Source organism: Aquipuribacter aurantiacus (genome assembly GCF_051216895.1).
Classification (GTDB): domain Bacteria; phylum Actinomycetota; class Actinomycetes; order Actinomycetales; family JBBAYJ01; genus Aquipuribacter.
Genome location: NZ_JBPKAO010000018.1, coordinates 1 through 55,887 on the forward strand (window position 1 = coordinate 1; position 55,887 = coordinate 55,887).

Consider the following 55,887-nt stretch of genomic DNA (forward strand, 5'->3'; position numbering starts at 1 on the left):
CAGCAGCCCGGCGGGTACCAGGCGCCGGTCAGCCAGTCGGACGAGAAGACCTGGGCCCTGCTGGGCCACCTCGGCGGCATCTTCATCGGCTTCATCGCCGGGCTGGTCGTGTTCCTCATCTACAAGGACCGCTCCCAGTACCTCAAGGAGCAGGGCGCCGAGGCGCTGAACTTCCAGATCACCATCGCCATCGGCTACGTGGCGGCCACGGTCCTCAGCGTCGTGGGCATCGGCCTGCTGCTGATCCCCGCCGTGGTGATCCTGCAGATCGTGTTCGGCATCATCGCCACCCTCGCCGCGAGCCGCCACGAGAACTACCGGTACCCGTTCGCCCTCCGCCTCGTGAAGTAACCCCTCGTCGGCGGGCGACCGCACGCCCTCACCCGGTGAGGGCGCGCGCGACCACGTCGGCCAGCAGCCGTCCGCGCAGCGTCGGGACCACCCGACCGGCGCGGGCGGCTGCGTCGTCCAGCAGCCCGTCGACCACCAGCCGCTGCACCTCGGCCCGGGTCGAGGGTGCGAGCGTGGCCAGGTCGATCCCCTCCGCCAGCCGGCTGCGCAGCAGCACGTCCTCCAGCGCCCGGGTCGGGTCGTCGAGCACCTCACGCCCCTGGGCGGGGCTGCGACCGGCGTGCACGGCGTCGGCCCAGGCCGCCGGGTGCCGCACGTTCCACCAGCGGACCCCACCGACGTGGCTGTGCGCCCCCGGACCCACGCCCCACCAGTCGTCACCGCGCCAGTAACCCAGGTTGTGCCGGCAGGCGTGCCCCGGCTCACGGGCCCAGTTGCTGACCTCGTACCAGCCGTACCCGGCGCCGGACAGCACCGCGTCGGCCGTCTCGTACTTGTCGGCCAGGTCGTCGTCGTCGGGGGCGGCGACCTGGCCGCGCCGGACCCGGGCCGCGAGCTTCGTGCCCGGCTCGACGACCAGCGCGTAGGCCGACACGTGGTCCGGGGCCATCGCGACCGCGGCGTCCAGGCTGGTCCGCCAGTCCGCGAGCGACTCCCCCGGCGTGCCGTAGATCAGGTCCAGGCTCACCCCCAGGCCCGCCTCGCGCGCCCAGGCGACCACCTGCGGGACCCGCTCGGGGTCGTGGGTCCGGTCGAGCGTGGCCAGGACGTGCGGCACCGCGGACTGCACCCCGAAGGACACCCGCGTGATCCCGCCGTCGGCCAGCGTCCGCAGGTAGTCCCGGTCGACGGAGTCGGGGTTGGCCTCGGTGGTGACCTCCGCGTCGTCGGCCAGCCCGAAGGTGTCCCGCACGGAACGCACCAGGGTGACCACGTCGGCCGCGGGCAGCAGGGTCGGGGTGCCACCGCCCAGGAACACCGTGGACACCGGCCGCCCGGGCAGCCCGGCGTCCTGCAGGACGCGGGCGGCCAGGGCCAGCTCGTCGGCGACGCCGCTCGGGTACCCGGCCCGGCTGGCCCCGGCCTGCGGGCCCAGCTCCTCGGCGGTGTAGGTGGTGAAGTCGCAGTAGCCGCACCGCACCCGGCAGAACGGCACGTGGACGTACACGCCCAGGCGCCGGTCGCCCGCGCCGGGGAGGACCTGCGGCGGCAGCGAGCCGTCAGCCGGGGCGGGGATGCCGTCGGGGGCGGGGCCCGGCACGTCAGGCCCGCGTCAGCGCGTGGTCGAGGTGGGCCACCAGCGACGGGGCCAGGTGCAGGCCGTCGGCGTCCCGGGCCCGCAGCAGGGCCCGCGCGTCGGCCGGGTCCTGCCCCCCGAACCACCGGGCGGCGGTGACGCCGTGGTCCGGTCGGTGCTCGACGACCACGCGGTCACCCGCCCGGACCCGACCCCCGACGAGGACCCGCAGGTAGGCCCCCACCCGGTTGGCCTGCGCGAAACGCCTGACCCAGTGATCCTCGCCCACGTGGCGCTGGAACTTGATGCACGGCGTCCGAGGCTGGGTGACCTCGACGAGCACGTCCCGACCGACGCGCCAGCGCTCGCCGATCACGGCGTGGGAGACCTCCACGCCTCGCAGGCGCAGGTTGTCGCCGAACCAGCCCGGCGCGACGTCCCGGCCGAGCTCGCCCGCCCAGACGTCGGCGTCCTCGCCGGCGTAGGCGTAGACGGCCTTGTCGGGCCCGCCGTGGTTGCGGGTGTCGACGACCGTGTCGCCCTCGACGCCGCCCTCGGCCACCGTGATGACGTCGACCTCGCGCTTGTCGATGCCGCTGGCGCGCGACCCCTCGCCCGTCGTCCGCCAGGTGACGCTGACGGCCTGCACAGAGCCGGTGGCGGTCGCCGTCGGCGCGGCCGCCGTGGTCCCCCCGGGACCGGGGGTCACTTCTCGGCCTTGGCCTTGTCGCCGACCTCGGAGGACAGCGCGGCGATGAACGCCTCCTGGGGGACCTCGACGCGGCCCACCATCTTCATCCGCTTCTTGCCCTCCTTCTGCTTCTCCAGCAGCTTGCGCTTGCGGGAGATGTCGCCGCCGTAGCACTTGGCCAGGACGTCCTTGCGGATGGCGCGGATGGACTCCCGCGCGATGATCCGGCTGCCGATGGCGGCCTGGATCGGCACCTCGAACTGCTGCCGCGGGATGAGCTCCTTCAGCCGCTCCGTCATCTTGACGCCGTAGGCGTAGGCCTTGTCGCGGTGCACGATGGCGGAGAACGCGTCGACGATCTCACCCTGCAGCAGGACGTCGACCTTGACCAGGTCCGCGGCCTGCTCGCCGGCCAGGTCGTAGTCCAGCGAGGCGTAGCCGCGGGTGCGGGACTTGAGCGCGTCGAAGAAGTCGAAGACGATCTCGGCCAGCGGGAGGGTGTAGCGGATCTCGACCCGCTCCTCCGACAGGTAGTCCATGCCCTCGAGCGTCCCGCGCCGGTTCTGCGCGAGCTCCATGATCGTCCCGATGTACTCGCTCGGGGTGATGATCGTGGCCTTGATGACCGGCTCGACGATGTCCTTGACCTTGCCGTGCGGGAACTCCGACGGGTTCATGACGACCTGCTCGCTGCCGTCCTCCATCACCACGCGGTAGACCACGCTGGGCGCGGTGGAGATCAGGTCGAGGTCGAACTCCCGGCTCAGCCGCTCGGCCACGATCTCCAGGTGCAGCAGGCCCAGGAAGCCGATCCGGAACCCGAAGCCCAGCGCCGCGGACGTCTCCGGCTCGTACACCAGCGCCGCGTCGTTGAGCTTGAGCTTGTCGAGGGCGTCGCGCAGGTCCGGGTAGTCCGAGCCGTCGATCGGGAACAGGCCCGAGAACACCATCGGCTTGGGGTCGGTGTAGCCGCCCAGGGCCTCGGTGGCGCCGCGGACGGCGCTGGTCACGGTGTCGCCGACCTTGGACTGGCGGACGTCCTTGACGCCGGTGATGAGGTAGCCGACCTCGCCGACGCCCAGGCCCGCGCCGGGGACCGGCTCCGGGGACACGACGCCGATCTCGAGCAGGTCGTGGACCGCGCGGGTCGACATCATCTGGATCTTCTCGCGCGGGCTGAGCCGGCCGTCGATGACCCGGACGTAGGTGATGACGCCCCGGTAGGTGTCGTAGACGGAGTCGAAGATCATGGCGCGGGCGGGTGCGTCGGGGTCGCCGACGGGCGGCGGGACCCGCTTGACGATGCTGTCGAGCAGCTCCTGGACGCCGATGCCGGTCTTGCCCGAGGTGCGCAGGACCTCCTCGGGCTCGCAGCCGACCAGCTTGGCCAGCTCGGCGGCGTACTTCTCGGGCTGGGCGGCCGGCAGGTCGATCTTGTTGAGCACGGGGATGATCTCGAGCTCGTTCTCCATGGCCATGTACAGGTTGGCCAGGGTCTGCGCCTCGATGCCCTGCGCGGCGTCGACCAGCAGCACGGCGCCCTCGCAGGCCGCCAGCGAGCGGGAGACCTCGTAGGAGAAGTCGACGTGGCCCGGCGTGTCGATCATGTTGAGAGCGACGACCTCGTCGCCGACCTGCCACGGCATGCGCACGGCCTGGCTCTTGATGGTGATGCCGCGCTCGCGCTCGATGTCCATCCGGTCCAGGTACTGCGCACGGGCCTGCCGGGCCTCGACCACACCCGTCAGCTGCAGCATGCGGTCGGCCAGCGTCGACTTGCCGTGGTCGATGTGCGCGATGATGCAGAAGTTGCGCAGCTGCGACGGCGGGGTTGCGGCGACCGGGAGCGGGGACGCGGGAATCGGGGGCACTCGACCTACCTCGTGGGGAACGTGGGGGCAGCTGGCAGTTTCCCACGTCCGGGGCGGCGCCCGGTGCGCGCCCGGCTACCGCTGGCGGGTCAGGTCGACCTGGACGTCCATCCGCGAGCCCGCACCGCCGGACACGACCCCCCGGAACGGCGGCACGTCGCCGTAGTCGCGGCCGTGGGCGACCACGACGTGGTCCAGCCCCGCGCTGCGGCCGTTGGTGGGGTCGAAGGGGTACCAGGCGCCCACCCACCACTCGAGCCAGGCGTGGCTCTGCCCGGTGACCGTGCGGCCCACCTCGGCGCCCGGGTCCGGGTGCAGGTAGCCGGACACGTAGCGGGCGGGGATGCCCAGTCCGCGCAGCGCCCCCAGGGCGATGTGGACGAAGTCCTGGCACACGCCGCGGCCCTCGGCCCAGGCCTCCTCCGCCGAGGTCTTGACCCCGGTCACGCCCGGCACGTACTGCATGTGCTCGCCCACCCAGGCGCTCACGGCCAGCGCCGCCTGGTGCGGCTCGAGGCCGGCGGCCACCTCACGGCTGGCCTGCACCAGGTCCGGGCCGAGCCGGGTCACCGGGCGCGGGCCCAGCCACTCGACGTGGTCGTCGCGGACCTGCTCGTCGGCGAGCTCCTGCCAGCTGAGCCCCTCCGGCACGGCGTCGTCGGCCTGCTCCACCTCGACCAGGCTGGTGGCCACGACGTCCAGGCGGGTGTGCGGGACCTGCGTGTCGAACGCGACGACCTCGCTGCCCCAGTAGTCGCGGTACCGGAACGCGGACGCGCGCGGGGACACCTCGATCCGGGCCTCCAGCGCGGTCTGGCCGGGCTGGGTGGCGGGGGTCATCCGGAGCTCGTTGTAGGAGGTCCGCACCGGGCGGTCGTACTGGATGGTCGTGGTGTGGACGATCCGCAGCCGGTTGACGGAGCGACCCGTCCGCGAGGTGGCCATGCCCTGGGACCGGCCGCCCTGGCTCTGCGACTGGGCGCCCTGGGACTGGGACTGCGTCTGGGAGCTCACATCGCCTCCGGGACCCACTCGACGCCGGCCCCCATCGGGAAGTACCGGCGGCTGACGGCGTCGGAGACGCGGGACACGGCCTGCTGGACCCGCTCCATCTCCACCGGTAGGTCCTCCAGCAGCTCGGCCGGGCTGCGGAACTCCAGCTGGCTCCGGGTCCAGGCCAGGGTGCGGCGGGCGTCGTCGGCGTACCCGACCCGGCCCGCGTCGGGGTCCAGGTCCTCCAGGCACCGCTCCGCGGTGGCCAGGGCGTTGACGACCGACCGCGGGAACAACCGGTCCAGCAGCAGGAACTCCGCCGCCTGCGTGTCGGACCGACCGCCGGAGCGACCGCCCCGGTAGGTCCGCAGGAACGCCTCGTAGGCGCCGCAGCTGTGCAGGATCGTCTGCCAGGTCGGGCCGGCCTCCAGGACCGTGGTCGCCAGCAGGCGGGCGGTCATGTCCGCCCGTTCGAGGCTGCGGCCGAGCACGAGGAACTGGTAGCCGGCGTCACGGCTCATGGTGGAGTCGGCGATCCCGGTGACGACCGCGGCGCGCTCCCGGACCCAGCCCGCGAACCGGTGGGCCGAGGCGGCCCGGACCCGGGTCGGGATGGCGTAGTACGTCGTGTTCAGGGCCTCCCACATCTCGCTGGAGACGACCTCGCGGGCGCGGCGGGCGTTCTCCCGTGCCGCGGCCAGCGACCCGGCGATCGAGCTGGGGGCCACGGGGTCGTAGGCCAGGGTGTCCAGCAGCGAGCGGCGGTTCAGCGGGCCGGCCACGCGGTCGGTGGGCGTGCCCATGACGGCCATCAGCGACCCGCAGGCCTCGGCCTCGTCGAGCCACGGGTCCTCGAGGATGCGCTGGACCTGGGCGTCGACGATGCGGGCGGTGTCGTCGGCCCGTTCGACGTAGCGGCCGATCCAGAACAGGGACTCCGCGATCCGGCTCAGCACGACGGCCTCCCGCTGGTGGGTGTGCTCTGGTGTCGACGGCGTTGCTGCTGCTGCTGCTCCTGCTGCTGGTTGCTGCCCTCGCCGGCGGGTCCCGCGTCCGGCGGGGACGAGCGCACGATCTCCAGCTCCGTGGTCCCGCCGAGGCGGCCCAGCTCGGTGGTGTCGCGCTCGGCGCGGTCGGACAGCACCCAGGTGTCCTTGGACCCGCCGCCCTGGCTGGAGTTGACCACCAGGGTGGACTCCTGCAGCGCCACCCGGGTCAGGCCGCCCGGCAGCACCCACACGTCCTCGCCGTCGTGGACCGCGAACGGACGAAGGTCCACGTGGCGGGGAGCCAGCTCCTCGCCCACCAGCGTCGGGACGGTCGACAGGGCGACGACGGGCTGCGCGATCCAGCCCCGGGGGTCGGCCCGCAACCGCTCCCGCAGCGCGTCCAGCTGCGGCGCCGAGGCCTGCGGGCCGATGACGATGCCCTTGCCGCCGGAGCCGTCGACGGGCTTGACGACCAGCTCGTCCAGGCGGTCGAGCACCTCGGCCAGGTGGTCCGGCTCCTCGCAACGCCAGGTGTCGACGTTGGCCAGGACCGGGTCCTCGCCCAGGTAGTAGCGGGTCAGGTCCGGCATGTAGGTGTAGACGAGCTTGTCGTCGGCGACGCCGTTGCCGACCGCGTTGGCGATGGTCACGCTGCCGGCGCGGGCCGCGTTGAGCAGGCCCGCGCAGCCCAGCATGGAGTCGCTGCGGAACTGCACCGGGTCCAGGAACTCGTCGTCGACCCGGCGGTAGACCACGTCGACCCGCCGCTCGCCCGAGGTGGTCAGCATCCGGACCCGGTTGCCCGAGCAGACCAGGTCCCGGCCCTCGACCAGCTCGACGCCCATGGAGCGGGCCAGCAGGGCGTGCTCGAAGTAGGCGCTGTTGTAGACGCCGGGGGTGAGCACGACCACCGTCGGGTCGTCGACGCCGGCCGGGGCGGCCATCTGCAGGGCCGCGAGGAGCCGCTCCGGGTAGTCGGAGACCGGGCGGACCCGCATCGACGCGAACAGGTCGGGCAGGGCCTGGGTCATGGCCCGACGGTTCTCCAGCACGTAGGACACGCCGCTGGGGACGCGCACGTTGTCCTCCAGGACGCAGAACCGGCCGGCGTCGTCACGGACCAGGTCGATCCCCGACACGTGGACCCGGACGCCGTTGGCGGGGTCGACGCCGGCCGCCTCGCGGTGGAAGTGCGAGCTGGAGGTGATGACGTGGCGCGGCACGACGCCGTCGGACACCGCCCGCATGGGCCCGTAGACGTCGGCGAGGAATCGTTCGAGGACCCGGACCCGCTGCCGGACCCCGGCCTCGACCGTGGCCCACTCCGCCGCCGCCAGGACGCGCGGGACGACGTCGATGGGGAACGGGCGCTCCTCGCCGGCCAGGTCGAAGGTGACGCCGCGGTCCAGGAACGTGGCGGCGAGGGAGTCCGAGCGGGACCTCAGGTCGTCCACCGACATGCCGGACACGGCCTGGTGGACCGCGCGGGCGGGGACGCGGACGCTGCCGTCGGGGGCGATCATCTCGTCCCAGGCCGCTCCGGCGGTGGGCTTGTCGGTGTACCCGTCGAAGACGCTCACGACGTCCCGCACGTCACCCTGCTGCATGATCGAACCTTAGTGCGGGGCTCCGGACCGGCCAGCGGGACGACCGGGACGCGGGCCTGCATTTCCGCCCCGGCACCCCGGTGACGTATCGTGCGGGGTTGGCCGTCCGCAGGCACGGCCCGAGCACTGCAGCCCAAGACAGGATCGACCGCGTCGCGTGCCGCGACGCGCCTCAGACGAGCACGGAGTGAGCACGCGTGGCGAACATCAAGTCCCAGATCAAGCGCAACCGCCAGAACGAGAAGGCCCGGTTGCGGAACAAGTCCGCCAAGGCGGAGCTCCGCACCCTGGTGCGTCAGTTCCGTGAGGCCGCGGCCGGCGGCGACAAGGCCGCCACCGAGGAGGCGCTCCGCAAGGCCACCCGCGGTCTGGACAAGGCGGCCTCCAAGGGCGTCATCCACAAGAACCAGGCAGCCAACCGCAAGTCCGCGCTGGCCTCGGCGGCCGCGTCCGTCTGACCCGCAGCCCCGGAGCTGTCCGGGGCACCCGAGGTCGACGGTCCCTGACCGCTGAGCACCGTCCGGGCTGCAGCTCGGCCTGCACGCCGGAACCCCCGAGCAACGCTCGGGGGTTCCGTCATGTCGTGGCGGGTCCGGGTACCGGGGCCTGCGGTCCCGGTCAGCGACGGCGGCCACGGGCGTCGGTGACCGCCACCACGGCCCGCTCGAGCGCGTAGGCCGCTGCCACCCCGGGCACCTCGCCCTTGACGGCGGCGTCGGCGTCGGCCACGGCGACGATGGCGGTACGCAGCCCGTGCGGCTCCCAGCCCTGCAGGTCGCGGCGGGCCCGGTCGATCTGCCAGGGCGCCATCGACAGCTCCTTCGACAGCGCCGCCGCGGGACCGCGCCCCGCCCCGGCGACCTTGGCCATGGACCGCAGCTTCATGCCCAGGGCCCCGACCACCAGCACGGGCTCGACCCGTTGGGACAGGGCGTGGCGGAGCAGGGACAGCGCCTCGCCGGCCCGACCGGCCACCGTGGCGTCGGCGATGTCGAACCCCTTGGCCTCGCGTCGCCCGCCCACGAGGGCGCGCACGTCGTCCACCCCGACGGGACCCGTCATGACGGTGTCGGCCAGCTGGCCGCTGACGGCCATCAGCTCGGCCAGGTCCCCGCCGAGGGCCTCGACGAGCGCCTCGACGGCCTCCGGGTCCGCCCGGCGCCCCGCCGCGCGCAGCCGGGACACCACGATCTCGGCCCGCTCGCGGTCCCCGGCGACCGGGGCGCAGGTCACGGTGACGGCGCCCGGCACCTTCTGCAGGGCGGTGAGGACCGCCTTGCCGCCGTTGCCTCCCCCGTGCCGGCCGACCAGGACGAGCTCGTCGTCCGGCTCGGCGGCGAGCTCGGCCGCGACGGCGGCCACCTCGTCGGAGTACGGCCCGGCGGCGGCCTCGAGCCCCTCGAGGACGACGAGCCGTCGCCCGCCGAACAACGACGGGGCGACGGCGGCGCTGACGTCGCCCACGGTGAAGCGGGCCGGGCCCAGCTCGTGACGCTCGACGTCGGGGGTCTGCTCCCGCACCGCGGCCAGCAGGCGTCGCCAGGCGACGTCGGCGAGCGCCTGCTCGGTGCCCACCAGCAGGACGACAGGAGCGGGTTCGACCTCGAAGGCGCTGGGACCGGTGGGGGCGGCCGGCTTGCCTCGGCCGGTTCGTCGGGTGGCCACGGGCTCATGCTGGCACGGGTCGCCGACGACGCGGACGACGCGGTCCCGCCCGGGTCGTCCGCACCGCGACGGTGGCGGGGTGGGCGGGCTCGGTCGAGCCGCCGGTGCCGGGGCTGGCCCCGGCGGCCCCCGGTCCCCCGGCCGGTCTCAGTGCCACGTCGCCGTGCGTGGCGGTGGCGAGGACGAGCGCGCCGGTGGCCCCGACCACCTGCACGGCGCGGAGGCTGGGATGGCCGTAGCTGTTGTCCCGGCCGGCGCTGGCCACCGCCACCCCGGGGGCCACCGCCGCGTAGAACTCCGGCAGCTGGTCGGCGGAGCCGTGGTGGGCCACGGTCGTCACGTCGGCCCGCAGCGGCGTCCCCGAGCCCAGCAGGCGGCGCTGCACGTCGGACCCGATGTCGCCGACCGCGAGCAGGGTCAGGTCCCCGGTGTCCAGGCGCAGCACGATCCCGGCGTCGTTGACGTCCTGGGAGTCGCCCGCGGTCGCGCCGCTCGGACGCGGGTCGGGGGACAGCACGTCGAGGCGCACGTCGCCCACCCGGACCACGGTCCCCCGCGCCGGGTGCCGGAGCGGCAGGCCGTGCCGCGAGACCCACGCCTGCAGCTCGGCGCCGGGCGCTTCGGGCATCCCGCTGCCGGCGGCCCACACGGTCCCGACCGCCGCGGTCGCCACGACACCGTCCAGGCCGCCGACGTGGTCGGCGTGCAGGTGCGTCAGGACGAGCAGCGGGACGCTCGTGACCCCGGCGCGACGCAGGCACCGGCCCATCGGCTCGGGGTCCGGTCCGGTGTCGACGACCACGGCGCTGGCGGGACCGACCCGCACCAGCAGGCTCTCACCCTGCCCGACGTCGCAGACGACCACGGCCCAGTCCGTCCCGGGCCAGCTCGACCGCCCGGGCAGCGGCAGGGCGGCGGCCAGGGCCAGGACGACCACGGTCAGGGCGGCCGCGACCCCCACGGGTCCGCGACGCCACCCCGGTCCTGCCGCAGGCTCGGGCGCCCGTGACGGTCCGGGGCGCTCCGGCGTCGCGGGCGCCCACGTCCTCGGATCGGGCCACGGCGCCCAGGCCCGGCCCCCTCGGCGGTCCGGCAGCAGCCGGAGGACGAGCGCCACCAGCCCCAGCAGCAGCACCGTCGCCCCGGCCGCGCCGGCCACGCCCGGACGACCCTCCGGCCAGGGCAGCGTCGCGGCGGGCAGGTCGGCGGACGTCCTGGCGACGACCGCGATCCAGGCCGCGCACCAGCGTGCCGGGGTGGCGACGAGCGCCGCCACCGCGGGGTGCACCAACGACAGCAGCGCCGCCACCACCCCGATCACCGTGGCCGGGGCGACCGCCGGGGCGGCCAGGACGTTGGCGGGCAGCGCGTACAGGCTGACCACGGGCTCGAGACCAACCAGGGCCGGGGTGACCGCCGCCTGGGCCGCCGCGGGCACGGCCAGCACCAGGGCCGGTGAGCGTGGCAGCACCCGCCCCAGGGCACGGGCCCAGGGCAGGCTGCACAGCACCAGCGCGCCGGTCGCCAGCACGCTGAGCCGGAACCCGGGGGCGCGCGACAGCCAGGGGTCCACCAGCAGGACCGCGACGACGGCCAGGGCCAGGGCGGACACCCCACCCCCGCGTCGCCCGAGCAGCAGCCCGGCCAGGCCCACCGAACCCATGACCGCCGCCCGGAGCACGCTCGGCTCGGGCCGGGCGACCACCACCAGCGCCACCAGGGCCACCGCCGCGAGCAGGACCCCACCCCGACGGCCGACGCGCAGCAGGACGCACAGCAGCAGGACGCCGCCGCAGACGATGCTCACGTTGGCGCCGCTGACGGCCGTCAGGTGGGTCAGCCCGGCCGCTCGCATGTCGTCGACGAGGTCCGCGGGTTGTGCGCTGGTGTCGCCGACGACCAGGCCGGGCAGCAGGACCGCGCCGTCGGCGAGCGGTCCGTCCCGGGCCACGGACCCCGGAGGAGCTGCCGGTCCCAGGACAGCCCCCGGTCCGGCCGCAGCCCCCGGCCCGACCTCAGCCCCCGTCGACGCGAGGAGCAGCCCGGACCGCAGCCGCTCGGCGGCCCGCCACCACCACCGTGGTTCGCCGACCACCTGCACCGGCCCGGCCGGACGGGCGAACACCGTGTACGGCGCCCCCGGCGGGGCCGCTTCGAGCGCGAGCCTCACCCGGACCCGCTCGCCCCACCGGGCCGACGCCCACGCCTGGTCACCGCTCAGCGACGCGGGCACCCGCAGCGCCACGGGCTCCGCCGGGTCCCCACGGCTACCCGGCGCCACGACCTCGACGAGGACCACCCGCAGCCGGACCTGCTCCCGCTGCCAGGCCATCTCCCCGCTGCCGCGGACGGGGTCCCCCGCCACGACCAGCTCGACCAGCGCCGTCCCCGAGCGAGCGGCCACGTCGACCACCACCGGCGGCGCGCGGCGTTCCCCGTGCCAGGACGTGAGCCCCAGCACCAGGGCCACGAGCGCGGCAGCCACGGCCACCACACCCGCCCCCTCGCGCAGCCGGGGCCGACGGGCCAGGAGACCGGCCACGGCGAGCAGACCCACCCCGAGCACGGCCACCGCGGCCGACCGGCCCGCCGCGGGTGGGGCCGCCACCGCCCACCACGCGGCCCCCCAGGCCAGCAGGGCCGCGGGGACCAGCCTGACGTCGTGGACGGCCCGGGGTGCGCCGGCCGCCGTCACACCGTGACCAGGTCGCGGATGTCGGACAGCACCGCCGGACCGATGCCGCTCACGGCGGTGAGGTCGTCGACCGTGGCGAAGGGTCCGGACTCCTCCCGCCAGGCGACGATGCGTTCGGCCAGCACCGGACCGATCCCCGGCAGCTCGTCGAGGACCGCGGCGTCGGCCGAGTTGAGGTCCACGAGGCCACCGGACGGCGTCGCCCCGGAACCGGCCCCGGAACCGGGGCCAGGACCGGCGCCGGGCGCTGCACCCGGTCCGGCACCCGCACCGGCGGCCGCCTGGGCGAGGGCCTGCTCCCCCGGTCGGGGCACGACGACGAGCTCGCCGTCGCTCAGCGGGCGGGCGAGGTTGACCAGGCGGGTGTCGGCCTCGTCCGTGGCCCCGCCCGCGGCCTGCACGGCGTCCCCGACCCGCGCGCCGGGCGGGAGCTGCACCACGCCGGGCCGCGCCACCGCCCCGTCCACGTGGACCAGCAGCGGGCCGCCGCCGGAGTCGCCGGCACCGGCACCGGCCGCCGCGCCGGTGGTGACGCCGGTGGCGCCGGGTTGCGGGAGAGGACCTGCGGCCTCGGGACCGCCCGGTGCCGGGGGTACCCCGGGGACGACGGTGCCGACCACGCCCCCGTCCTCCCCGGTCGCGCCGTCACCGGCGGCCCCGTCCGCCTCCGTCCTGGCGCCGTCGGCCGTGGTCGTGGCGCCGGCGGCACCGGTCGGTCCGACGAGGACCTCCTGGGCCCCGCCTCCGCGGCCCAGGAGCAGCACCCCCACGACGGCCACCAGCAGCAGCAGGACGGCGAGACCGGGCGGCACCCCCGTGACCCGCCACGCCGTGCCGCGGCGAGCGGGCGCCCCGTCGACGTGCCGACCCCGACCCGCGGCGCCGGCGCGCCCGGTCCCGGTCCCGGCGGGGAACGGGTCGAGGTCCTCCTCCGACGTCCCGGGAGCGGCCCCCGGCGGGACCCCGTCCCCGTCGGACCACCCGGAGGTCGGACGTGCCGCCGCACCGGACGTCAGCCTGGCCAGCAGCCTCGCGCTGTCACCGGAGTCCCTGCCCACACCCCGACGCTAGGCAGGCGCCCGGGGGCGCCGGCCCACGCCCGAGCAGGGCTGTGGACGGCAGGCCCGCGCCGCCGCCTGTGGACACGCCAGCGGGCCGCACGGCCGGACCGCCGCCGTCCCACGGCCGCACGACCCGACGACCCGACCGGCCCCGTCAGCGGGCGCGGGGTCCCAGCGGTGCCGCGACCACGGCCACCCCCACCGCGCCGGGCCCGACGTGCGCGGCCAGGACGGGGCTCAGCTCCTCGACCCTGACGACGGAGCCGTCGACGACACGCTCGACGCGGCGCACCAGCTCCCGGGCCACGGCCTCGGCCCCCGCGTGCTGCACCACGACCTCCACCAGCCCGGTGCTCGGGTCGGCGGTCACCTCGGCGAGGCGCTCCTGGGCCAGCTCGCACAACCGGTCCAGCGCCCGCGCCGTGGTCCGGGTCCGCTCCAGCGGCACGAGCCGTCCGTCGTCGACCAGCAGGACGGGCCGGGCCGCCAGTCCCCTCGCCTCCGTCCGGACCGCCCCGGACCCGCGCCCGCCTCGCTGCAGCTGTCCGGGCGAGGCGGGCGAGACCCACGTCCTCGACCGGGCGCTCAGCCCGGCGACGGCGGCCACGACCCGGGTGGCGTCGGCGCCGTCCTCGGCGAGCTCGTGCGCCGCCCGGACCGCCGCGGACAGCACGGCGCCCACCGACCCGGTGTCGACGACCTCGACCCGCAGCGACGCCCCGTCAGCGGCCAGCCGGGCGGCGTCCACGGTGCCCGACAGCGCACCCGACAGGTGCACCGACACCACGGCCGAGGCGCCCCCCTCGGCCGCGTCGGCGTAGGCGCGGGCGAACCCGTCGGGCGAGGGGCGGCTCGTCCCCACGGCGGCCCCGGCCAGCACCGCCGCGAGCACGTCCCCGGTGCTGGTGCTCGCCTCCGCCACGGCCGCGCCGTCCACGACGACGTCCAGGTCCACCACCGCCACCCCGGGCGGCACGGGCCGGGCCGTGGAGTCGGTGACGACGACCGTCCTGGCCACGCTCAGCCCGTGACGACGTTCACCAGGCCGGGCGCGCGCACGATCACCCGACGGACGGGGGCGTCACCGATCGACGCGATGACCTTCTCGCTGGCCATGGCCAGCTCGCGCAGCTCGTCCTCGCCGATGCCCGGCGGGACCTCCAGGCGGTCACGGACCTTGCCCTTGACCTGCACCACGGCGGTCACGGTGTCCTCCACCAGCAGCGCGTCGTCGACCGTCGGCCAGCCCGCACGGGCCACGCACGGCTCGTGGCCCAGCGTCGCCCACATGTCCTCGGCCGTGTACGGCGCGACCAGGCTGAGCAGCACCGCGACGGCCTCGACGCCCTCGCGCACCGCCGGGTCCCCCGGACCGACGGCCGGGTCGTCGATGGCCTTGCGCAGGGCGTTGACGAGCTCCATCGTCCGGGCGACCGCGACGTTGAACCGCAGCGACTCGACCAGCTGGGCGGCGTCGGCCACCACCTTGTGGGTGACCCGACGCAGCGGCAGCGACCCCGTCGCCGGGTCCGAGCCCACGACGGAGGTGACGTCACGGGCCAGCCGCCACGCCCGGGCCAGGAACCGCGCCGACCCGGCGGGCGACACGTCGGCCCAGTCCACGTCGTCCTCGGGCGGGCCCGCGAACACCATGGTCAGCCGGATGGCGTCGACGCCGTGCTCGTCCAGCTGCTCCCCGAGCCGGACCAGGTTGCCCTTGGACTTGCTCATCGCCGCGCCGTCCATCTGCACCATGCCCTGGTTGAGCAGGCGCGTGAACGGCTCGGTCGGGGTGAGCATGCCCATGTCGTGCAGCACCTTGGTGAAGAACCGGGAGTACAGCAGGTGCAGGATCGCGTGGGTCACGCCGCCGACGTACTGCTCGACCGGCATCCACCGGTCGGCCTCGGCCCGGTCGAACGGCGCGGTCTGCAGCTGCGGCGACAGGAAGCGCAGGAAGTACCAGGACGAGTCCACGAAGGTGTCCATGGTGTCGGTGTCCCGCTCGGCGGGCCCGCCGCAGGACGGGCACGTCGTGCGGACCCAGTCGGTGGCCGCGGCCAGCGGGGACCGGCCCTTGGGGCTCAGGTCCAGCCCGTCCGAGGGCGGCAGCTCCACGGGCAGCTGGTCGTCGGGGACCCGGACCTCGCCGCAGCCGGGGCAGTGGACGATCGGGAACGGCGTGCCCCAGTACCGCTGCCGCGAGATCAGCCAGTCCCGCAGCCGGTACGTCACGGTCGGTCCGCCCAGGCCGTCGGCCGCCAGCTGCTCGCTGATGCGTGCGATGGCCTCGGTCTTGCGCAGCCCGTCCAGCGGACCGGAGCTGACGAGCTCGCCGTCCCCGGCGGTCGCCACCCCGCTGACCGCGGGGTCCGGCAGCGGCTGCCCGTCGGGGTCGCGGACGTCGACGACGACCCGGACCGGCAGGTCGTGGGCCAGGGCGAAGTCGAGGTCGCGCTGGTCGTGGGCAGGCACGGCCATGACGGCGCCGTGGCCGTAGTCGGCCAGGACGTAGTCGGCCGCCCACACCGGCATCCGCTCGCCGTTGGCGGGGTTGACGGCGTAGCGGTGCAGGAACACGCCGGTCTTGGGCCGGTCGGAGGACAGCCTCTCGATCTCGGTCGTGCCCCGGACCTGCTCCAGGTAGGCGTCGAAGGCCTCGCGCACGGCGGGCTCGGCGTCGGCCACCAGCTCCTCGGCGAGGTCGGAGTCGACCGCCACCACGAAGAACGTGGCCCCGTGCAGCGTGTCCGGACGGGTCGTGTAGACCGTCACCGGCTCGTCACGGCCCTCGACCACGAACTGCACGTCGGCGCCGCTGGAGCGACCGATCCAGTTGCGCTGCATGGCCAGGACCTTGTCCGGCCAGGCGCCCTGCAGCTGGTCCATGTCGTCCAGCAACCGGTCGGCGTAGTCGGTGATCTTCAGGTACCACTGGGTGAGCTTCTTCTTGGTGACCGCGGTGCCGCAGCGCTCGCAGCGGCCCTGGACGACCTGCTCGTTGGCCAGCACGGTCTGGTCCTCCGGGCACCAGTTGACCTGGCTCGGGCGGCGGTAGGCCAGGCCCTTCTCGTGCATCCGCAGGAACAGCCACTGGTTCCAGCGGTAGTACTCCGGTTCGCAGGTGGCCAGCACCCGGTCCCAGTCGAAGCTGCAGGCGTAGCGGCGCATCGACGCCTTCTGCTGGGCGATGTTCTCCCGGGTCCAGACGCCGGGGTCGACCCCCCGCTTGATCGCCGCGTTCTCGGCCGGCAGGCCGAAGGCGTCCCAGCCGATCGGGTGCAGCACGTCGAAGCCCTGCTGCACCCAGTACCGCGCGATGACGTCGCCCAGCGCGTAGGCCTCCGCGTGGCCCATGTGCAGGTCACCGGAGGGGTACGGGAACATGTCGAGGACGTACTTGCCCGGGCGCCCGTCGCCCGAGGCGCCCGCGGCGAACGGCTTCGCCTCGTCCCACACCGACAGCCAGCGCGCCTCGAGGGCGTGGGGGTCCCAGCGCTCGGGCTCCGTCGCGTCCACGGTGGTCCTGTCGTCCTGCGTCGTCATCCGGTTCTCCTGCTGTCGAGAGGTGCGGGCCGCGACCCGGGCACGAAAAAGCCCCTCGACGAGGAGGGGCCGCCGCGCTGGTCCGCCGGTCGTGGCGGTCTGCTCAGCGCGGCCCGGCGAGGAGGAGGTCGCGGTGCTGCACGCATGCACGATAGCGCGCGGACCGGACGCGTCGTGGGCCGTGGTCACCCCCCGGGTACGACGAAGGCGGCCCACCGAGGTGGACCGCCTGTCGTGCGGGTGGAGCTGAGGAGACTCGAACTCCTGACCCCCTCCATGCCATGGAGGTGCGCTACCAGCTGCGCCACAGCCCCGCGGTCCAAGAGTCTAGACGGAATCCGCCGTGACGACGAAACCGGTGCTCAGAGGCACTATGTGACCGCTGCGGAGACTCCCGCGCGACGCCAGAGGACCTCGCCCAGGACCCCCGGCGGGACGTTCCAGCCGTGCAGCCGCCACGCCTGCCCCCGGGTGGTCCCGGCGCTGAGGACAGCGGTACCGGTGTTGCCCAGCGGGACCAGGACGCGCCGCAGGTCGGGCTGGCCCAGCAGGGCCGCCAGGCCCGAGCGGATGCTGGCCCCGTGACCCACCACGACGAGCAGCTGTCCCTCGTCGCAGGCCTCGGCGTGCTCGGTGACGGCCGCCCGGACCCGCTCCCCCGCCTCGCTCGGCCGTTCGTCCCCGCCGAGCACCACGTCGTCACCCGCACGCCAGGCGGCGAACGCCTCCGGGTCCATCGCCTCGATCTCGGGCTGGAGCAGACCCTGCCAACGACCGGCCGCGATCTCGCGCAGCCGGGCGTCGAGCAGCACGGGCACGCCCAGCGCCTCCCCCGCGGCCGCGGCGGTCCCGCGCGCCCGGGACAGGTCGCTGGAGACCAGCCGGACCGGGCGCGCGCCCACGGCGTCGCCCAGGGCCTGCGCCGCCGCCGCGGCCTGCGCCCGCCCGGCGTCGGTGAGGTCGGTGTCGTGCTGGCCCTGGAAGCGGTGCTCGACGTTCCACGCCGTCTCGCCGTGACGGAGCAGCACGACGAGCCCACCGGGTGTCGCGGGGCCCTCCCCGGGACCCGTACCGCGGCTCACGCCAGGTCGTCGGTGGCCGCGTCCTGCGGGTCGCCGAGGGCGTCGGCCCCCCGCCGGCCGCGGGCGTGCTCGGGCAGCGGGACGACCGGGCAGTCCTTCCACAGCCGCTCCAGCGCGTAGTACTCGCGCTCCTCGCTGTGCTGCACGTGGACGACGATCTCCGCGTAGTCCAGCAGGACCCAGCGGCCGTCCTTCTCGCCCTCGCGGCGCACGGGCTTGGCCCCGAGCTCACGGAGCCGGTCCTCGACCCCGTCGACGATGGCCCGCACCTGCCGGTCGTTGGCGGCGGAGGCCACGACGAAGACGTCGGTGATCACGAGCTGACCGCTGACGTCGAGGGCGACGACGTTCGTGGCGAGCTTGTCGGCGGCCGCCTCGGCCGCGGCGGTGGCGAGCTGGACGGCGTGTTCGCTGGCTGTCATGGAAGGTCTCCTGTGGTGGGTTCGGTGGGGCTGCTGGGGTCGTCCTGGGTAGCGGCGGCGAAGTCGTCACCGAGCACGACGACCACGTCCGTGTCGACCATGGCCTCGGCGTTGACCTGCAGGGCGCCCTCGGGGACGCCGAGCGCGAGGGCCACGGCCTCGCCCTGGGCGCGGTCCTCGGGCTCCTCGGAGGCCACCAGGACGGCCGTGGACTCCTGGCCGAACTGGGCGGCGTTGCCGCCCCCGCTGTAGCGCAGCCCGGCCCCGACCAGCAGGTCGCGGGCCCGCCCGACCAGTCCCGAGCCGCCGGTCCCGTTCCGCACGACGACGCGCACGTCGCCGACGGCCGCGACGGGCAGCCGCGCCCCGGCGAAGCGGGTGCCGAGCGCGGCCTCGACGCTGCCCTCGTCCACGCCCCGCAGGTCGGTCTGGCCCGCCGTCACCTCGGTGGTCGGCAGCACGACGGCCTGCGTGCTGCCGGAGCCGGAGCGCTGGGCGGCGGTGGCCACGAGGGCGGGCAGCGCCTCGGGCCCGGCGCCGTCGCCCCCGCCGCTCGCGCCGGCGCTGACCTGCGCGGCCGCCAGCGCCGTCGCGGCGGCGTCCTGCTCCTGCGGCAGCGCCTCGAGCAGGGCCGCCAGGACGTCGCCGAAGCGGGCCAACCCCGTCTCGACCGGCTCGCCGTCGGCCTGCAGCGTGGCGTAGGCGACCGCCTGGGCGCCGGACAGACGCTGGTCCTCACCGGCCGCGACGACGACGTCGTCGGTCACCACCTGCGTGCCGACGTCCAGCACCACCCCGCCGGCGGCGTCGACCAGGGTCGCGACCTGCTGCGGCTGGAGCAGGACGACCTGGTCCACCCGCAGCAGCAGGGTGTCCTCCAGGCCTCGGCGGACGGCCTCCGGGCCCAGGGCGACCGCCTGCGACAGCGACACGTCCCCGGCGTCGGCGACGGTCAGCAGCAGGTCCGCGGGGAGCAGCAGCGTCGACAGCCGGGCGGAGTCGACCCCCAGCACCGCCGCCGCCGCCACCGCGCCGTCCGGCCCGGTGAGGGTCAGCGCCGACGTCTGCTGGGTGGCGGCCCCCGCCGCCGGCGCCAGGGCGGCGGTGTCGTCCTGGCCGTCGAGCAGCCCCGCCAGGAGCACGACCACGAGGAGGACGACGGCCACGGCCGCGGCGGCCAGGCCGAGCTCGAGGGGACCGGGCGGCCAGGACAACCGGGGCCGGCGGGGACCCGACCCGTCGCGGGACGCCGTCGCGCCCTGGTCGTCGCGTCGCCCGGGCCGCACCGGCGACGGCGTGGGCGAGGGGCCGGGGGGGAACGGCGACGCCTGGTCCGCAGCGGAGCGGCGCCCGCTCCGCGGGTACCCCTCGCCCGGGGACGAGCCCGCCCCGGCGTCGACCGGGTCGGGGGACGTCGACGGGCTCCGCCCCGCCCCCCCGGCGAGGATGTTCGTCGCCCCGCCACCGGTCGCGGGGTCGGCGGCGGCACCGGGGCCCGCGGGACCGGGGCCGGTGGCACCGGGGCCTGCCGGGCCGGGGCCTGGGCCGTCCCCCACCGGCCCCGCCGCGGCACGGCGGCGTGAGCGGCGACCACCAGCGGCCACGGCCGTGGGGCCCGTCGCGTCGCCCGCACGGCGAGCCTCGACCAGGGGGCCGACGACCAGCTGCCCGGGTGGCGGCACGGCGGGCTCGGTCGCCACGCCCGCCACGGTCGGCCGCGCCGGACGGACCACGGGACGGGGTGCCGCGGGCGGGTCGGTGACGGGCCAGTGGGACATGGTCGCGTCGAGGTCGACCTGCCCGGAGCGTTCGGCGAGACGACGACGACGACGCTCGCCCAGGGCCCGCTGCACGCCGGTGTCGCCGGCGCCGTCGGGCACGTCAGGACGGTCGTCGTCGGGCATCAGGACACCTCCGCGTCGGCGTACGGGCCCGGTCGGTCGGGCCGTGGGTCGCCCTCGTCACGGTAGAGCCCGGACTTGGCGATGTACTGGAGCACACCCGTCGGCACGAGGTAGCGGATCGGCCGCCCCTCGTGCACCCGTCGGCGGATGTCGGAGCTGGAGATGGCCAGGGCGGGGATCTCGACCACGCTCACGGACCCGTCGGGCAGGCCCGACACGTCCAGCGGGTGGCCGGGACGGCTGACCGCGACGAAGTGCGCGAGGTGCCACAGCACCTCGACGTCCTTCCAGGACACGATCTGCTCCAGCGCGTCCGCCCCGGTGATGAAGAACAGCTCGGCCCCGGGCCGGGCGGCCGCGAGGTCGCGCAGGGTGTCGGTGGTGAACGTCGGGCCCGGCCGGTCGACGTCGACCCTGGACACCGTGAACCGCGGGTCGGCGGCCGTGGCGACCACGGTCATCAGGTACCGGTCCTCGGCGGGGCTGACCTCGCGGTCGGCCTTCTGCCAGGGCTGCCCTGTGGGGACGAAGACGACCTCGTCCAGCCCGAACCGCGCCGCGACCTCGCTGGCCGCGACCAGGTGGCCGTGGTGCAGCGGGTCGAAGGTGCCGCCCATGACCCCGAGCCGGGGCCGCCGGGTCGGCGCGGACGTCACCGTCGGGCGGCCACGTTCTTGAACGCGTAGGTGATCGCCAGCAGCGCCATGAACGTCACGAACGTGATGATCCCGAACCCGAGCACCGGGATGGGCAGCTCGATCTGGGCCATCTCCGTGCCGGTCTCGCCGGCCGCGGCCAGGACGCCTGCGACGATGCTGCTGCTCATGTGACCTCCTACACGGGCCCCGGTCATGACGACCGGGGCGTTACCGGGGCCCAGTCTGGCACGAGGGCGACGTCAGGTCCGGACGTGCCCGTCGCCGGTTACCACCCAGGTGGTGGTGGTCAGCTCCGTGAGCCCCATCGGACCGCGGGCGTGGAGCTTCTGGGTGGAGATGCCGATCTCGGCGCCGAGGCCCAGCTCGCCGCCGTCGGTGAACCGGGTCGAGGCGTTCACCGCGACCCCGGCGGCGTCCACCTCGGCCACGAACCGCTCGGCGGCCCGGGTGTCGCGGGTGCAGATGGCCTCGGTGTGCTTGGTCGACCAGCGGCGGATGTGCGCGAGGGCGGCGTCGATGTCGTCCACGACGGCCACCGCGAGCTCCAGACCGATGTACTCCGTGGCCCAGTCGTGGTCGGTGGCGGCCAGCACGCCGGCGCCCTCACCCACGAGCGACACGGTGCGGGCGTCGCCGTGGACGAGGACCTGCTCGGCCTGCATGGCCCCGACCAGCAGCGGGACGAACCGCTCGGCCACGTCGGCATGCACCAGCACCGTCTCGGCGGCGTTGCAGACGCTGGGCCGCTGGACCTTGGCGTTGAGGCAGATGGCCAGCGCCTCGTCGAGGTCGGCCGCGGCGTCGACGTAGACGTGGCAGTTGCCGGTCCCGGTCTCGATGGTGGGCACGGTCGCGGTCTCCACGACGGTTCGGATCAGGTCCGCGCCGCCGCGCGGGATGACGACGTCGACCAGGCCCCGGGCCCGCAGCAGCGCCCGCACGCCCGCACGCCCGTGGGCGTCGATGGTCGCGACCAGGTCGGCGGGCAGGCCCACCGACCGCAGCGAGCCGCGCAGCACCTCGACGATGGCGGCGTTGCTGGACGCCGCCGCGGACCCGCCCCGCAGGACGACCGCGTTCCCGCTCTTCAGCGCCAGGGCCGCCGCGTCGACGGTCACGTTGGGCCGGGCCTCGTAGACCATGCCCACGACGCCGAGCGGGCGGCGCACCTGCCGGACCCGCAGCCCGTTGGGCAGCGTCGACCCCCGGACGACCTGGCCGACGGGGTCGGGCAGGGCCACGACCTCACGCACGGCCGCCGCGATCGCGGCGACCCGGTCGGCGTCCAGGCGGAGCCGGTCCTGCATCGACGCCGAGACGCCGTCGCGCCGCGCCCGGTCGAGGTCCTCGGCGTTGGCGGCGACGACCGCGTCCGTCGCGGCCACCAGGTCCTCGGCGATCTGCAGCAGGGCGGCGTCCTTGACGGCGCTCGTGGCCGTCACCAGGGAGCGGGAGGCCTCCTGCGCGGCGGCCGCCACGGCGTGGACGGCCTCGACGACCGGGTCCGGGCCGGGCCGGTCGTGCGCCCCGTCGCGGTCCTGGGTCCCGGGCAGCACGTCGAGCAGCTCAGACATGCGTTCAGGGTACGGCGGTGGCCCCCAGCACCACGAGGTCGTCCCGGTGGACGACCTCGCGGCCGTAGTCCGGCCCCAGGTCGTCCCGCAGGTCGTGGGTGGAGCGACCCAGCAGCTGGGGCAGCTCCGCCGCGGCGTACCCGCACAGCCCGCGCGCGACGGCCCGGCCGTCCGGGTGGCACAGGTCCACGACCGCCCCGACGTCGAACACGCCCTCGACGGCCGTGATGCCGGCCGGCAGCAGCGAGGCACCCCGCCCCAGGACGGCATGAACGGCGCCCGCGTCCAGCACCAGGCGACCGCGCGGGCTGGCCACGTGCGACAGCCACAGCGTGCGGGCGGGCAGGGCCCGGGCGGCCGCGGCGAACCAGGTGCCGACGTCGGCGCCGGCCATCGCGTCGGGGAACCGGGCGGTGGCGGTCACCAGGGTCGGCACGGCCGCGTCGGCCGCGATGGAGGCGGCGTCCACCTTGGTCCGCATCCCGCCGGTGCCGACGGCGCTGCCCGCGCTGCCCAGGTCGGCCGTCACCGAGGACGCATCCGCCACCAACCCGATCCGACGGGCCCCCGGGCGGCCCGGCGGACGGTCGTAGAGGGCGTCCACGTCGGTCAGCAGCACCAGCGCGCTCGCCCCCACCAGGTGGGCGACGAACGCAGCCAGCCGGTCGTTGTCGCCGAACCGGATCTCGTCGGTGGCCACGGTGTCGTTCTCGTTGACCACGGGCACCGCCCCGAGGCTGAGCAGCCGCGCCAGCGTGGAGCGGGCGTTGAGGTAGTGGTTGCGACGCACCAGGTCGTCCAGGTCCAGCAGCACCTGGCCGGTGACCACGTCGTGCCGCTCGAACGAGGACGACCAGCGGGCCAGCAGGCGGCCCTGGCCCACGCTGGCCGCGGCCTGCAGCCCGGCCAGGTCGGCGGGGCGCCGGGTCATGCCCAGCGCGGGGAGCCCGGCGGCGATGGCGCCGCTCGTGACGACCACCAGGCGACGGTCCTCCCCCAGCACCCGCCGGGCGGCGAGCCGGTCGACGAGGGTGTCGATGGCCGAGCCGTCGATGCCGTCGCGGGTGGCCAGGCTGGAGGACCCGACCTTGACCACGAGCGTGCCGGGGCCGGAGAGCAGGCCGTGCAGCCGGTCCCGCTCGACGTCGGTGGTGCTCATGCGCTCACGCGTCCTCGTCCGTCCCCCCGACGGGGGTGGCCTGGTCGTCCGGCGCGGTCCACCGGCCCGAGGCACGCTCGGCGGCGAGCTCGGTACGAGCGGCGGTCTTGGCGTCCATCCGACGGCCGTGCTCGAGCCGGCGCTCGGCGCGGCTGGCCCGCTTGGCGTCGCCCGTCACGCGCAGGTCGGTGCCCCGGGGCCCGCCGACCGGACCCCCGACGCCGACCGTGGGCTCCCAGTCGAACACCACGGCGGTGTCGTCGGAGCCGATGACGACCTCGGCCCCGGCCAGCGCCCCGGCCTTGTACAGCGCGTCCTCGACCCCGGCCCGGGCGAGCCGGTCGGCGAGGTAGCCGATGGCCTCCTCGTTGGCGAAGTCGGTCTGACGGACCCAGCGTTCGGGCCGCCCGCCCGCCACGCGGTAGACGGTGCGGCCCTCGACCTGCTCGACCGTGACGCGGAAGCCCGTGTCGTCGGCGGCCACCGGGCGCAGCACGACGCGCTGGGGGGCGCTGGGCCGGGCCCGGGCGTCGCGGTCGGCCTTGACGTAGCGCGCCATCCCGAACGACAGCTCGCGCAGCCCCTCGTGGCTGACCGCGGACACCACGAACACCTCGTAGCCGCGTTCGCGCAGCTGCGGGGCGACGTACTCGGCCATGTCGCGACCGTCGGTGGTGTCGACCTTGTTGAGGACGACGATGGCGGGGCGCTCCGACAGCGGGATGGTCTCCGCGTCGGCCTCGTAGCGGCCCAGCTCGGCGAGGATGACCTCGAGGTCGCGCAGCGGGTCGCGGTCCGGCTCCAGGGTGGCGGTGTCCAGGACGTGCGCCAGCACGGAGCAGCGCTCGACGTGGCGCAGGAACTCCAGGCCCAGGCCGCGGCCCTCGCTCGCGCCCTCGATCAGGCCGGGCACGTCGGCGATGGTGTACCGCATGTCGCCGGCCTCGACGACGCCCAGGTTGGGGACCAGGGTCGTGAACGGGTAGTCCGCGATCTTGGGCCGGGCCGCCGACATGGCGGCGACCAGGCTGGACTTGCCGGCGCTCGGGTACCCGACCAGGGCGACGTCGGCGACGGTCTTGAGCTCCAGCACGACGTCGCGGCTCTCGCCGGGCTCACCGAGCAGGGCGAAGCCGGGGGCCTTGCGGCGGGCGCTGGCCAGGGCCGCGTTGCCGAGGCCGCCGCGACCGCCCGCGGCGATGACGTGCCGGGTGCCGTGGCCGAGCATGTCGGTGATGACCTCACCGGTCGGGGTGGAAACGACCGTGCCGTCCGGGACGCGCAGCTCGACGTCGTCGCCGTCGGCGCCGCTCTTGTGCCCGCCCTTGCCGACGCCGCCCTTGATGGCCTCGCGGTGGGGCGAGCGGTGGTACTCCAGCAGCGTCGTGACCTGGTCGTCGACGACGAGCACCACGTCGCCGCCGTGCCCGCCGTCACCGCCGTCGGGCCCGCCCAACGGCTTGAACTTCTCGCTGTGGACGGACGCGCAGCCGTTGCCGCCGTCCCCCCCGGTGACGTGCAGGACCACTCGGTCGACGAACTGGCTCACGGAGACCTCCGGGTCCTCGGGTGGAACGCGACGCGCCGGTCGCCCCCGTCGGGGGCGACCGGCGCGTCGTCGAGCTGGGAGCCGGGCGGGAGGCCCGGCGCTGGATCAGGCGCCCAGGATCAGGCGTCGGCCATCGTGATGCTGACGGTGCGGCGGCCGCGGCGGGTGCCGAAGGTCACGGCCCCGGGCTGCAGCGCGAACAGCGTGTCGTCGCCACCGCGGCCGACGTTGTCGCCCGGGTGGAAGTGGGTGCCGCGCTGGCGGACGATGATCTCGCCGGCGCCGACGACCTGGCCGCCGAAGCGCTTGACGCCGAGACGCTGCGCGTTGGAGTCGCGACCGTTGCGGGTCGAGGACGCGCCCTTCTTGTGTGCCATGTCTAGCTCACTTCCCGATCGTGGTGATCTCGACCCGGGTCAGGTACGAGCGGTGACCCTGGCGCTTCTTGTAACCGGTCTTGTTCTTGTACTTCATGATCCGGATCTTGGGGCCCTTGAGGTCCTCGACGATCTTCCCGGCGACGACGAGCTTGCTCAGCGCGTCGGTGTCGGAGGTGACCTCGGCGCCGTCGACGAGGAGGACCGGGGTGAACCGGGTCTCGTCGCCGGGGGCACCGGTCAGCCGGTCGACCACAATGACGTCGCCGACGGCGACCTTCTCCTGGCGCCCACCGGCGCGGACGATCGCGTACACGTCGTGACTCTCTTTCTGTCGGGCCGAGTGGACCAGCGTTCCTGACCGGCTCACCGTGCGTGGACGGGAGTGGTCGGACCGCTTGGGTGGCGCAGCAACGGACGCGCCACCGGCCAGCGTCCTAGGGTACGCGGCTCACGCCGTGCGACCAAACCGGCAGGACGCCGGGCGCGGTGGCCGGGCCTCAGCCGCTCTGGCGGCCGCCGCGGCTGCGACCGCCGCTGCGCCCGCCCCCACGTCCGCCGCCCTCGCCGGGGCCGCCCGAGGAGCCGGCACCCGGGGCCGCGGGGGCCTCGTTGCCGGCCCCGACGGGCTCGGAGTGGGTGATGACGCCGCGACCCTGGCAGTGCTCGCACGGGGTGCTGAAGGACTCCAGCAGGCCCGAGCCGACCCGCTTGCGGGTCAGCTGCACGAGACCGAGCGAGGTGACCTCGGCGACCTGGTGCTTGGTCCGGTCGCGGCCCAGGCACTCGACCAGGCGGCGGAGCACCAGGTTGCGGTTGCTCTCCAGGACCATGTCGATGAAGTCGACGACGATGATGCCGCCGATGTCACGGAGCCGGAGCTGGCGGACGATCTCCTCCGCCGCCTCGAGGTTGTTCCGCGTGACGGTCTCCTCGAGGTTGCCGCCGTTGCCGGTGTACTTGCCGGTGTTGACGTCGACGACCGTCATCGCCTCGGTGCGGTCGATGACCAGCGAGCCGCCCGAGGGCAGCCAGACCTTGCGGTCCAGCGCCTTGGCGATCTGCTCGTCGATGCGGTGGTGCACGAACAGGTCCTGCTCGGCCCCGGCCTCGGGGGCCCAACGGGTCATCCGCTCGGCCAGGTCGGGCGCGACGTGACGGACGTAGCCGTCCAGGGTGTCCCAGGTGTCGTCGCCGGAGACCAGCAGGCGCGTGAAGTCCTCGTTGAAGACGTCCCGGACCACCTTGATGGCCAGGTCCGGCTCGCTGTACAGCCGCGCCGGGGCCTGGACGGCCTTCGACTTGGCCTCGATGTCCTCCCACTGCGCCTTGAGCCGGGCGACGTCGCGCTCGAGCTCGGCCTCGCTCGCGCCCTCGGCGGCGGTGCGCACGATGACGCCCGCGTCCTCCGGCACGACGCGGCGCAGCACCTTCTTGAGGCGGGTGCGTTCGTTCTCGGGCAGCTTGCGGCTGATCCCGGTCATCGACGAGCCGGGCACGTAGACCAGGTACCGGCCGGGGAGCGAGATCTGCGCGGTCAACCGGGCGCCCTTGTGCCCGATGGGGTCCTTGGACACCTGGGCCAGGACGGGGTCGCCGGGCTTGAGGGCGTCCTCGATCTTGCGCGAGGAGCCGCCGGTCATGCCGAACGCGTCCCAGTTGACCTCACCGGCGTACAGCACGGCGTTGCGGCCGCGGCCGATGTCGACGAAGGCCGCCTCCATGCTCGGCAGCACGTTCTGGACCTTGCCCAGGTGGACGTTGCCGATCATGGACTGCTGGCTGGCGCGGGTGACGTGGTGCTCGACGAGCACGCCGTCCTCGAGCACCGCGATCTCCGTGCGGTCCTCGCCCTCGCGCACCAGCAGGGTGCGGTCGACGCTCTCGCGCCGGGTGAGGAACTCCGCCTCGGTGATGACGGTGCGCTTGCGGGAGGTGCTGCGACCGTCCTTGCGACGCTGCCGCTTGGCCTCCAGCCGGGTGGAGCCCTTGAGCTTGGTGACCTCGTCGGCGCGGGACTCGCGGATGCGGACCACGGTGCCGGGCGGGTCGTCCGGGTCGACGCTCAGGTCGGCCTCGCCGCCACCGGAACGGCGGCGACGACGCCGACGGCGCCGCGAGGAGCGCGACCCGCCGGTGTCGTCCTGGTCGTCGTCGTCGTCGTCCTCCTCGGAGGAGTCCTCGCCGCCGTCGGCGGAGGCGTCGTCGGCGTCACGGTCCTGACCGGCCGTGTCGGGGCCGGCACCGGTGGGCTCGGTGTCCTCGTCGTCGCCCTGCTCGGCGTCACCGGAGGAGCTGCGACCACGGCCGCCACGGCGGCGGCGCGAGCGCCCACCGCGTCGGGGACGGCTGCTGTCCTCGGTGTCGTCGGCGTCGTCCGTGGAGGCGTCGGCGTCGGCGTCGGACCCGTCGCGCTCCTCGGACCGGTCACCGCGGTCGGAGACGGGGGACGGCGCACCGGGGCCCTCGTCGGGGACGGCCACGTCGGTGCGCGTCTCCTCGGCGTCCGTCGTGCCCTCGGGCTCGGCCGGGGCCTTGGCGCGGGCCCGGCTGCGGGAGCGGCGCGCCGGCTTCTCGGTGGGGGCGTCGTCGGCCGGGGCGCTCGCCGAGGCGTCGGGGGCGGTGTCCGGCGCGTCGGTCACGACGGGCAGGTCGGGCAGCACCGGCCCGGACGTGTCGTCGGTGCCGGCGCGGCCGCGGCCCCGGCGGGTGCGGCCACCACGGCTGCGAGGCGCCGGGGTGTCGTCCCCGTCGGCCGGGGCTCCGGTGCTGACGGGCGGGGGCAGGAGCTCGTCGAGGTCGGGCACCGGCGGTGCGGTGAAGATGTCGGCGACCGGCGGCCCGGCGGCCGCCGTCGCGCGCCGGCGGGGGCGCCGGGTGGTCGCGGTGCCACCGGACGTCGCGGTGGCGAACAGCACGTTCGGGTCCTCGTCCGACGCCTCGGCGTCCTCGGGCTGCGCGCTGGGCTCGACGGCGCTGGGCTCGACGGCGCTGGGCTCGACGACCTCGGCCTCGACGACCTCGGCCTCGACGACCTCGGGCTCGACCTCCTCGGGCGTGGCGGCGGCGGGCGTCACCTCGGCGACGACCGGATCGGCGGGCGCCTCGACGACGGGTGCCTCGACGGCCGGCTCCGGAGGGCCGGCCGGCCGGGAGGCGGCGCGGCGACGGCGGGGTCGGGCCGCGGGCGCCTCGTCGGAGGCGGGGGTGGTGGTCTGGTCTTCCTCGAGCACTGGTGCTCCTCTTCGACCCCTCCCGGTCGCATCCCCGGGTGGAGCGGTTGTCGCGCGACCCTCGGGCCGCACGGAAGTCCGTGGTCGTCGCCTCGGTCCTGGTCGGCGCATACCTGCCGGCGACTGACGCCCGGACGGGTCGCGCCCGATCATGACGGGCGACGCGGTCGGCGGTCCGATGCGGGACACACCTCTCCGACTCGGCAGTATGTCACGGTCCGGGCGTGCCGGGCCGCAGGCTCAGGAACCGGCGCCGAACCAGATGTCGATCTCGCGGGCGGCGGAGTCCGTGGAGTCGCTGCCGTGGACGATGTTCTGCTGCACCTTCAGACCCCAGTCGCGCCCCAGGTCGCCGCGGATCGTGCCGGGGGCGGCGGAGGTGGGGTTGGTGGCGCCGGCCAGGCTGCGGAACCCCTCGATGACGCCGTGCCCCTCGACGACGGCCGCGACGACGGGGCCGGAGGACATGAACTCGACGAGCGGGCCGTAGAAGGGCTTGCCCTCGTGCTCGGCGTAGTGGGCCGCGAGCTGGTCCTCCCGGGCGGTGAGCATGCGCAGGTCGACGACCCGGTACCCCTTGGTCTCGATGCGGCGCAGCACCTCGCCGGTGAGGCCGCGCCGGACCCCGTCCGGCTTGACGATGACGAGGGTGCGGTCGGGCGCGTCGGTCTCAGGCTGGGTCACCCGGGCAGCCTAGCCACCGGCCGGGGCTGCTCCGGCGCGCTCGCGCTCGATCCGGTTGCCGATCACGACGGCCGCCACCCACAGCCCCGTGAACAGCAGACCCACGCCGATCATCGTGGGGACGAACACGCCCGTGGCCACGACCGCCACCTGCAGGGCCGAGCCGACCCAGTACCCCCCCGCCCGGCCGAGCAGGCCCGAGGCGAGCACCAGCACGGCGGCCAGGACGACCCCGCCCCCGACGGCCTCGGCCGTGCTCAGCCCGGACAGGTCCTTGGCCACCAGGGACGCGAAGAACACCACCAGCGCCTCGAACACCAGCACGGTGGCGGCCATGGCGCGCTTGGGGTCACGCACGGGCGGGGCCTCCCCCGTCGTCCGTCTCGTCGCTCTCGTCGTCGCGGTCCCAGTAGTCGTCGTGCTCCTCGCGGACGACCCACGGGTCGTCGAGCAGGGCGCTGTCCTCCGGCGGGGCGTAGGGGTCGGCCACCACGGGACGCTCGTCGCGCTCGTCGTGCAGGTCGTCGCGCACGCCGAGCCGGGCCAGCTCGTCCAGCTCGTCGTCGAGGTGGTCGAGCCGGTCGGCGTCCTCGCCGAGGACCCGCCGCTCGGTGTCCTCGGCGACCGCGGACACCCCCCGGCTGGTGGTGTCGACGGCGAGCGAGTCCGGGGCCTGCGCCCCGAGCATGGCGCGGGCCTCCGCGACCAGGAAGATCGACCCGGTCACCACCACACCGGCCGCCACGTCGTCACCCCCGCTGCCCGTCTCCGCCGCGGCGAGGGCGGTGTCGATGGCGTCGGCCAGGTCGGGCCGCACGTGCACCCGCTCCTCCCCGAACACCCCGTGGGCCAGGTCGGCCAGCTCGTCGACGGGCATGGCCCGGGCCGAGCGGGGCGCGGTGACGACGACCTCGGTGAGCACGGGCTCGAGCTGCTCGAGGATGGCCTCGGCGTCCTTGTCGGCCATCACCCCGACCACCCCGACGAGCCGGGTCCCGGGGAACGCCTCGCGCAGGCCGTCGGCCGCGGCGGCGGCACCGGCGGGGTTGTGCGCGGCGTCGACCACCACCAGCGGGCCCCGGCGCACGGCCTCCAGCCGGCCCGGGGAGTCGACGTGGGCGAACGCGTCACGCACCAGGTCCGGGTCCAGACCGGTGCCGGCGTGCCCGCCGGAGCCGAGGAACGCCTCGACCGCCGCCGCGGCGACCGCGGCGTTGCGGGCCTGGTGGGCGCCGTGCAACGGCAGGTAGACGTCCTCCGCACCCCCGACCAGGCCCTTCAGGGTGAGCCGCTGGCCACCGACGGCCACGTCGCGGGACAGCACCCCGAACTCGATGCCCTCGCGGGCGACGACGGACCCGGTCTCCACCGAGCGCCTCATCAGGACCTCGGCCACCTCCAGCGGCTGCTCGGCCGTGACGAGCACCGACCCCTCCTTGACGATTCCGGCCTTCTGCTCGGCGATGGCCACCAGCCCGTGGCCCAGCCAGCGCTCGTGGTCCAGGGCGACAGGGGTGACGACCGCGACCGTGGCGTCGGCGACGTTGGTGGAGTCCCAGGTGCCGCCGAGGCCGACCTCGACGACGGCGACGTCGACCGGGGCGTCGGCGAACACGGCGAACGCCATCACGGTGAGCACCTCGAAGAACGACAGCCGCGGTCCGCCCTCGGCCTGCGAGCGCTCGTCCACCAGCTGCACGTAGGGGGCGATGTCGTCCCACGCCGCGACGAACCGCTCGTCGTCCAGGCGCAGCCCGTCCACGGTGATCCGCTCGCCGACGTGGTCCAGGTGCGGGGAGGTGAACCGGCCGGTGCGCAGGCCGTGCTCGCGCAGCAGCCGGTCGACCATGCGCGCCGTGGACGTCTTGCCGTTGGTGCCGGTGACGTGCACGACCGGGTAGCTGCGCTGGGGGTCGCCCAGGATCTCCAGCACCGAGCGGACCCGGTCCAGGGACGGCTGCGGGCTGTGCTCGGGCGCGCGGTCGAGGATCTCGGCCTGCACCTGCAGGAAGCGGGGGTCTTGACCAGGGGGGACGACTGTCACCCCTCCAGTATCAGGGGACGACGGGCGAGACCACGACGGCCCGGCCGGCCTGGCCGTGCGTCTCGCTGGCCAGCCTGACGAGCGATGCGGGGGCACCGCCGTCGACCAGCGCCTCGGCGACCACCTCGGCGCGTCGCCGGTCCAGACCCTTGGTGAGGCCGGTGTCCGGTCCGGGTCCCGTCGCGCCACGCACCACGACCGGACCGGCGCCCGGTGCGCGCAGCGCCGCGATGACGGGCTCGAGGGCGGCCCGGGCCTGCTCCCCGAGGTTGGCTCCGGCCGCGAACTCCACCCGGACCGTCGGTGCGACGGGGGCCGGCGCCGGGGGCGCAGGCGCGGGTCTGGCGGGTTCCGCGGGTGCCGGGGCGGGGCGGGGCGGTGCCGGTGGTGCGGGCTCCGGGCGAGCCGGGGCAGCGGGGGCAGGTCGGACCGGCGGGGCCGGCGCGGGCGCGGCCACGACCGGGGGCCGCGCCGTGGCGGGGGGCCGCGACGTGGCGGGCGGCCGCGAGTGGACGGTGCCCGGCTCGGTCGCCTCCGGGCCGGTCTGTGGTGCGGCCGTCGCGGCGGTGGGCGCCCCGGGCCCGCGCGGTCCGGTCGGACCCTCGTGCGTGCCGACCTGTCCCGCCGCCTGCGGGACGGACGGGCCCTGACGGCCGGCCTCCCCGGTCGACGAGCCCGAGCCCCACGGGTCGGCGCCGGCGTCCTGGCCCGACGCGTCCGGGCCCGACGAGCCCGGGCCCGCGGGTGCGTCCTCGGCCCCGGTCGCGGCCCCCGAGGTCGTGCTCGACACCGGTCCCACCGCCCCCGGGCCGGACGAGCCCGCACCGGGGGATCCCGCACCGGTGGAGACCGACGGAGCCGGGGCCGCGAGCGCAGGGCCACCCTCCGGCGAAGCGAGGGACACCTGGGCCGCCACCAGGACCGCGCACGACAGCAGGCCCAGCAGCACGGGCGGCCAGGGCGCGCGGTAGCGCGGTGAGTGGTAGACGACCTCAGGCGGTTCCTCGTGGGTCACAGGGACCTCCTCGTCCTAGGGGCCCAAGCCTAAGGCAGCACCGCGAACCACCCGGACAGCACGACGCGACCGCCCGACCCGCAGGTCGGACGATCGCGTGCCGGCGCTCGGGACAGGGCCGCGGGGTCAGGCCCGCTGCAGCCGGGCCCGGACCAGGGACGGCCGCAGCCCCACGGCGTCGAAGGCCTGCTGGAACGCCTTGAGCGCGTCGACCGAGCGCCCCAGGTCCAGCAACCGGTCCCCGAGGTCGCGCCAGGCCTGGGCGGCCTGGCGGGTGGCCGACATCATGGCAAGCGTGTCCGCGGCACGGCGGTACTCGGCCTCGGCCCCGTCGTGGTCGCCCGCCGCGGCCAACGCCTCGCCGAGCACGGTCCGAGCGACGCAGCCCTCGAGCCGCGGCGTGTCGCCCAGCACCGACAGCGCGGCCTCGGCCGCGGCCCTCGCGTCCTCGGGCTCGCCGCAGGCCAGGTGCGCCGAGGCGCGGATCCGGTACCAGTAGGCCAGGTCGACCTCGCTGCCCATCTTCTCCAGGGGCTCCCGGATCGCGGTGAGCAGCTCGACCGACTCGTCGGTGCCCGAGCTCTCGGACATCAGCAGGAGCGAGGCCAGGAGCAGCTTGAGCCGGTGGTAGTCGCGCGTGTCCGGCCCCTCGGACAGGAACGCCACGGCGCGACGGGCGTGGTGCAGGGCCCGCTCGACGTGACCGCTCTCCTCGGCGGCGATGGCCGCGTTCCAGTGCAGGCTCCCCTGCCCCACGCGGCTGCCGAGGTTCTCGGCGTCGGTCAGCATCTCCTCGGCCAGGTGCTGGGCGTAGAGCAGGTCCCCCCGCTCGATGTGGATGCTCACCAGGGTGGCCGCGAGCCGCAGGTGCTCGTCGGTGCCCGTCGCGCCCAGCCGGGCGGAGGCCGCCACGGCTGCGGCCCCGGTGTCGGCGGCCTGGTTGAGGTCACCGGCCTGGCTCAGGCACTGCAGCAGCAGCATCCCGGTCTCGGCCACCGCCACGGCGGCGTCACCGGTGAGCGCCCGGGTGTGCAGCGGCTGCAGGGTGGCGAACGCGCTCTCCAGGTTGCCGCTGCGCTCCTGGGACCGGGCCAGCACGAGCAGCGCCTCGTCGTGGAGCCGTCGTGGGGCGCCGCGCGTCGCAATGACGGCCCGGGCCCGGGTCTCGGCCTCGGGCAGGTCCTTCACGGCCAGCGCGTGGCGGGCGTGCTCCAGCTCCAGCTCGGGGACCCGCTCCTCGGGTGCCGCGCTGCCGTAGCGCAGGAAGTGCGCCGACACGTCCAGCCGGTGCGCCAGCTTGCCCAGCACCGTCTCGCTGGGCGTGCGCTTGCCCGACTCGATGAGCGACAGGTAGCTGGGGGACAGGTCGTCCCCCGCGAGCTCCGTCTGCGAGATCCGTCGGTCCTCGCGAACTGCCCGCAACCTCTCCCCCAGGTCGCTCGTCGCCTCGTCCGTCATGGGCCCTCCAGGTGCTCGATTCTCACGACCAGGACACCCGGCCTGTGGAAATTGTGCTGTGACAGTAGCGCCCTGACCTGTGACTGGGCCATGCTTCCCCCGAACGCCACCCCACCACTTCGCACCGTGTCCATCCGAGCACCCTCGATCACGAAAGAGGCGACATGCCCTCCAAGCCCGTCCGCGCCATCTCCGCCATCGCCCTCGCCGCGGCCGTCGCCGCCGGCGCCTGGACCGTCTCGGCCGCTGCCTCCTCCTCGACCGGGGAGACCTACGGCCCCGGCCCGGCCTGCTGCATCACCTGAGCCACCACCCACCTCGGGCGCCGAGCGCCTGGGCCGCTGAGCACAGGACGTCGACCCGACCGGGCCCACCCGGTCGGGTCGACGTGCCTCAGGCCCGGTCCAGGGTCACGCCCGCACCGTCGGGGCCGACCGCCCCGACCACCACCTGCACCGACGTGGCCAGGGTCTCCTGCGCCACGAGCCCCTGGTGCTGCTGCGCGGCCGGCTCCCGCTCGGCGGCCACGGTCAGGGTGAGGGCGATCCGGTCCGACACGTGCAGCCCGGCCTCGCGGCGGGCCTCCTGCACCAGCCGCACGACGTCCCGCGCCCAGCCCTCGGCCTCGAGCTCCTCGTCGACGGCGGTGTCCAGCATGACGAACCCGCCGCCCGGCAGCGCCGCCACGGCGTCGTGGTCCCGGGCGCCGCTGACCACGGTGGTGAGCTCGAACTCCCCCGGCTGCAGCGGTACGCCGCCGCAGACCACGCCACCGGCCTCGTCGGTGGTCCAGTCCCCCGACCGGGCCGCCCCGATGACCTGCTGGACCGAGCGGCCCAGCCGCGGACCAGCGGCACGGGCGTTGACGCCGAGCCGCTGCTCGACGTCGACGCCGACCTCGTGGGCCCGCTCCACCGACAGCAGCCGGACGTCGTGGACGTTGAGCTCCTCGGCCAGCAGCGGCACCAGGCCGGTCACCGGGTCGGGCTCCGGGAGCACGACCGTCAGCGTGGACAGCGGCTGACGGACCCGGATGCCGGCCGCCTTGCGCAGGCTGAGCGCGGTGGACGCCGCGACCCGGACGGTGTCCATCGCGGCCACCAGCTCGTCGTCGGCGGGCAGCTCCGCGACGGTGGGCCAGGACGCCAGGTGCACCGAGCGCCCCCCGGTCAGGCCACGCCAGATCTCCTCGCTCACCAGCGGCAGCAGCGGGGCCCCCAGCCGGGTCAGCACCTCCAGCGCGGTGTGCAGCGTGTCGACGGCGGCCTTGCCCTCGGGGGTCTCGGCGGACCAGAACCGGTCGCGCGAGCGCCGGACGTACCAGTTGGTCACCGCGTCGAGCGCGTCCCGGAACGTCCCGGCCGCCACCGCGAGCTCGTTGCGCTCCAGCGCCGACGTCACGTCGGCGACCGTCCGTCGCACCGTGGCCAGCAGGTACCGGTCCAGGACGTGCTCCGACGTGGTGCAGGTCGTCCCCACGACGCCCGCGGCCCCGGCGTACAGCGAGAGGAAGTACCAGGTGCTCCACAGCGGCAGGAGCACCTGCCGGACGGTGTCGCGGATCCCCTGCTCGGTGACGACCAGGTTGCCGCCGCGCAGCACGGGGCTGCTCATGAGGAACCAGCGCATCGCGTCGGCCCCGTCGCGGTCGAAGACCTCGTTGACGTCGGGGTAGTTGCGCAGCGACTTGCTCATCTTGCGGCCGTCGTCGCCCAGCAGGATCCCGTGCACCAGGCAGGTGCGGAACGCCGGCCGGTCGAACAGGGCCGTCGCCAGCACGTGCAGGGTGTAGAACCAGCCCCTGACCTGGCCGTTGTACTCGACGATGAAGTCGCCCGGGTAGTGGTGCTCGAACCAGTCGGCGTTCTCGAACGGGTAGTGCACCTGGGCGAACGGCATCGACCCGGACTCGAACCAGCAGTCGAGCACCTCGGGCACCCGGCGCATGGTGGAGCGTCCCGTCGGGTCGTCCGGGTTGGGCCGGGTCAGGTCGTCGACGAAGGGCCGGTGCAGGTCGGTCGGGCGCACGCCGAAGTCCCGCTCCATCTCGTCGAGGGAGCCGTAGACGTCGGTGCGCGGGTAGGCGGGGTCGTCGGACACCCACACCGGGATGGGCGAGCCCCAGAACCGGTTGCGGCTGATGGACCAGTCGCGGGCGTTGGCCAGCCACTGCCCGAAGGAGCCGTCCTTGACGTGGTCGGGCACCCAGGTGATGTCCTGGTTGAGCTCGACCATGCGCTCCTTGATGGCCGTGACCTGCACGAACCAGCTGCTGACCGCGCGGTAGATGAGCGGGTTGTCGCAGCGCCAGCAGTGCGGGTACGGGTGGTCGTAGGACTCGTGCCGGACCAGCAGCTTCTTCTCGCGCAGCGCCCGGGTGATGGGCGTGTTGGCCTCGAAGACGTGCATCCCGGCGAAGTCGCGGACCTCGGCGGTGAACTCGCCCTTGGCGTCCACCGGGACGACGACCTCGATGCCGGCGGCGTCGGTGACGACCTTGTCCTCCTCGCCGAACGCGGGGGCGATGTGGACCAGGCCGGTGCCGTCCTCGGTGGTGACGTAGTCCGCGGCGAGCACGACGTGGGCGTTCTCGTGGCCGGCGAAGTAGTCGAACGGCGGGGTGTAGCGGCGCCCGAGGAGGTCGGTGCCCTTGAGGTGCTCAACCACCTCGGGGTCCTCACCCAGCTCGCGGGCGTAGGCACCGACGCGGGCCTGCGCCAGCACCAGCCGCTCGCCGGCCCAGTCGCCCTCGCTGGGGCGGACCACGACGTAGTCGACGTCGGGGTTGACCGCGGCGGCGAGGTTGCTGGGCAGCGTCCACGGCGTGGTGGTCCAGACCAGCGCGAGCTCGCCGGTCTCCAGGCGCAGGCCGACCGTGACGGCGGGGTCCTGCCGCTGCCGGTAGACGTCGTCCATCCGGGTCTCGGTGTTGGACAGCGGCGTCTCGCAGCGCCAGCAGTAGGCCAGCACCCGGAAGCCCTCGTAGACCAGACCCTTGTCGTGCAGGGTCTTGAACGCCCACATGACCGACTCCATGTAGTCCAGGTCGAGGGTCTTGTAGTCGTGCTCGAAGTCGACCCAGCGCGCCTGGCGGGTGACGTAGGACTCCCACTCGTCGGTGTACTTCAGCACCGACGTGCGGCAGGCGTCGTTGAACCGCTCGAGACCCATCTCGAGGATCTCGTGCTTGTGGGTGATGCCGAGCTGCTTCTCGGCCTCGACCTCGGCGGGCAGGCCGTGGCAGTCCCAGCCGAAGCGCCTCTCGACCCGGCGGCCCTGCATGGTGCGGAAGCGGGGCACCACGTCCTTGACGTAGCCGGTGAGCAGGTGCCCGTAGTGGGGCAGGCCGTTGGCGAACGGCGGGCCGTCGTAGAACACGAACTCGTTGTCGCCGTCGGTGCCGGCGTCGCGCGCCTCGACCGAGGCGGTGAAGGTCCCGTCGGCGTCCCAGTAGCGCAGCACCCGCTCCTCGATCTCGGGGAAGCGCGGGCTCGCGGGGACCTCGCCGCCGTGGCGGGGGTACGCGCTGGGGGCCGTGCCGGGGACCTGGCCGCTGGGGAGGTCGGTGCTCATCGCGGTGCTGCCTCTCGTCGCCGTTCGCCTGCTGCGACGAGGACGACGCCCGGTCTCCCGGTCACCGCGGTACCACCTCGGTTGCCCTCGTCCCGGTGGTCCCGGTCCGACGACCTCTCGTTACGGCTGTGACGGGCCTGCCCGGCCGGTTCTACTGAGGTGCGAGCACCTGTTCTTCCGGCGGCTCCCCGGTGATGACCGGATCGGTGCCTGTGGGCGCGATCCTAGCGGGCCGCGACCGGTCAGTGCTCGTGGTCCTCCGCGGCGCCGCCGTCGACCTCGGCCCAGCCGAGCGCCCCGCGCGGCTGCTGCCCCGGCGCCACGATCTCGGCCACACCCATCATCCCGAGGTCGTGGTGGGTGGAGAAGTGGCAGTGGTAGACCGCCCGCCCGGTGAAGGTCCGGAACCGGGTGAGGAACGTGACGCTGCCGCCGTTCTTGTCCACCAGGACGTTGTCCTCGTAGGACGGCGAGTCCACCGGGACCCCGTCGACGTGGGTGACGATGAACGGGTTGACGTGGATGTGGAACGGGTGGACCAGGCCGGTGGGGTTGCGGACCGTCCACTCCTCCAGGTCGCCGAGACGGACCACCTGGTCGATACGACCGGCCGTGTGGGGCGTGCCGTCGAAGCCGAAGCCCCCCGTCATCGTCATCGACAGCTCACGACGGACGTCGACCCGCTGGCCCCGCAGGTCGTCGAACGGCTCGAGCAGGGCCGGCATCTCGACCGGGCGGGCGATGACCCGGCGCCCCTCGCAGCGCACGGTCGCCAGCCGGGCCGCGGGCAGCACCACCCCGAACCCGACGTCGAAGGCCCGGGTCTCGAGGGCGAACGTGCCCGCCTCGCGCCCGGTCACCAGCAGGTCGGCCCGCTGGCCGGCCGCGAGCACCACCTCGGTGAGGGGCCGGGCGCGGCGGTAGGGGTTGCCGTCGGCCGCGACCCGGACCACGTCGAGCCCGTCCAGACGCAGCCGGTAGACCTCGTTGACGGAGGTGTTGACCAGGCGCCAGCGCTGCGTCTCGCCCGGGGCGATGTCGAGGACGGGGTCGAGCTGGCCGTTGACGAGGCGCGTGTGCTGGTTCTGGCGTACCGACAGAGGGTCCCGGACCTGCCCGCCTGCATCCACCTGGTGCGAGGACAGCAGCATCACCCGGTCCCGGGAGACCCCGCGCACACCCCGCGCCTCGCGGGGCGACTGCACCAGCAGCGCGCCGGCCAGCCCGCCGAACAGCTGCCGGGCGCCCCGGCCGTGCAGGTGCGGGTGGTACCAGTTGGTGCCCGCGTGGTGGTCCGCACCGACGTCGATCCGGTAGTGCAGCTCCTCCCCGGCCGCGGCCATCCGGAAGACGTTGTCGGCGTCGCCCTCGCCGGAGACGTGCAGGCCGTGGGTGTGCAGGTTCGTCGGCTCGTCGAGGTCGTTGACGAAACGGACCCGCAGGGTGTCGCCCGGGGCCACGACCAGGGTCGGTCCGGGGAAGCCCCCGGGGTGCCACTGCTGGGGCGAACCGTGCCCGCCCCCGTGGGCGCCGTCGTGCACCTCGGCCTCGTAGCCGAGCACGTGCCAGGTGCGGCCCGCCACCGTGGTCGTGGTGGGGGCCGCCCGCAGCGTCACGTCGAGCGAGCCGTCCCGGCTGCGCAGCAGGGGCGGCTCGCGCAGCGGCTCACCGGGCCCGCCGCCTCCCGCCACCGCGGCCCGGGCCGTGGGGACCAGCAGCGCGGCGCCGGCCCCCACGGCCCCCAGGCCGAGGACCTGGCGGCGGCTGGGGCGTCGGACGTCGGACGGCAGGTTGCGCACCGGTGGCTCTCCTATCCCCCGCACGCCGTCGTGCTTCGGGGGTATCGGACGCAACTTATGTTTTCGCCTCGACGTAAGTCAACGTCAGGCGCGGACGACCTCGATCACGGGCGGGGTGGCCAGGCTCTTGGCGACCACGCAGTAGCGCTCCGTCAGCTGGGCCAGCTTGGCCAGCTGGGCGTCGTCCGCGTCCGCGTCGACGGTGAACACCAGCCGCAGGTCCGTCACCCCGACCGGGACCTCCCGGTCCAGCCCCAGGGTGCCGCGGGCGTCGAAGCTGCCGGTGGCCTCGCCGCGGGCCGACCGCAGCCCCAGCCCCATCGCGGTGGCCACGCTGCGCAGGGTCACCCCGGCGCAGCCCAGCACCGCCTCCAGCAGCATGTCGCCGGAGCACGCGTCGCCGCCGTCGCCACCGGTGGCCGAGTGCAGGCCCGCCCGGACCGGGCTCCCCCAGCCGTCGACGGTGAAGGTCACGCCCTCCTCGGCGGTGCGGCCGGTGGCGTGCAGCGGCGTGGCCGCCGTCGCGGGGTCGTCCTTGTACCGCTGCTTGAGCGGGGCCTGCAGCTCGCGCAGGGTGCTGGCGTCCATCGGTGGGTCCTCCTCGATCGCGGGAGCACCAGTCTCGCCCAGGACCGGCGCCGCCCCGGCCACGGGGTCCGGCGGCGGCACGCCGGTCTTGGCGGTCGTCCCGCTTCGGCACAATGGCCCCCATGACCACGCCCTCCCCCGCGGCCGACGCCGCCTCCCGTGTCCCCGACAGGCCCACCGTCGACGGCCTGGAGGAGCGCTGGGTACCGGTGTGGGCCGAGCAGGGCACCTACGCCTTCGACCGGACGGCGACGCGGGAGCGGGTGTACTCCATCGACACCCCGCCGCCGACCGTGTCCGGGTCGCTGCACGTGGGCCACGTCTTCAGCTACACCCACACCGACTGCATCGCCCGCTACAAGCGGATGCAGGGCTACTCGGTGTTCTACCCGATGGGCTGGGACGACAACGGCCTGCCCACCGAACGTCGGGTGCAGAACTACTTCGGCGTCCGGTGCGACCCGACGCTGCCCTACGACCCGTCGTTCGTGCCCCCGGAGACCGCGCCCAAGAACGACCGCGACTTCGTCAACGTGTCACGGCGCACCTTCGTCGAGCTGTGCGAGCAGCTGACCGTCGAGGACGAGAAGGTGTTCGAGACGCTCTGGCGCCGGCTCGGGCTGTCGGTGGACTGGGACATGACCTACCAGACCGTCGACCGCAACGCCCAGGCCGCGTCCCAGCGGGCGTTCCTGCGCGGCCTGGCCCGGGGCGAGGCCTACGCGGCGGAGGCCCCGACGCTCTGGGACGTCACGTTCCGCACCGCCGTCGCCCAGGCCGAGCTCGAGGACCGGGAGCGCCCCGGCGCCTACCACCGGATCGGCTTCGCCCGCCCCGACGGCGGCGACCCGGTGTTCATCGAGACCACCCGCCCGGAGCTGATCCCCTCCTGCGTGGCCCTGGTCGCGCACCCGGACGACGAGCGCTACCAGGCGCTGTTCGGCACCACGGTCCGCACCCCGGTGTTCGACGTGGAGGTGCCGGTCCGGGCGCACGCGCTGGCCGAGCCCGACAAGGGCTCCGGCATCGCGATGATCTGCACCTTCGGCGACACCACCGACGTCACCTGGTGGCGTGAGCTCGACCTGCCGACCCGCGCGCTGATCGGGCGCGACGGCCGGTTCCTGGCCGAGACGCCGGAGTGGATCACCTCGCCCGCGGGCATCGCGCTGTACGAGCAGATGGCCACCAAGACCCCGCACAGCGCCCGGGAGGCGCTGGTCGCCGCCCTGGTCGACGGCGGGCACCTCGTCGGGGAGCCCCGCACCGTCAGCCACCAGGTCAAGTTCTACGAGAAGGGCGACAAGCCGCTGGAGATCGTCGCCAGCCGGCAGTGGTACATCCGCAACGGCGGCCGCGACGCCGCGCTGCGCGACCGCCTGGTGGCCCGCGGGTCCGAGCTCGTCTGGCACCCCGACCACATGCGCCACCGCTACGAGAACTGGGTGGGCGGGCTGAACGGCGACTGGCTGGTGTCGCGGCAGCGGTTCTTCGGCGTGCCCTTCCCGGTCTGGTACCGCCTGGACGACGCGGGCGACCCCGTCTACGACGCGCCCCTGCTGCCGGACGAGGCCGACCTGCCCGTCGACCCGGCCAGCGACGCCCCGGCCGGGTACGCCGCCGAGCAGCGCGGGGTGCCCGGGGGCTTCATGGCCGACCCGGACGTCATGGACACCTGGGCGACCAGCTCCCTGAGCCCGCAGATCGCCGCCGGGTGGGAACGCGACCAGGACCTGTTCGACCGGGTGTTCCCGATGGACCTGCGCCCGCAGGGCCACGACATCATCCGGACCTGGCTGTTCTCGACCGTCGTGCGCGCCGACGCCGAGCACGGCAGCCTGCCCTGGGCCCACGCGGCCATGTCGGGCTGGATCCTCGACCCGGACCGCAAGAAGATGAGCAAGTCCAAGGGCAACGTCGTCACGCCGATGGGGCTGCTGGAGGAGCACGGCTCCGACGGCGTCCGCTACTGGGCCGCCAGCGGCCGCCCGGGGGTGGACACCGCGTTCGACCCAGGTCAGATGAAGGTCGGCCGCCGGCTGGCGATGAAGGTCCTCAACGCCAGCAAGTTCGTGCTGATGAACGAGGCCGAGGGCACGTCGACCGCCGACGTCGTCGAGCCGCTGGACCGGGCCCTCCTGGCTCGTCTCGCCGACGTGGTGGACACGGCCACCGAGGCGTTCGAGGCCTACGACTACACCCGGGCCCTCGAGGCGGCCGAGCAGTTCTTCTGGGACTTCTGCGACGACCACGTGGAGCTGGTCAAGGAGCGCTCCTACCGGGGTGAGCCGGCGGCGCGCGCGTCCGCGGTCGCCGCGCTGCGGGAGGCGCTGTCGGTGCAGCTGCGCCTGCTGGCCCCGTTCCTGCCGTTCGCCACGGAGGAGGTCTGGTCCTGGTGGCAGGAGGGTTCGGTCCACGCCCAGGCGTGGCCCACGTCGGCCCCGCTGCGCGCGGTGGCCGGGGACGCCGACCCCGGCATGCTCGCCGTGGTCGGGCGGGCGCTGGCCGGCATCCGCAAGGCCAAGAGCGAGGCCAAGGTGTCGCAGCGGACCGACGTCAGCGCGGCCGTCGTCGCGGCGCCGGCGGCGGAGCTGTCGCTGCTGCGCGCCGCCGTGGACGACCTGCGCGGCGCCGGGCGCGTGGTCGCACTGTCGCTGGTGGACGGGAGCGACGAGCTGGAGGTCCGCGACGTCGAGCTCGTCCCGGCGGAGTGACGCACGGCGGCGACCGGCCCGCCGACGGCGGCCGGTCGTCGGGCCGGGGCCGGTGGTCGCGGCGCACCTGGCTGCTGGTCGCGGTCCCGGTCGCGGTGGTCGTGGCGCTCGCCGTCACGCTGCTGTCGCCCTGGGGCCTGGTGGGGCGCGGTCCCGCCGGGGTGTCGCTGCCGCTGCCGGCGCAGGTCGCCGGGCTGGACCGACGTGAGGGAGCGGCGTCCCAGCAGACCGACGACCTGGCCGAGCGGTTGCGCGCCGACCCCGCGGTGGCCGGGGTCGCGGTGGGTGCGTTCGACGACGACGAGCTGTCGCTGGTGGTCCTGAGGCTGTCCCCGCTGCGCCCGTTCGACGACGAGACGGCGGGGCGGCTGACCGCTCAGGTGCTGGGCGCCTCCGGGGCAGCGCAGGAGCCGGGTGGGCAGGTCCGGTCGGTGACCAGCGACGACGGGGAGGCCCTGATCACCTGCACGTCACCCAGCGCGACGTCGTCCACGTGCGTGGCCGTGCAGGCCCGGGAGGCGCTGCTCGTGCTGACCTCCGGGGAGGTCGACGACCCGGTGGAGCTCGCCGCCCGGGTGCGCGACGACGTCCGGGCGGGCTGAGGCGCCCCTCAGGCGCTCTTGTCGCGCCGTTCGCGCTTGCGCGGGGACTCCTCGCGCGGGACGAGCGTCGGCAGGACGTTCTCCAGGACGACCTCGCGGTTGATGACCACACGCGCCACGTCGTCCCGGCTGGGCAGGTCGAACATGACGGGCATGAGGACCTCCTCGACGATCGCGCGGAGCCCGCGGGCACCGGTGCCCCGCAGGATGGCCTGCTCGGCGATGGCCTCCAGCGCCTCCGGGGTGAACTCGAGCTCGACGTTGTCGATCTCGAACATCCGCTGGTACTGACGCACGAGGGCGTTGCGCGGACCGGTGAGGATCTGCACCAGGGCGTCACGGTCCAGCGGGGTGACCGTGGCCAGCACGGGCAGACGCCCGATGAACTCCGGGATCAGGCCGAACTTGAGCAGGTCCTCGGGCATGACGTCGAGCATCGCCTGGGTCTCGTCGACCTTGTCGGCCAGCTCGGCGCCGAAGCCCAGGCCCCGCTTGCCGACACGCTGCTCGACCATCTTCTCCAGGCCCGCGAAGGCCCCACCCACGATGAACAGCACGTTGGTGGTGTCGATCTGGATGAACTCCTGGTGGGGGTGCTTGCGACCACCCTGGGGGGGCACCGACGCGGAGGTCCCCTCGAGGATCTTCAGCAGCGCCTGCTGCACGCCCTCGCCGGAGACGTCGCGGGTGATCGACGGGTTCTCGCTCTTGCGGGCGATCTTGTCGACCTCGTCGATGTAGATGATCCCCGTCTCGGCCTTCTTGACGTCGTAGTCAGCGGCCTGGATGAGCTTGAGGAGGATGTTCTCGACGTCCTCGCCCACGTAGCCGGCCTCGGTGAGGGCGGTCGCGTCGGCGATGGCGAAGGGCACGTTGAGCATGCGGGCCAGGGTCTGCGCCAGGTACGTCTTGCCGCAGCCGGTGGGGCCGATGAGCAGGATGTTGGACTTGGCGATCTCGACCTGGTCGTCGCGCTTGGGGCCGGCCGCACCGGCCTGCACGCGCTTGTAGTGGTTGTAGACGGCCACCGACAGCGCGCGCTTGGCGGGCTCCTGGCCGACGACGTAGTTCTCGAGGAACTCGAAGATCTCGCGGGGCTTGGGCAGCTCGGTCAGACCGAGGTCGCCGGCGTCGGCGAGCTCCTCCTCGATGATCTCGTTGCACAGGTCGATGCACTCGTCGCAGATGTAGACCCCAGGGCCTGCGATCAGCTTCTTGACCTGCTTCTGGCTCTTGCCGCAGAAGGAGCACTTGAGGAGGTCACTGCCGTCTCCGAGTCGTGCCACCACGTGTCCTTCCAGTTGCGCACCGGACGGTGCGTTCCGATGACGCTACCCCCCAGCATCACCGGGGTGCAGTCCCCCACGCCACCCGGCGCGCCCGGGATGAGGTTGTTCCCCCGGGCGCGCGGGCGACGTCAGCGACCGGCGGCGGGCAGACCGCGGCTGGCCACGGACTTGCGGGGCTCCAGCACCTGGTCGATCAGGCCGTACTCCAGGGCCTGCTGGGCGGTCAGGATCTTGTCGCGCTCGATGTCCTTGCGGATCTCGTCGGCCTGCTTGCCCGTGTGCAGGGCGACCGTCTCCTCCAGCCAGGTGCGCATGCGCTGGACCTCGTTGGCCTGGATCTCCAGGTCGGAGGCCTGCCCGTACTCCCCGCCGGACATGGCCGGCTGGTGGATGAGGACCCGGGCGTTGGGCAGGGCGAACCGCTTGCCCGGGCTGCCCGCGGCCAGCAGCACCGCGGCGGCGCTGGCCGCCTGGCCGAGGCAGTACGTCTGCACGTCCGGCTTGATGTACTGCATGGTGTCGTAGATCGCCGTGAGCGCGGTGAACGAGCCACCGGGGCTGTTGATGTAGAAGATGATGTCGCGGTCGGGGTCCTGGGACTCCAGCACGATCAGCTGGGCCATGACGTCGTCCGCGCTCGCGTCGTCGACCTGCACGCCGAGGAAGATGATGCGGTCCTCGAAGAGCTTGGCGTACGGGTCGAGCGTGCGGGAGCCGTAGGTGGTCCGCTCCGTGAACTGGGGCAGGATGTAGCGGCTGCTGGGGGCGGGTACCTGGGGCATGCGGCCCTCCTGGGGGATCATGGACGTCGGTCGGACGGGATCGGTCCAGGTCACTCGGTACCACCCCCGCCGGGGACCTCGAGGGCCGAGCGGACCACGTGGTCGACCTGGCCGTAGGCCTTGGCCTCGTCGGCGGTGAACCAGCGGTCGCGGTCGGAGTCCCGGGTGATGGTCTCCTCGTCCTGCCCGGTGTGCATGGCGATGAGCTGGGCCATCTGCTTCTTGATGTGGACGATCTGCTCGGCCTGGATCTTGATGTCCGAGGCCGTTCCGCCCACGCCGCCGAGCGGCTGGTGCATCATGATCCGGCTGTGCGGCAGGGCGTAGCGCTTGCCCTTGGCGCCGGCCGCGAGCAGGAACTGGCCCATCGACGCGGCGAGGCCCATGGCCACCGTGCCGACGTCCGGCTCGATGAACTGCATGGTGTCGTACAGCGCCATGCCGGCCGAGACCGAGCCGCCGGGGCTGTTGATGTACAGGAAGATGTCCTTGTGCGGGTCCTCGGCGGCCAGCAGGAGCAGCTGGGCGCAGATCGCGTTCGCGTTCTCGTCGCGGACCTCGGAGCCGAGGAAGATGATCCGCTGCGACAGGAGCCGCTGGTACACGTTGTCGTCGAGGCCGAACTGGCCTCCGGCCGACTTGGCCATCGGTACCTCGAGCCCGGAGTTGCCGGGGCTGGTCAGGTGGGACTGGACCGTCACGTCGTTGCTCCTCACGTCGTCAAGTGCGTACGGACACTAACGCCGCCCCCGGACACGCCACTCCCCGTCCCGACGGCGTTTCGCTGTCAGCGCAGGTACGTCGGCCGTGGGCAGACAAGCGTCCGGACCACGGCCGACGGTGCTACGGGAGGGCGTGGATCAGGCGTTCTTCTCGTCCGCGGCGTCCGCGCTGTCCGGGTTGTCGGGCGAGTCGGGGCTGTCGGGGCTGTCGGCGCTGTCGGGGCTGTCGACGTCCTCGGACGACTCGGCCTGGACCGTCTCCGGGACGGCCGGGACGCCCGCGGCCTGCCGCGACAGGCTGGCCTCGAGGTCGACCGGCCGACCGGAGGCGTCGGTGACCTCGGCGCGCTCCATGGCGATCGCGAGCGCCTTGCGGCGGCCGACCTCCTGGACCATCGCGGGCACCTGGCCGGCCTCGTCGACCGCCTTGGCGAACTCGTTCGGCTCCATGCCGTACTGACGCGAGCTGGAGACGAGGAACTGGATGAGCTCCTCGCGGGAGACCTGGACGTTCTCGGCCTCGGCGATGGTGTCCAGCAGCAGCTGGCCCTGCAGCGCCTTCTCGGCGTCGGGGCGGATCTCGTCGCCGTGGGGGTCGTCGGACTCCTTGCCCTCGCCCTCGAGGTGGCGCTGGACCTCCTCCTCGACCAGGGCGGTCGGGACGGGGACCTCGACCTCGGCCAGCAGGGCCTCGATGACCTTCTCGCGGGCCTGGATGCCCTGCTCGACGGCCTTGGTGGACTCCACCTGGGTGCGCAGGTCGGCGCGCAGCTCCTCGACGGTGTCGAACTCGCTGGCGAGCTGGGCGAAGTCGTCGTCGGCCTCGGGCAGGACGCGGTGCTTGACCGCGCCGACCTTGACGGTGATCTCGGCGTCGGCGCCGGCGTGCTCGCCGCCGCGCAGCGTGGAGGTGAAGATGGCCTCCTCGTCGGCGGACAGGCCGACGACGGCCTCGTCGGTGCCCTCGAGCATCTGCCCGGAGCCGACCTCGTAGCTGATGCCGGTGGCGGAGTCGATCTCCTCGCCGTCCACCTTGGCGACCAGGTCCATGCTGAGGAAGTCGCCGGTCTCGGCGGGGCGGTCGACGCTCTCGAGCGTGCCGAAGCGGGTGCGCAGGGCGTCCAGGCGCTCGTCGACCTCGGCGTCGGTGACCTCGATGTCGTCGACGGTGACCTTCAGCGTGGTCAGGTCGGGCACGGTCAGGTCGGGGCGGACGTCGACCTCGGCGGTGAACTTCAGCTCGCCGTCGGTGGCCGTCGGGTCCGGCACGTCGGAGATGTCGACCTCGGGGCGGCCCAGCACGCGGACCGAGTGCTCGGTCACGGCCTGCTGGTAGAACGACGGCAGGGCGTCGTTGATGGCCTCCTGCAGCACGGCCCCGCGACCGACCCGCTGGTCGATGATGCGGCTGGGGACCTTGCCCTTGCGGAAGCCGGGGACCTGCACCTGGGCGCCGATGGTCTTGTAGGCCGCCTCGATGCTCGGCTTGAGCTCCTCGTAGGGGACCTCGACGCTCAGCTTGACGCGGGTCGGGGCGAGGGACTCGACGGTGCTCTTCACGGGCAGGGCTCCACAAGGACGGGGACGGACGGACGGGACATGCACGATCGGTGCGCCCGGCGGGCGCGACGTGCCAGGGTACGCGACCACCGGGCGCAGCCGTTCGTGACCGCCGTTCGGTGCCGACCGTCGCTGCGAGCGCCGTCGCCCGGTGATGCCTACCGTCGGGGTACCCGGATTCGAACCGGGGGCCTTCCACTCCCAAAGCGGACGCGCTACCAAGCTGCGCCATACCCCGTCGCCGGCCTGCGCTCCGACCGACACCCGTCAGGGTAGTGCGCCGCGGGGCTCAGCGGTCCCGCTCGGCCCCGTCCGGACGGGGCTCGCGCGCCTGCTCGGCCAGCAGCACGAGCGGGATCCGCCGTGCGGTCTCCTCGCGGTAGCGCCGGAAGCCGTCCCAGGTCCGCGCCATGGCGGCCCAGCCCGCCTCCTCCTGCGCCCCCTCGGCGACGGTGGCCCCCGTGCGCCATCGCCGGCCCCACAGCTGCACGGCGACGTCGGGGTGGGCCACCAGGTTGTGGAACCAGGCCGGGTGGCGCTCCGCTCCCCCGGCGCTCGCGGCCACGACGAGGACAGGTCCCCGCTCGGCGTCGGGCAGCCGGGCGTAGACCAGCGGCACGGTGTGCTCGCGCCCGCTGCGTCGACCCGTCGTGCTCAGCAGCAGGTGCGGCCGATCGGCCCAGGTGTGACCGACGGCGCCGTCGGTGGCCCGGTAGGTGGCCACGTGCTCGGCCGCGTCGACCCACCGGCGCCGGTTCGGGTCCTGGTCGACCCCCGGCTCCCCCTGCTGCTCGGGCCGGCTCACGCGGCCACGTCGAAGGGCAGCCCGAAGCGCGTGGTGACGCCCGGGGAGGCCAGCACCGAGTCGGGCGCCCGGTCGACGAGACCGGGCAGCCCGGCCGCGGCGACCAGCGAGTCGTCCAGGTGCAGCAGGTCCGCGTGGTGCAGCGGCCAGGTCTCGTGGTCGTTGGGGACGTACTGCAGCCGCCCTCGGACGCGCGTGTGCAGCCCCCAGCGCGCGGTGAGGAAGTCGGCGAGGGGGTCCGGGCCGGGCAGGGCGTCACCCAGGCGCACCCGTACCGTGCCGCCCGCCCCACGCGGGCCCGGCCACCGGCGACGGGTGCGGTAGTCGAGGACGTCGCCGTCACGGTGCGCCGTCATCCGGGCCCAGGTGTACGGCAGGCCGAAGACGGCGCGCGCCCCCAGCACGACGGCGAGGCGCTGCGCCTCCAGGGAGCAGAACGCCACGCCACGGCGGCCCTGCCGGTCCACCGTGTAGGTGCGGACGTTGGTCTCGGCGAACGACCCGAACCACGGCACGCCGGGCAGGCGGCCCGGTCCGGCGTCCAGCAGCCGGAAGGGGATCAGGCCCACCCAGGCGTCCCCGTCGTAGGTGTCGGGCTCGGTACCGGCCGGGACCAGGGCCCTCGCCCGGCTGACGGGGACCCGCCAGTGCAGGAACACCAGGTCGCGCCAGCGCTGGCTCATCAGGGTCGGACCGGTCAGCGCGGGCGCCGTCCGGCTCAGCGGTTGCGGCTCCCTCACCACGAGAACGTAACCCGCCGAAGGGATGCCGCGGTCGGTGGGGTGGTTTCCGCGGCCGAGGTCGGGGTAGGACATGATCATGGTCCAGCCGAAGCGCGCCCTCGTCGACGTCCTCACCGGTGCTGCCGTCGGGGCGGCGGCCACCCTGCCGATGAGCGCCCTGATGCTGGGAGCCCAGCGAGCCGGGTTGATGGGCACCCAGCCGCCTCGGCGCGTCACCGACGAGGCGATCGAGGTCGTCGACGACGCGACGGACGAGCCGGTGGATCCGCCCGAGACGGCGCGCCGTGCGCTCACGGCCCTCAACCACCTCGGGTTCGGAGCCGTGGCCGGTGCCCCGTTCGCCCTGCTGCACCGGGCCCTGCCCGACCGGGTCCCCAGCGAGGTGGCCGGCGCCGCGTACGGCCTGGGCGTGTGGGCCTCGGCCTACCTGGGCTGGGTACCGGCGCTGGGGATCATGCCCAGCGCCGAGGACGACCGCCCCGACCGGCCCGCCAGCATGATCGCGGCCCACCTGGTCTACGGCGCCGTGCTGGGCGCGGGAGTACGACACCTGCGACCGCGCGACTGAGGCCGCACCACCGCCGCGCCCGGTACGGTGGTGCCGACGTCCTCGGGGCTCCAGCAGCCTCGACCGGGCCGTCCGCGGGTGTAGTTCAATGGTAGAACTCCAGCCTTCCAAGCTGGTCGTGCGGGTTCGATTCCCGTCACCCGCTCCGGTGTCTCCCCAGGTCAGGGGCCGGATGCGTGGCCTTCGGAGGCCGTAGCGCCGACCGCGACCATCGCTGCGTACCCGCGGCATCGGGACTGCTGCCGTCGTGCGCTATCTGCGGCGTTCCTTGAAGAGGTACATGGCGGTGTCAGCCCGATGGAGCAGGTCGTCGACGGACGCGTCGCTCCGTGAGTCGAACGCGGTCAGCCCGATGCTCATGCCTATCCGGACGAGGGTGTCCCGGGCGAGGCACGGGGCCTCGAGCGCGAGGAGGACGGCCGCCATGGACTCGGCGGCCGCTGCGGGGGAGCAGTCGGGGAGGAAGACGCCGAACTCGTCCCCGCCCAGTCGCGCGAAGGTGGCGCTGCGCGGCAGGACGCCGGCGATCCGGGCGGCGACCTCACGGAGCAGGTCGTCGCCGACGGCGTGACCGTAGGTGTCGTTCAGGGCCTTGAAGTCGTCGATGTCGCCGTACAGGAGGGCGCCGGCGCGGACGGGGGCCGCCGACGCGAGGAACGCGGCGAGGTCCCGGGCCAGGCTGGACCGATTGAGGAGGCCCGTCAGGTCGTCATGGCTCGCTCGGTGCTCGGCGTCCTGCAGCGCCCGGTGGAGCTCGGTGACGTCGCTGGCCGTGGCGAGGAGTCGGGACCGGTCGGCCTGGATGCGGGTCAGGTGCAGGCGGACCCAGCCGTCGGGGGTGCGAAGCGTGGTGGGGTTCACCGTGGCCCCGCCCGGCGCCGCGCTGAACAGAGGGGCCAGGGCCGTGCAGCGGCGAGACCCCGCCGAGAGCGATGCCGGACCGCGGTGCGCGGTGGCTGTCGCCCTCCGCAACGGGTCCGCGCCCAGCAGGTGTTCGAACGCTGGGTTGGCGGTCTCCACCGTCAGGTGCTTGTCGCGGAGGACAACTGCGAGGCCAACCGGGACCTCAGCGAGAAGCAGCCGCGGCAGAAGCTCCGGGACCGGTTGCGGCGCCGGATCGCAGCCGGGACGGAGCCGCTCGACGCGTGCGGTCACGGGCGGGGGGACAGGCCCCGGCCCTCGACAGGCTGCTCCAGGACCCAGGTCCATCGTCCGTCGATCTCGCTCACGCGTCGCTGCACGGTGTCGATGTCGTGGTTACGGACAGACAGCTCCGGATGCCAGGAGTCGCGGGTGCGGTGCTCGAAGGTGGTGGCACCATCACGCACCACGACGCGGTGCGCCTGGACGGTGGTGAGTGAACCGTCGGTCCTCTTCACGCGGTAGTGCGGCACGGAGCCTCCAGGGTTCGAGTTCGAGTGGGCTAGTCGACCCTTACGTAAAGGTAGAGTACGGGGGTGACCGCTTCCCACCCCCCGAGCACCGAGACAACCCCTCGGATGGATGCCGACGCGGCTGCGGCCGTGGTGGCCGAGGCGGCGCGCCGTCGGACGTTCGCGGTGATCAGCCACCCGGACGCGGGCAAGTCCACGTTGACCGAGGCGTTGGCGCTGCACGCCCGGGTGATCGCGACGGCAGGGGCGGTGCACGGCAAGGCCGGTCGCTCGGCGACGGTGTCGGACTGGATGGACATGGAGCGGGCCCGCGGCATCTCCGTGAGCTCGACCGCGCTGCAGTTCGAGTACGAGGACCTGGTGCTGAACCTGCTGGACACGCCGGGTCACGCGGACTTCTCCGAGGACACCTACCGGGTCCTGGCCGCGGTGGACTGCGCGATCATGCTGCTGGACGCGGCCAAGGGGCTGGAGCCGCAGACGCTCAAGCTGTTCGAGGTCTGCGCGTACCGGGGCATCCCGATCATCACGGTGATCAACAAGTGGGACCGGCCGGGCCTGGACCCGCTGGAGCTGATGGACGAGATCCGGGAACGCATCGGCCTGCGGCCCACCCCGTTGACGTGGCCGGTGGGGATAGCGGGGGACTTCCACGGGGTGCTGGACCGTTCGGACGGGAGCATGATCCGCTACCGGCGCACCGCCGGAGGGGCGACGATCGCCCCGGAGGAGCACCTGCCCGCAGAGCAGGCCGCGGCCGAGTTCGGCACCGACTGGGCCGAGGCGGTCGAGGGCCACGAGCTGCTCACCGCGGACGGGGCCGACCACGACGAGGCCGCGTTCCTGGCCGGGAGGACCACACCGGTGCTGTTCGCCTCGGCGGTCCTCAACTTCGGGGTCCGTCAGCTGCTGGACGTCGTCGTGTCGTTGGCGCCCCCGCCGGGTCCGCGGCCGGACGCAGCCGGTGATCCGCGCGATCTGGACCTGCCCTTCTCGGCGTTCGTGTTCAAGGTGCAGGCCGGGATGGACAAGGCCCACCGCGACCGCCTGGCCTACGCGCGCGTCTGCTCAGGGGTGTTCGAGCGGGGCATGCTCGCCGTCCACGCGTCGACCGGCCGCCCGTTCCCGACCAAGTACGCGCAATCGGTCTTCGGTCGCGAACGCCACACCCTGGACGTGGCCTACCCCGGCGACGTCATCGGCCTGGTCAACGCCACCTCGCTGCACGTGGGAGACACCCTGTACGCCGAGGACCCGGTCGAGTTCCCCCGCATCCCCAGCTTCGCCCCCGAGCACTTCGCCACCGTGCGCCCGCTCGACCTGGGCCGTTCCAAGCAGTTCCGCCGGGGCATCGAGCAGATGCAGCAGGAGAGCGTGGTCCAGGTGCTGCGCTCCGACCTGCGCGGTGACGCCGCGCCCGTCCTGGCCGCGGTCGGTCCAATGCAGTTCGAGGTCGTGGCCGCCCGGATGGCCTCCGAGCTCGGCGTGCAGGTCCAGGTCGACGCCCTGCCGTACACGATGGCCAGGCTCACCCGAGCCTCGGACGAGGCGACCCTGGCCACGGAACGGGGAGTCGAGGTCTTCACCCGGGCCGACGGCGAGCTGCTCGCCCTCATCACCGACAGGTGGCGACTGCAGGCCATCCAGCGCGCCCACCCCGACGTCGTCCTCGACCCCCTCATCGCGGGTTCCCTGTAACCCGGTCGGTGGGGTCCGCGCGGCCCGCCGGAACTCACCCGGGTCCCCGAGGTCCCGCGGGGTCGTCGGGGTCGAGCGGAACACCCGCGGGAACACCTGACCCGCCCGCGGTGCTGCCGTGCAGGACGCCTCGACCACATCCATGACCAACGACGAAGGGCCCCACCCCGCGTGACTCTCAGCACGGTGCCACGACCCGCAGCACGTGGCGCCCGTCGCCCGGACCGCTTCTACGGCTGGCACGTCATGGTCTACTCCGCGATCGCCGTGGCGGCCACCGCCCCCGGTCAGACGGCCGCGGTGTCCGTCTTCATCGACCCGATGATCCGAGACCTCGATGTCTCAAGGTCGGAGATCGCCGGGGCGTACCTGATCGGGACGCTGCTCGGCGCGGCCGCGATGCCGTTCGTCGGCACGGCCCTGGACCGGTACGGGGTGCGCCGCACCATGGCCGTGATCGGCGGGGTGTTCGGGGCCGTGCTCATCGGGTTGTCGGTGGTGTCGGGCCTGGTCGGGCTGACCGCCGGGTTCGTGGGGATCCGGATGATGGGCCAGGGCGCCCTCGGGTTGGTGGCGACCACGGCGTCGGCCTTGTGGTTCGTCCGACGGCGCGGCACGGTCCTGGGAGTGGTGTCCGCCGCCGGCGCCGCCGTGATCTCACTCGCCCCGGTAGGCCTGGAACGGCTGATCGCGGCCGAGGGCTGGCGCACCGCGTGGGCGGTCGAGGGCCTCATCGTCTGGGCCGTCGTGCTGCCGATCGCGCTGCTCGGCATGAAGGACCGCCCGGCCGACCTGGGCCAGGTCCCCGACGGGCGCGCCATCCCTGGCGCCGAGGAGCACGTCGAGTGGGGCCACACCCGGGCCGTCGCAGTCCGGTCCGGGTTCTTCTGGGTGGTCTGCGCAGCCGTCGCCGCCACCGGCATGCTGTCCACGGCCGTCGGGTTCCACCAGATCTCGCTGCTGGGTGAACGCGGGCTCTCCCCGGTGCAGGCCGCCGCGAACTTCCTGCCGCAGACGGTGGCAGCCCTGGTCGCGACCATCGGCACCGGCTGGCTCATCGACCGGTTCAGCCCCCGCTGGGCCACCAGCGCATCCATGCTCACCCTCGCCGCCGCGCTGGTGTGGGGCGCCTACACCACCGTCGGATGGTCGGCCATCGGCTTCGGCCTCACGCTGGGTCTGGCCGCGGGCAGCATCCGCTCCCTGGAGGCGGCGTCGTTCCCCCGCTACTTCGGCACCCTGCACCTGGGATCCATCCGCGGGATCGTCGCCCTGGNCCTACACCACCGTCGGATGGTCGGCCATCGGCTTCGGCCTCACGCTGGGTCTGGCCGCGGGCAGCATCCGCTCCCTGGAGGCGGCGTCGTTCCCCCGCTACTTCGGCACCCTGCACCTGGGATCCATCCGCGGGATCGTCGCCCTGGTCAGCGTCGGTTCCACCGCCTTCGGACCACTGCTGTTCGCCCTGGTCCGCGACGCCACCGGCAGCTACCAGCCCGCCCTGCTCGGCGCCGCGGCCGTACCGATGCTCGTCGCGGTCGCCGCCGTCTTCGTCGGCCCACCCTCGAGCCCGGCGACGACCCCGCTCAGCGAGACAGCGACTCCCGCTGCGCCATGATCTCGTCGAGCTCCTCGGCGAACGCCGTCGCCTGACGGACCTGCTCCTGCAGCGCCTCGCGCTGCGCCAGCACGGCCTCGCGGTACATCTGCACGCGGTCGAGGAGCTCCAGCCGTGCCTGCTCGGGCTCGTCACCCACGAACGAGACGGCCTCCAGGACCTCGAGCGCCTCCTTGGTCTCCTCCAGGGAGAAGAACGGCTTCATCCGCCGGACCAGCCGCAGCCGGTCGACGTCTTCGCGGGCGTAGAGACGGAACCCGCCCGAGGTACGACCGGACGGCACCACGAGGCCGAGCTCCTCGTAGTGGCGGATCGTGCGCAGGCTGAGGCTGGTCAGGGCTGCGACCTCACCGATCTGCATGAACGAACGGTCGGACTGCCCGGTGTTCAACTCTTCCATCACGTAAGGGTACGGTACGAGGCATGGTGACGATCACGTGCCCCACCTGTGGTGAGTCCGACGACCTGCACGGCCGACGGGTCGGCAACGACATCACGATCACCTGCCAGACGTGCGGGGGGTCGTGGCCCAGGCAGACCGAGGGGTGATGCGCCGCCAGGTCTAGCCGGCCCGACCGGTCGACCTCGACCAGCCGACCAGCGCGGCGCGGGCACGGTCGTACTCCAGAGCACGGTTGCGCCTCCACCCTGCGCCCTCGCCCGGGTCCCCGAGGCGTGATCGATGGTGTCGTTCTGCCCGGTCCAGGACGACCCACGGGCTCGTCGCCAGTACGCGGCGTCCGTCCACCGTCACGGGACCGGCCTCGGGCAGCAGGTCCTCGTAACCGCCGTACCCAGCAACCGCCACGTCGAGGCGGCCCCACGAGGTGACGAAGGTACGGTCCAGCTCGTCCGGCAGCGGCGCTGCAGGAGGCACCCACTGGAGGCACTGCTCGCGGGTGAGGGCTCCAGAACGCGACGGCCCAAGCGCCGGGACCGCCTCCAGCGCCCTCAAGGCCAGTGCCAGCCGTCGCAGGGACAGCGGGTGCCCGGCCGGAACCACGTCCAGGTCGGCCGGCTCCACGCGTGCCCCCATCTCCGCGAGCAGGACCGAGCCGGTGAGCAACCACGGCACCCCCATCCGCTCCAGGGCGTCGATCAGGGCGTGGGGCTGGAGTCGCGGGCGGTCGGACGGGTCCGGACGTGGGCTCATTCCAGGCTCCTCCACAGGTGGTGGGCTCCCCGGTCGAAGGCCCGGGTGGACACCTGACCCTAACGTGAAGGTAGGGTGAGGTCATCCAGTGCGGCTTGCCTTTCGTGCGCGCCCACGGCCACCGACTCTTCCGGGGTCCGCCCCGAGCACCGCTCGAACGCCGAACAGCTCCCGGTACTCCGTCAGGCGCGGCCCGCAAGCCGCGCTGCACACTGGCCGGCCGTGGCCAGACCGCCGCGAGCCGGACCGCGACGAGGACCTGCTCCACGACCGTCCCGCCGGGGCGGCCCCCCTGAGCGGCTGAAGCCCTGAACACCCCCAGCACCACCCACCACGGCCCGATGGGCCAGAGGAGCAACACCATGAGTCATCCTTCCCCCGAGCTCGGCACTCCCCCGTCCCTGCCCCGCGGC

At 74.2% G+C, this 55,887-nt stretch carries 48 protein-coding genes and 3 tRNA genes; 9 read left to right on the forward strand and 42 right to left on the reverse strand.

The window, feature by feature from the left end; genetic code table 11:
• The coding region (locus tag ACR80Q_RS17550) for a DUF4870 domain-containing protein (protein ID WP_435378950.1) at window positions 1-351 on the forward strand (351 nt) is incomplete at its 5' end.
• Between the two features lie 28 nt (window positions 352-379).
• On the opposite strand, the gene hemW is transcribed toward ACR80Q_RS17550, so the two are convergent.
• From hemW to ACR80Q_RS17580, 6 genes are all read right to left on the reverse strand, one after another.
• Window positions 380-1,612: a radical SAM family heme chaperone HemW gene (gene hemW / locus ACR80Q_RS17555; protein WP_435378951.1), complete on the reverse strand. Its 1,233-nt coding sequence runs from the start codon at window positions 1,610-1,612 to the stop codon at window positions 380-382.
• A gap of 1 nt (window position 1,613) precedes the next feature.
• On the reverse strand, window positions 1,614-2,297 hold the full coding sequence (locus ACR80Q_RS17560) for an MOSC domain-containing protein (protein ID WP_435378952.1): 684 nt from the start codon (window positions 2,295-2,297) through the stop codon (window positions 1,614-1,616).
• Window positions 2,294-4,150: a translation elongation factor 4 gene (gene lepA, locus ACR80Q_RS17565; RefSeq protein ID WP_435378953.1), complete on the reverse strand. Its 1,857-nt coding sequence runs from the start codon at window positions 4,148-4,150 to the stop codon at window positions 2,294-2,296. Before lepA ends, ACR80Q_RS17560 begins: the two co-directional genes overlap by 4 nt.
• 75 nt (window positions 4,151-4,225) lie before the next feature.
• Window positions 4,226-5,164, reverse strand: coding sequence for a transglutaminase family protein (locus ACR80Q_RS17570; RefSeq protein ID WP_435378954.1), 939 nt, complete (start codon window positions 5,162-5,164; stop codon window positions 4,226-4,228).
• Window positions 5,161-6,099 carry an alpha-E domain-containing protein gene (locus ACR80Q_RS17575; RefSeq protein ID WP_435378955.1) on the reverse strand — a complete coding sequence of 313 codons (939 nt, stop codon included), beginning with the start codon at window positions 6,097-6,099 and terminating at the stop codon, window positions 5,161-5,163. Before ACR80Q_RS17575 ends, ACR80Q_RS17570 begins: the two co-directional genes overlap by 4 nt.
• Entirely contained in the window at window positions 6,093-7,739 is a 1,647-nt protein-coding gene (locus tag ACR80Q_RS17580; protein ID WP_435378956.1) for a circularly permuted type 2 ATP-grasp protein, read from the reverse strand. Before ACR80Q_RS17580 ends, ACR80Q_RS17575 begins: the two co-directional genes overlap by 7 nt.
• A gap of 197 nt (window positions 7,740-7,936) precedes the next feature.
• Here ACR80Q_RS17580 and rpsT point away from each other — a divergent pair, with 197 nt between their 5' ends.
• Complete coding sequence (gene rpsT / locus ACR80Q_RS17585; RefSeq protein ID WP_435378957.1) at window positions 7,937-8,197, forward strand: 30S ribosomal protein S20; 261 nt, start codon at window positions 7,937-7,939, stop codon at window positions 8,195-8,197.
• Window positions 8,198-8,357: 160 nt separating this feature from the next.
• On the opposite strand, the gene holA is transcribed toward rpsT, so the two are convergent.
• From holA to ACR80Q_RS17695, 22 genes are all read right to left on the reverse strand, one after another.
• Window positions 8,358-9,404 (reverse strand): DNA polymerase III subunit delta, encoded by a 1,047-nt coding sequence (holA, locus tag ACR80Q_RS17590; protein WP_435378958.1) that lies wholly within the window; start codon window positions 9,402-9,404, stop codon window positions 8,358-8,360.
• A 4-nt stretch (window positions 9,405-9,408) separates the two neighbouring features.
• Window positions 9,409-12,099 (reverse strand): ComEC/Rec2 family competence protein, encoded by a 2,691-nt coding sequence (locus ACR80Q_RS17595; RefSeq protein WP_435378959.1) that lies wholly within the window; start codon window positions 12,097-12,099, stop codon window positions 9,409-9,411.
• Entirely contained in the window at window positions 12,096-13,157 is a 1,062-nt protein-coding gene (locus ACR80Q_RS17600; protein ID WP_435378960.1) for a helix-hairpin-helix domain-containing protein, read from the reverse strand. Before ACR80Q_RS17600 ends, ACR80Q_RS17595 begins: the two co-directional genes overlap by 4 nt.
• Before the next feature lie 157 nt (window positions 13,158-13,314).
• Window positions 13,315-14,178, reverse strand: coding sequence for a DegV family protein (locus ACR80Q_RS17605; RefSeq protein ID WP_435378961.1), 864 nt, complete (start codon window positions 14,176-14,178; stop codon window positions 13,315-13,317).
• Window positions 14,179-14,180: 2 nt separating this feature from the next.
• Window positions 14,181-16,706 carry a leucine--tRNA ligase gene (gene leuS, locus ACR80Q_RS17610; protein WP_435378962.1) on the reverse strand — a complete coding sequence of 842 codons (2,526 nt, stop codon included), beginning with the start codon at window positions 16,704-16,706 and terminating at the stop codon, window positions 14,181-14,183.
• A 241-nt stretch (window positions 16,707-16,947) separates the two neighbouring features.
• A tRNA-Ala gene (locus tag ACR80Q_RS17615) sits at window positions 16,948-17,020 on the reverse strand.
• Between the two features lie 57 nt (window positions 17,021-17,077).
• The gene (locus ACR80Q_RS17620; protein ID WP_435378963.1) at window positions 17,078-17,788 is read right to left on the reverse strand and encodes a histidine phosphatase family protein; all 711 of its coding nucleotides are present in this window, start codon (window positions 17,786-17,788) and stop codon (window positions 17,078-17,080) included.
• On the reverse strand, window positions 17,785-18,210 hold the full coding sequence (gene rsfS, locus ACR80Q_RS17625; protein WP_435378964.1) for a ribosome silencing factor: 426 nt from the start codon (window positions 18,208-18,210) through the stop codon (window positions 17,785-17,787). The genes ACR80Q_RS17620 and rsfS overlap by 4 nt, the downstream gene beginning before the upstream one ends.
• Window positions 18,207-20,114, reverse strand: coding sequence for a LytR C-terminal domain-containing protein (locus ACR80Q_RS17630; RefSeq protein ID WP_435378965.1), 1,908 nt, complete (start codon window positions 20,112-20,114; stop codon window positions 18,207-18,209). The genes rsfS and ACR80Q_RS17630 overlap by 4 nt, the downstream gene beginning before the upstream one ends.
• Window positions 20,114-20,770, reverse strand: a complete 657-nt coding sequence (gene nadD, locus ACR80Q_RS17635) for a nicotinate-nucleotide adenylyltransferase (RefSeq protein WP_435378966.1) — start codon at window positions 20,768-20,770, stop codon at window positions 20,114-20,116. The genes ACR80Q_RS17630 and nadD overlap by 1 nt, the downstream gene beginning before the upstream one ends.
• A complete protein-coding gene (locus ACR80Q_RS17640) occupies window positions 20,767-20,940 on the reverse strand; it encodes a hypothetical protein (protein ID WP_435378967.1) in 174 nt (57 codons plus the stop codon). Before ACR80Q_RS17640 ends, nadD begins: the two co-directional genes overlap by 4 nt.
• Before the next feature lie 72 nt (window positions 20,941-21,012).
• Window positions 21,013-22,347 (reverse strand): glutamate-5-semialdehyde dehydrogenase, encoded by a 1,335-nt coding sequence (locus tag ACR80Q_RS17645; protein WP_435378968.1) that lies wholly within the window; start codon window positions 22,345-22,347, stop codon window positions 21,013-21,015.
• A gap of 4 nt (window positions 22,348-22,351) precedes the next feature.
• A complete protein-coding gene (proB, locus tag ACR80Q_RS17650; protein ID WP_435378969.1) occupies window positions 22,352-23,506 on the reverse strand; it encodes a glutamate 5-kinase in 1,155 nt (384 codons plus the stop codon).
• Window positions 23,507-23,510: 4 nt separating this feature from the next.
• Window positions 23,511-25,055 carry a GTPase ObgE gene (gene obgE, locus ACR80Q_RS17655; RefSeq protein ID WP_435378970.1) on the reverse strand — a complete coding sequence of 515 codons (1,545 nt, stop codon included), beginning with the start codon at window positions 25,053-25,055 and terminating at the stop codon, window positions 23,511-23,513.
• 119 nt (window positions 25,056-25,174) lie between these two features.
• Window positions 25,175-25,432, reverse strand: a complete 258-nt coding sequence (rpmA, locus tag ACR80Q_RS17660; RefSeq protein ID WP_435378971.1) for a 50S ribosomal protein L27 — start codon at window positions 25,430-25,432, stop codon at window positions 25,175-25,177.
• A gap of 7 nt (window positions 25,433-25,439) precedes the next feature.
• A complete protein-coding gene (gene rplU / locus ACR80Q_RS17665; protein ID WP_435378972.1) occupies window positions 25,440-25,748 on the reverse strand; it encodes a 50S ribosomal protein L21 in 309 nt (102 codons plus the stop codon).
• A gap of 184 nt (window positions 25,749-25,932) precedes the next feature.
• Window positions 25,933-28,665, reverse strand: coding sequence for an Rne/Rng family ribonuclease (locus ACR80Q_RS17670; RefSeq protein ID WP_435378973.1), 2,733 nt, complete (start codon window positions 28,663-28,665; stop codon window positions 25,933-25,935).
• Between the two features lie 240 nt (window positions 28,666-28,905).
• Complete coding sequence (gene ndk / locus ACR80Q_RS17675; RefSeq protein WP_435378974.1) at window positions 28,906-29,349, reverse strand: nucleoside-diphosphate kinase; 444 nt, start codon at window positions 29,347-29,349, stop codon at window positions 28,906-28,908.
• Between the two features lie 9 nt (window positions 29,350-29,358).
• Window positions 29,359-29,706: a DUF4233 domain-containing protein gene (locus ACR80Q_RS17680; protein WP_435378975.1), complete on the reverse strand. Its 348-nt coding sequence runs from the start codon at window positions 29,704-29,706 to the stop codon at window positions 29,359-29,361.
• On the reverse strand, window positions 29,699-31,393 hold the full coding sequence (locus ACR80Q_RS17685; protein WP_435378976.1) for a bifunctional folylpolyglutamate synthase/dihydrofolate synthase: 1,695 nt from the start codon (window positions 31,391-31,393) through the stop codon (window positions 29,699-29,701). The genes ACR80Q_RS17680 and ACR80Q_RS17685 overlap by 8 nt, the downstream gene beginning before the upstream one ends.
• Before the next feature lie 10 nt (window positions 31,394-31,403).
• On the reverse strand, window positions 31,404-32,408 hold the full coding sequence (locus tag ACR80Q_RS17690) for a hypothetical protein (protein WP_435378977.1): 1,005 nt from the start codon (window positions 32,406-32,408) through the stop codon (window positions 31,404-31,406).
• A 126-nt stretch (window positions 32,409-32,534) separates the two neighbouring features.
• Entirely contained in the window at window positions 32,535-33,866 is a 1,332-nt protein-coding gene (locus ACR80Q_RS17695) for a helix-turn-helix domain-containing protein (RefSeq protein ID WP_435378978.1), read from the reverse strand.
• A gap of 164 nt (window positions 33,867-34,030) precedes the next feature.
• On the opposite strand from ACR80Q_RS17695, the gene ACR80Q_RS17700 reads away from it, so the two are divergent.
• Window positions 34,031-34,171 carry a hypothetical protein gene (locus ACR80Q_RS17700; protein WP_435378979.1) on the forward strand — a complete coding sequence of 47 codons (141 nt, stop codon included), beginning with the start codon at window positions 34,031-34,033 and terminating at the stop codon, window positions 34,169-34,171.
• Between the two features lie 88 nt (window positions 34,172-34,259).
• Here ACR80Q_RS17700 and ileS read toward each other — a convergent pair whose 3' ends face one another.
• From ileS to ACR80Q_RS17715, 3 genes are all read right to left on the reverse strand, one after another.
• On the reverse strand, window positions 34,260-37,439 hold the full coding sequence (ileS, locus tag ACR80Q_RS17705; protein ID WP_435378980.1) for an isoleucine--tRNA ligase: 3,180 nt from the start codon (window positions 37,437-37,439) through the stop codon (window positions 34,260-34,262).
• Window positions 37,440-37,681: 242 nt separating this feature from the next.
• Window positions 37,682-39,238 (reverse strand): multicopper oxidase family protein, encoded by a 1,557-nt coding sequence (locus tag ACR80Q_RS17710; RefSeq protein WP_435378981.1) that lies wholly within the window; start codon window positions 39,236-39,238, stop codon window positions 37,682-37,684.
• A gap of 84 nt (window positions 39,239-39,322) precedes the next feature.
• Window positions 39,323-39,826: an OsmC family protein gene (locus tag ACR80Q_RS17715; RefSeq protein ID WP_435378982.1), complete on the reverse strand. Its 504-nt coding sequence runs from the start codon at window positions 39,824-39,826 to the stop codon at window positions 39,323-39,325.
• Window positions 39,827-39,948: 122 nt separating this feature from the next.
• Here ACR80Q_RS17715 and valS point away from each other — a divergent pair, with 122 nt between their 5' ends.
• Both valS and ACR80Q_RS17725 read left to right on the forward strand, forming a co-directional pair.
• Window positions 39,949-42,540 (forward strand): valine--tRNA ligase, encoded by a 2,592-nt coding sequence (gene valS / locus ACR80Q_RS17720; protein WP_435378983.1) that lies wholly within the window; start codon window positions 39,949-39,951, stop codon window positions 42,538-42,540.
• Window positions 42,537-43,142 (forward strand): hypothetical protein, encoded by a 606-nt coding sequence (locus ACR80Q_RS17725; protein WP_435378984.1) that lies wholly within the window; start codon window positions 42,537-42,539, stop codon window positions 43,140-43,142. Before valS ends, ACR80Q_RS17725 begins: the two co-directional genes overlap by 4 nt.
• An 8-nt stretch (window positions 43,143-43,150) precedes the next feature.
• Here ACR80Q_RS17725 and clpX read toward each other — a convergent pair whose 3' ends face one another.
• From clpX to ACR80Q_RS17760, 7 genes are all read right to left on the reverse strand, one after another.
• Window positions 43,151-44,428 carry an ATP-dependent Clp protease ATP-binding subunit ClpX gene (clpX, locus tag ACR80Q_RS17730; protein ID WP_435378985.1) on the reverse strand — a complete coding sequence of 426 codons (1,278 nt, stop codon included), beginning with the start codon at window positions 44,426-44,428 and terminating at the stop codon, window positions 43,151-43,153.
• A 131-nt stretch (window positions 44,429-44,559) separates the two neighbouring features.
• Window positions 44,560-45,213, reverse strand: coding sequence for an ATP-dependent Clp protease proteolytic subunit (locus ACR80Q_RS17735; RefSeq protein WP_435378986.1), 654 nt, complete (start codon window positions 45,211-45,213; stop codon window positions 44,560-44,562).
• Between the two features lie 50 nt (window positions 45,214-45,263).
• Window positions 45,264-45,860 carry an ATP-dependent Clp protease proteolytic subunit gene (locus tag ACR80Q_RS17740; RefSeq protein ID WP_435378996.1) on the reverse strand — a complete coding sequence of 199 codons (597 nt, stop codon included), beginning with the start codon at window positions 45,858-45,860 and terminating at the stop codon, window positions 45,264-45,266.
• Between the two features lie 213 nt (window positions 45,861-46,073).
• Window positions 46,074-47,495 carry a trigger factor gene (gene tig, locus ACR80Q_RS17745; protein ID WP_435378987.1) on the reverse strand — a complete coding sequence of 474 codons (1,422 nt, stop codon included), beginning with the start codon at window positions 47,493-47,495 and terminating at the stop codon, window positions 46,074-46,076.
• A 164-nt stretch (window positions 47,496-47,659) separates the two neighbouring features.
• A tRNA-Pro gene (locus ACR80Q_RS17750) sits at window positions 47,660-47,733 on the reverse strand.
• 51 nt (window positions 47,734-47,784) lie between these two features.
• Window positions 47,785-48,300 carry a nitroreductase/quinone reductase family protein gene (locus ACR80Q_RS17755; RefSeq protein ID WP_435378988.1) on the reverse strand — a complete coding sequence of 172 codons (516 nt, stop codon included), beginning with the start codon at window positions 48,298-48,300 and terminating at the stop codon, window positions 47,785-47,787.
• Window positions 48,297-49,040 (reverse strand): YqjF family protein, encoded by a 744-nt coding sequence (locus tag ACR80Q_RS17760; protein WP_435378989.1) that lies wholly within the window; start codon window positions 49,038-49,040, stop codon window positions 48,297-48,299. Before ACR80Q_RS17760 ends, ACR80Q_RS17755 begins: the two co-directional genes overlap by 4 nt.
• 79 nt (window positions 49,041-49,119) lie before the next feature.
• Here ACR80Q_RS17760 and ACR80Q_RS17765 point away from each other — a divergent pair, with 79 nt between their 5' ends.
• Both ACR80Q_RS17765 and ACR80Q_RS17770 read left to right on the forward strand, forming a co-directional pair.
• Complete coding sequence (locus ACR80Q_RS17765; RefSeq protein ID WP_435378990.1) at window positions 49,120-49,611, forward strand: DUF6789 family protein; 492 nt, start codon at window positions 49,120-49,122, stop codon at window positions 49,609-49,611.
• Window positions 49,612-49,685: 74 nt separating this feature from the next.
• Window positions 49,686-49,756: transfer RNA gene (locus ACR80Q_RS17770), tRNA-Gly, on the forward strand.
• 107 nt (window positions 49,757-49,863) lie between these two features.
• Here the strand turns inward: ACR80Q_RS17770 and ACR80Q_RS17775 are convergent.
• Window positions 49,864-50,472 carry a GGDEF domain-containing protein gene (locus ACR80Q_RS17775; protein WP_435378991.1) on the reverse strand — a complete coding sequence of 203 codons (609 nt, stop codon included), beginning with the start codon at window positions 50,470-50,472 and terminating at the stop codon, window positions 49,864-49,866.
• Between the two features lie 290 nt (window positions 50,473-50,762).
• Complete coding sequence (locus ACR80Q_RS17780) at window positions 50,763-51,005, reverse strand: hypothetical protein (RefSeq protein ID WP_435378992.1); 243 nt, start codon at window positions 51,003-51,005, stop codon at window positions 50,763-50,765.
• Window positions 51,006-51,110: 105 nt separating this feature from the next.
• Between ACR80Q_RS17780 and ACR80Q_RS17785 the strand changes: the two genes are divergently transcribed.
• Window positions 51,111-52,703, forward strand: a complete 1,593-nt coding sequence (locus ACR80Q_RS17785) for a peptide chain release factor 3 (protein WP_435378993.1) — start codon at window positions 51,111-51,113, stop codon at window positions 52,701-52,703.
• Window positions 52,704-52,949: 246 nt separating this feature from the next.
• Entirely contained in the window at window positions 52,950-54,356 is a 1,407-nt protein-coding gene (locus ACR80Q_RS17790) for an MFS transporter (RefSeq protein ID WP_435378997.1), read from the forward strand.
• Here ACR80Q_RS17790 and ACR80Q_RS17795 read toward each other — a convergent pair.
• Both ACR80Q_RS17795 and ACR80Q_RS17800 read right to left on the reverse strand, forming a co-directional pair.
• Window positions 54,290-54,721 (reverse strand): MerR family transcriptional regulator, encoded by a 432-nt coding sequence (locus ACR80Q_RS17795; protein ID WP_435378994.1) that lies wholly within the window; start codon window positions 54,719-54,721, stop codon window positions 54,290-54,292. The two genes, ACR80Q_RS17790 and ACR80Q_RS17795, sit on opposite strands and share 67 nt — an antisense overlap.
• A gap of 162 nt (window positions 54,722-54,883) precedes the next feature.
• Window positions 54,884-55,474: a hypothetical protein gene (locus ACR80Q_RS17800; protein ID WP_435378995.1), complete on the reverse strand. Its 591-nt coding sequence runs from the start codon at window positions 55,472-55,474 to the stop codon at window positions 54,884-54,886.
• Between the last annotated feature and the right edge of the window lie 413 nt (window positions 55,475-55,887).

Coding starts and splice junctions, on each gene's coding strand:
- ACR80Q_RS17795 (WP_435378994.1), bottom strand. CDS start 54,721: ATGGAAGAGTTGAACACCGGGCAGTCCGACCGTTCGTTCATGCAGATC.
- ACR80Q_RS17735 (WP_435378986.1), bottom strand. CDS start 45,213: ATGCCCCAGGTACCCGCCCCCAGCAGCCGCTACATCCTGCCCCAGTTC.
- proB (WP_435378969.1), bottom strand. CDS start 23,506: ATGAGCACCACCGACGTCGAGCGGGACCGGCTGCACGGCCTGCTCTCC.
- ACR80Q_RS17695 (WP_435378978.1), bottom strand. CDS start 33,866: ATGACGGACGAGGCGACGAGCGACCTGGGGGAGAGGTTGCGGGCAGTT.
- leuS (WP_435378962.1), bottom strand. CDS start 16,706: ATGACGACGCAGGACGACAGGACCACCGTGGACGCGACGGAGCCCGAG.
- ACR80Q_RS17630 (WP_435378965.1), bottom strand. CDS start 20,114: ATGCCCGACGACGACCGTCCTGACGTGCCCGACGGCGCCGGCGACACC.
- ACR80Q_RS17580 (WP_435378956.1), bottom strand. CDS start 7,739: ATGCAGCAGGGTGACGTGCGGGACGTCGTGAGCGTCTTCGACGGGTAC.
- ACR80Q_RS17765 (WP_435378990.1), top strand. CDS start 49,120: ATGGTCCAGCCGAAGCGCGCCCTCGTCGACGTCCTCACCGGTGCTGCC.
- ACR80Q_RS17800 (WP_435378995.1), bottom strand. CDS start 55,474: ATGAGCCCACGTCCGGACCCGTCCGACCGCCCGCGACTCCAGCCCCAC.
- rpmA (WP_435378971.1), bottom strand. CDS start 25,432: ATGGCACACAAGAAGGGCGCGTCCTCGACCCGCAACGGTCGCGACTCC.
- ACR80Q_RS17740 (WP_435378996.1), bottom strand. CDS start 45,860: ATGGCCAAGTCGGCCGGAGGCCAGTTCGGCCTCGACGACAACGTGTAC.
- valS (WP_435378983.1), top strand. CDS start 39,949: ATGACCACGCCCTCCCCCGCGGCCGACGCCGCCTCCCGTGTCCCCGAC.
- ACR80Q_RS17700 (WP_435378979.1), top strand. CDS start 34,031: ATGCCCTCCAAGCCCGTCCGCGCCATCTCCGCCATCGCCCTCGCCGCG.
- ACR80Q_RS17715 (WP_435378982.1), bottom strand. CDS start 39,826: ATGGACGCCAGCACCCTGCGCGAGCTGCAGGCCCCGCTCAAGCAGCGG.
- ACR80Q_RS17640 (WP_435378967.1), bottom strand. CDS start 20,940: ATGAGCAGCAGCATCGTCGCAGGCGTCCTGGCCGCGGCCGGCGAGACC.
- ACR80Q_RS17785 (WP_435378993.1), top strand. CDS start 51,111: ATGGATGCCGACGCGGCTGCGGCCGTGGTGGCCGAGGCGGCGCGCCGT.
- ACR80Q_RS17645 (WP_435378968.1), bottom strand. CDS start 22,347: ATGTCTGAGCTGCTCGACGTGCTGCCCGGGACCCAGGACCGCGACGGG.
- ileS (WP_435378980.1), bottom strand. CDS start 37,439: ATGAGCACCGACCTCCCCAGCGGCCAGGTCCCCGGCACGGCCCCCAGC.
- rsfS (WP_435378964.1), bottom strand. CDS start 18,210: ATGACAGCCAGCGAACACGCCGTCCAGCTCGCCACCGCCGCGGCCGAG.